Consider the following 57,671-nt stretch of genomic DNA (forward strand, 5'->3'; position numbering starts at 1 on the left):
GACCAGACGATCGAAATCGACGTGCTCGCATTTCCCGAAACGACGGTGATCCTGCTGGCTTCGGTGATCGAACCTCTGCGCGCGGCCAACCGCATTGCCGGGCGCACGCTCTATGGGTGGCGGCTGCTGACCCCGGACGGCAAACCGGTGGAAACCACGGCGGGGATCGGCATGCCTGTCGATGGTGCCTTCCTGCCCGGCAACACGCAGAATCCGCTCTTCGTGGTGTCGAGCTACAACTGGCGACGCAACAATACGACAGCACTCAAGATGGCACTCTCGCGTGCGGCGCGTCACCGCTCGATGGTCGCCGGCGTCGAATCGGGCACCTGGCTGCTGGCCGAGGCGAGCCTGCTCGACAATCACAAGGTCACGGTCCACTGGGAGGACCAGGAAGAATTCTCCGCACGCTATCCGCAGATCGACGTGGTCAAGGAACGCTTCGTCATCGACCGCCGGCGCATGACGTCAGGCGGCACACTGCCGACGCTGGACATGATGCTGGAGATCATCCGGCGCCGACAGGGCTATTCGATGGCGCTCGAAGTCTCACGCGCCTTCCTCTACGAGCGCGGCGGCGGGGGCGGCGAGATACGGCCGGCGCCGAGCAGTGTCGGCGTGCTCGACAAGCGGCTATTCCAGGCGGTTCGGCTGATGGAGGAGACGGTCGATCAGCCGCTCTCCATGCAGCAGCTTGCGGGCCGAACCAAGATCAGCGCGCGGCATCTGCAGACGCTGTTCCACAAGAGTTTTGGGGTTTCGCCACATGTGCATTACACCGCGCTCCGGCTGAATGCGGCGCGGCGCAAGGTGATCGAGACCGATGCGTCGCTCGCCGATATCGCGGCGGGTTCTGGTTTCAACTCGGCTTCCGCGTTTTCGCGCGCCTATCGTGCTCAGTTCCAGGAAAGTCCTTCTGAAACACGAGCAAGATGACCGTTGCCGGCGCTCATTCGCGGCCCGCCAGGATCGGGCAGATCATGCCGCAACCGGGTATGCCGGCAAGCAGATAGCGCAGGCTGCAGACGAGCCTTTGGGAGAAACATACGCCCGTCCGGCGCCGGCGCCCGTCTCATCCAGCCGGCGAGCGGATTGCGGCAACGATCCGGCAGAAATCCAGGGATGGGATTGGGTAGCTGTTGCCGCGTCGTAGCGAGAGGTCGCCTTGGGATAGTACAGCTGTTTGAGGATCAGGCGGCCTCGAAAATTCTGCGCCGGCGTTGGTGGCAGGCTGACCCTGGGACGCAACCGGAGATGCCCGATTGCCTCATTCCGACAGGCCGGCCGAGGCCGCGCGCAGGGTGGCGAGAAAGTCGGCCTGCAGGCGCGTCGGCAGCCAATGCCGGCGAAAGGTCAGGCCGACCGAACGGGGCGCGGGCGGCAGCGGGCAGTCCATCAGCGCGAGGAAGCCCGCTTCCAGGTCATAGCGGATCTGATGGGTCGAGAGCAGCGCCAGATGATCCGACTTGAGCAGCACGCCGCGGATGACATTCAGTGAGCCAGTCTCGACGCTTTGCCTTGCCGGCTGGTCTGGCGGAAACGTCGCTGCGATCGTGTCGAAGATCTCACGCGACGGCGTGCCCTGTCGGGCGATGACCCAGGAAAAGGAAGAGAGATCATCCGTGCCAACACTTGCTCGCCCGGTCAGCGGGTGGCCAGCGCGGCCGACGACCTTGAGCTCGTAGTCGAAGAGACGCTCCTGCTCCAGCGTCCGCGACTCGAAGTGCTGCCTGAGCGCGCCGACGAGAAGGTCGATCCGGCCGCGCTCCAGTTCGGAAATCAGCGCGTCATAGCTGCCTTCGAGGATTTCGAACTGCGCGAGCGGATAGCGCGCGGCGAGCTCGGCGACGGCGTCCGGCACGAGAAACGTGCGGGTGAGGGGCAGGGTCCCGATGCTGACCCGGCCCTCGAACCGGTTCAAGCGCTCCATCAGGTCAGCGCGGGCGCTTTCAAATTCGCCGATCGCGAGGTTGAAGGTGCGGGCGGCGTTCTGGCCGGTCGTGGTGAGGCGGATGGTCCGGCCGGTGCCCTCGAACAGGGCGACACCCATAATGGTCTCGGCCTCGCGCGCGGCGCGCTGCACGGCGGGTTCCGATTGGCCCAGCCCACGGGCCGCCGCGCTGAAGCTGCCATGGGCAAGGAACGCGGCGACCGCACGGAGATGCGGCCAGGCGAGCAGGGTATCGAGCTTGCTTGCGAGGCGCGGTGCCGCCGGCGCTTGCCTGACGAATTCGGAAATGCGCCGGAAGCGGACCAGCGCTGCCTCGCCCTCGGGCGTCGGCGTCATGTCGGCGCGAGTGATGAGCGAGGCGCCGAGCGTCGATTCAAGTGCGTGGATGGCTTGCGAGGCGGCAGGCTGTGTAATGCGCAATGCATCCGCTGCCGCCGTCAACGATCCCTTGTCGGCAAAGGCCACGAAGAGCCTGATATGTCGCAGATTGGGTAGCGCTGACGGTTTGGGCATGAAGCTCGCGGTGCTTGAGGGTGATGCCTCAAGCTACCTTAGCGAGCTTCCGGATGGAACCATGCTTGTTCATCCACTCGGCCGACGGATTGATTCCGCCGAGCGGGAAGACGTGAATCTGGTCAATCAGACTGTTCGGGTTCTTCGCCTTGTAATCGGCGAGACCGGCGACGACCTCGGTCGGCTCATAGGGAATCAGAAGCTTGGAGAGGTCCATCGCGCGCTTCTGCAGCACCTTGAGCGAGGGGCCGACGCCGCAGGCGATGGCGAACTTGATCAGCGTCTGCAGCTTGGTCGGGCCGGCAACGCCGACATGGATGGGGATGGTGACGCCCATCGCCTGGATGCGCTCGGCCCATGCTGTCACTGACGTGGCGTCGAAGGCAAATTGCGTCGCAAGCGCGATCTCGGCGTCCGTACGGCTCGCAAAATCCTGCTTCCACATCAGGGCCTGGTCGACGACCTTGGACGAGCCGTCGCGGTCGATGTCCTTGTTGCCTTCCGGGTGGCCGGCAAGGTGGAGGCGCGTAAAGCCCATCTTGTCGAAGAGGCCGGTCTCGATCATGTCCATCGAACTGGTGAACTCGCCGGCCGGCGTCGCGACACCGCCGCCAAGCAGAAGTGCCTGCTTCACGCCGGCTTCGCCCTGATACCGCTTGAGCCAGTCTTCGAGCTCCGCCCTGCCGGCAATGCCGCGCGCGGGAAGATGCGGCATCACTGGGAAGCCTTCGTCGTGAAGACGCTTGGCCGTCGCGACCATGTCCTCGATCGGTGTGCCCTCGATATGGGCGATGTAGACCCGCGTGCCGCTTGGGAGGATGGCGCGGAAATCTTCGATCTTGGCGGCGGTGCGCGGCATCACTTCGATCGACCAGCCTTCGATCATCTCGGAGATCATGGGATCCGGTGTTTCAGCCTTCGGTTTATTGCCAAAATTCAGCAGGGACACCACACACCTCCGTTAGCGAGCTCTGAAATATGTATACATCATGAAGGAGATTTCTGATGAATGCTCGCCAAATTGCGACCAATTTCATATGTAAGCGCAGATTTGCGACATGGCAAGCGTACATTCTCTTGTCGCTTTTGTTGTCCAATAGAAGCGCCGTGGCACCGGCGTGGCGCGTGCCTGGTGGGCTTCTGTAATCTGAGCTTATGGGAGATCAACAGAACCGAATTGCCGCGCGCGGCCCTTCTGCCATAGGCTCACCGCATGGCGTTGTCCGGAATACGGCATGGAGGAGAAAGCGATGGCGGAAAAAGGCTTGGGACAAGTCTGGGAGATCCGTCACCATGGCTGAACCCTGTTTCGACGTTGCCCATCTCGGCCATGTCGAACTCTATTCCGACAAATTCGAAGAGAGCCTGGATTTCTTCACCCGGGTCTATGGCTTGACGGCCAGCAAGGTCGAGGATGGTGTAGCCTATCTGCGCGCCTTCGACGATTACGAGTTTCATACGCTCAAGCTGACACGTCACCACACCACGGGTGTTGGCCATGTCGCATATCGCACGTCTTCGCCCGAGGCCCTGGAGCGTCGAGTGAAAGTGATCGAGGCCATGGGCTGCGGCATCGGCTGGGTGGATGGCGACGAGGGCCATGGCCGGGCCTATCGCTTCACCGATCCGGACAATCACATTTTCGAGCTCTATTACGACACGCGGGTCTACGAGGCGCCGGCTGAGGAGAGACCGAAGCTCAAGAATATCGCCCAGCGCTATCATGGCCGCGGCGCGTGCCCGCGCCGCATCGATCACCTCAACCTGCTCGCGCTCGATGTCAGCAAGATCAGGGACTTCATGATCCGAGCGCTCGGCAGCCGGGTGACCGAGCAGATTCAGCTCGACAATGGCCGCCTCGGCGGCTGCTGGTTCACGGTCAACAACAAGAGCTACGACATTGCCTATACCGAGGATCATTCCGGCACTCAGGGCCGCTTCCATCACGTGACCTATGCCGTCGATCAGCGCGAGGATATCCTGCGCGCGGCCGACATTTTCCTCGAAAATGGCGTCCATATCGAGACCGGGCCGCACAAGCATGCGATCCAGGGTACGTTCTTCCTCTATGTCTGGGAGCCGGCGGGCAACCGGGTGGAACTGGCCAATTCCGGCGCACGGCTGATACTGCGGCCCGACTGGCCGACGGTGACCTGGACCGAGACCGAACGAAAGAAGGGGCAGGCCTGGGGTCTCAAGACGATCGAGACCTTCCACACCCATGGAACGCCCCCCGCTGCGAAGAAGGATTGAATCCATGGCGAAAACGGCTCTCGTCATCAGCGCGCATTCGGCCGACTTCGTCTGGCGCTGCGCCGGTGCGATCGCGCTTCATGCCGAGAAGGGCTACGAAGTCACCGTCGTCTGCCTGTCGTATGGCGAGCGCGGCGAAAGCGCCAAGCTGTGGAAGCTGCCCGACATGACGCTGGAGAAGGTCAAGAGCTCGCGCCGGGCAGAGGCGGAGAAGGCGGCAGCCGCACTCGGCGTGCACGACATCCAGTTCTTCGACCTCGGCGACTATCCGCTCGAAGTCGACCGCGACGCGAAATACCGACTGGTCGATGTGATCCGCAAGGTTCAGCCGGAATTCATGCTGAGCCATTCGAAATGGGATCCTTACAACACCGACCATATGTATGCGACGCAGGTGGCGCTTGAAGCGCGCATGATCGCCCAGGCCTGGGGGCATAATCCTGGTGAAAAGATTCTTGGCGCGCCGCAGCTCTATCTTTTCGAACCGCACCAGACCGAGCAGATGGAATGGAAACCGGACGTTTTCCTCGACATTTCCGCGGTCTGGGAGAAGAAATGGGCGGCGATCCAGGCGATGGAGGGGCAGGAACACCTCTGGCACTACTATGCCAACGTCGCGGAGAACCGCGGCAATCATTTCATGCGCAACTCCGGAGGCCAGTCGGGCGGGCGCAAGTCCACGCATGCCGAGGGCTTCCAGTCAGTTTTCCCCAGAACCGTGGATGAACTCTGATGGGCGTAGTCGTCCAGAACATCGCCCGGGCAGACCGAGATGTCATCGACCGTCTCGCCGCCTGCGGCGTGGCCACTGTTCACGAAGCACAGGGACGGAAGGGCCTGCTCGCGAGCTATATGCGGCCGATCTATCCTGGTGCGCGGATCGCGGCGAGCGCCGTCACGATCTCGGCGCCGCCGGGTGACAACTGGATGGTGCATGTGGCGATCGAGCAGCTGGAGGACGGCGACATCCTGTTGCTCGCGCCGACCAGTCCTTGCGAGGACGGCTATTTCGGCGATTTGCTAGCGACCTCCGCGATGGCAAGAGGCTGCCGCGGGTTGATCATAGATGCCGGCGTGCGGGACGTCGCCGATCTCACGGCGATGAAGTTCCCCGTTTGGTCGAAGGCGATCTTCGCACAGGGCACCGTCAAGGAGACACTTGGCTCGGTCAACATCCCCGTTGTCTGTGCTGGCGCTCTCGTCAATCCAGGCGATGTAATTGTAGCCGATGACGACGGTGTCTGCGTGATCAGGCGCGAGGAGGCAGAAGACGTTGCCATCCAGGCCGAAGCGCGTGTCGCCGCCGAGGAGGCGAAACGCAAGCGGCTGGCGGCCGGCGAACTCGGCCTCGATATCTACGACATGCGCAGGCGTCTCGCCGAGAAAGGGCTGAAATATGTCTGACGGCGGGCTCGTCGGTCCGGAGGATGGCGTGCGCTGCATGTGGATGCGCGGCGGCACCTCCAAGGGCGGCTTTTTCCTCGCCGAAGAGCTACCGGTGGATCGCGACGCCTTTCTCCTGCGGGTGATGGGCTCGCCCGATTCGCGCCAGATCGATGGCATGGGCGGTGCCAACCCGCTGACGTCCAAGGTGGCGGTGGTGAAGCGCTCGTCACGGCCGGATGCCGATGTCGACTATCTTTTCCTTCAGGTCTTCGTGGACAAACCCATCGTCACCGACGCGCAGAACTGCGGCAATATCCTCGCCGGGGTCGGCCCCTTCGCCATCGAACGCGGCCTCGTCCCGGCCGAAGCCGGCGAGACCGAAGTGCGGATTTTCATGGAGAATACCGAGCAGTTGGCGACCGCGCGCGTTTCGACACCGGGCGGCAATGTGACCTATTTGGGCGATGCGCGGATCGATGGCGTTCCGGGCACCGCGGCGCCGGTGCCGATCACCTTTGCCGACACGGCAGGTTCGAGCTGCGGCGCGCTGCTGCCGACGGGCAACGCTGTCGATATCATCGACGGCGTCGAATGCACCCTTATCGATAACGGCATGCCATGCGTGGTGATGCGTGCGATCGATCTCGGCATTGCCGGCGCCGAGATGCCGGAGGCTCTCGAAGCCAATGACGATCTGCGGGTAAAGCTCGAAGCGATCCGGCTGAAGGCCGGACCGTTGATGAATCTCGGCGACGTCGCGGCCAAATCCATCCCGAAGATGACGATGGTGTCAAAGCCCATGTCCGATGGTGCGATCTCCACCCGTACCTTCATTCCGCACAAATGCCATGATGCGATCGGGGTGCTGGGCGCCGTCAGCGTCGCTACCGCCTGCCTGCTGGCGGCTGGTCCGGCAGCAGATATTGCCGTGATTCCTGATGGCGATGAAAAGCTGATCTCGGTCGAGCATCCAACCGGCGAGATGAGTGTCATCGCGACGATGCGCGACGGGCAGGTGACCAATGCCGCCGTCCTCCGGACCGCGCGCAAACTCTTCGATGGCCGGGTCTTCGGGTGAGGTGCGGGATGAGGATCGGCTTCCTCGGCTATGGCGAAGCAGGGAGGGCCTTTCATGAAAGCCTGGCACGGGATGGCTTGACCTTCGTCGCCTATGACATCAAGCTTTCCGACAATGCCAGCGGCATGCGCCAAGCCATGCTTGAGCGCGGTGCCAATCCTTGCTCTTCCATAGCTGGGCTGGCGGATGCGGATTGGGTCTTCAGCGCCGTGACCGCCGACCAGAGCCTGCGCGCCATCGAACCGCTTCTGCCGCATCTCCGACAGGGGCAGGTGGTTATCGACATCAACTCGGTCTCCCCGGACCGCAAGCGTGAGACATCGGCTCGTATCGAAGAGGCTGGCGCGCTCTATCTCGACATGGCGGTCATGGCGCCGGTGCATCCGCGCAAGCATCGGACGCCGATCCTGCTGGCTGGACCGGATGCCGAACGATTGCTGCCTGACCTTCTCGAACTCGGATTTTCCGGCTCGGTTGCCGGCGACCGGCCGGGTGCGGCGACGGCAGTCAAGATGGTGCGCTCCCTCTTCGTGAAAGGACTGGAGGCGATCACCGTCGAGACGCTCCTGGCTGCTGAGGCCTCGGGCTGCTTTGACGAGATCCTTGCGTCGATCTCCGGCTCGTTCCCCGGCCTCGATTGGCCGCGCTTTGCCGAATACCAGTTTGATCGAACGACGACCCATGGCCGAAGGCGGGCGGCGGAGATGCGGGAGAGCGCCGCTACCCTTGAGGCACTCGGCCTGTACGGTCCGCTTGCGCATGCCATCGCCGATGTTCAGGAGATCATGGGCGCGAGCGGCCACGCGACGGGCGAAGGTCTCCGTGCCATTGTGGGCGCGGCGCTGGCCAAACGCCTCGGTTGATCCCGAAATGTATACATGGCAATCAACTTCCGGGAAGGACTCGCTTTGTCGCGAGCACTTCCTTGTTGCCTGATAGCGGCATATAATCGTTTTAAAGCGCCGTCGAATGCGAGTCTCGTCGGTGCCGGGCCGGGCAATTGGCCACGAAGGGGGATGGCATGAAGCAGACCGAAGCCGCGACGCACGGCCGCCGGGCAGTGATCGAGCTCCGAGAGAAGATCCTGAGCGGGGAGTTGCAGGGCGGGCTGAGGCTCTTCGAAGTGCCCATCGCCGAACTCCTCGATATCTCCCGCACGCCGGTTCGAGAGGCCTTGTCCAGGCTCACGGAAGAGGGGCTACTCGATCGCCTGCCGAGCGGGGGATTCGTTGTTCGCCGGTTTGGCTTTGCCGATGTCATCGATGCCATCGAGCTGCGCGGCGTGATGGAGGGTATGGCAGCACGGCTGGCGGCCGAGCGTGGCGCGTCGCCGGAGGCTCTTGAAAAGATTAGAAAAACCGTTTCGCAGCTGGATCTCTGTTTTGGCGAACGGCTCGATGATGTCGACTTCGACACCTATTCCGAACTCAATGAAAATTTCCATCACCAGCTCGCGGCGCTCTGCGGCAGCGACATGATCCGGCGGGAGGTGGAGCGCGCCGGTTCGCTCCCTTTCGCTTCCCCCTCGGCCTTCCTGCCTGACAAGGCCGACATTGCCACTTTCCGCCGCTCCCTGCGCGGCGCGCAGGAGCAGCACCGGGCAATGGTGGCGGCGATCGCTGCCCGGGAAGGCACGCGGGCGGAAGCCATCGCCCGTGAGCATGCCCGGACGGCGCGGCGCAATCTTGAATACATGATGAGCGAAGACCCGGATCTGATCACCAAGGTGCGCAGCCTGGCGTTGATCCGCAGCTGATTCCCCAAAAAAGTCCAGAATTCGGCGGGATGGCGACGCGCTATCCCGCCTTTCTTTTGCCTGCAGCAGGCCGGCGAGTCGGGACTTTGCTCTTGCATTTCCTCAAAAGATGGTGCCATATGTATACATTGAATGAGGAGCCAGGGAGGAATACACAATGGCAAATTCCAGTTTGACCGAGGTTTTGAAGCAGTATCCCAATCCTGTGGAGATGCTGCGCAATTCCAAAATCGGCATGTATGTATACCCGGTCGTCGCCGGTGAGTTCACCAATTGGCGGTCCGAACAGGCCGCCTGGCGCGATTCCGCCGTGCTTTTTGACCAGTCACATCACATGGATGAACTGATCGTCGAAGGGCCGGATGCGGAGAAGTTCCTGGCCTATCACGGGATCAATTCGTTCTCGAATTTCGACCTGAACCGCGCCAAGCATTTCGTGCCGGTGACGCCCAACGGTCATGTCATCGGCGACCACATCATCTTCCGCGAGCGTCAGGACAAGTTCATCCTCGTCGGCCGTGCGCCGACATCGAGCTGGCTGCAGTTCTGCGCTGCTTATGGCAAGTGGAATGTACGCATCAAGCACGACCCGCGGTCGCCGTCACGGCCGGAAGGCGAGCGGGTGATCCGCACGCATTACCGCTATCAGATCCAGGGCCCGGATGCGCCGAAGATCTTCGAGAAGATGAATGGCGGCCCAATCCCCGAGATCAAGTTCTTCCATGTTGACTGGATCAATGTCGGTTCCAAGAAGGTGCAGGCGCTACGTCACGGCATGTCCGGCGCGCCGGGCCTGGAAATCTGGGGTCCATACGAGGACAAGAGCTACATCCTGTCCTGCATTCTCGAGGCGGCGAAGGACGCCGGTGTCAATCTCGTCCGTTGCGGCAGCCGAGCCTATTCGACCAACACGCTGGAATCCGGCTGGATCCCGTCGCCGCTGCCCGGCATCTATAGTGGCGACGGCATGCTTGCGGCCTATCGCGACTGGCTGGGCGCCGACAGCTATGAGGCGATCGGTGCGATCGGCGGATCTTACGTGTCCGACAATATCGAGGACTATTACGTCAATCCGTTCGAGCTCGGCTACGACTTCTATATCGGCTGGAAGAAGGACGATTTCGTCGGCAAGGCAGCGCTCGAAAAGATGAAGGGGCAGACGCACCGCAAGAAGGTGACGTTTGAGTGGAATGCCGAAGATGTCGTCGACGTCATCGCCTCGGCCTTCCGCCCGGGCGAGGATCACTACAAGTGGATCGACTTCCCGCAGCCCAACTATGCCTCGACCAGCGCCGACATGATCCTCAAGGGCGGTAAGCAAGTCGGCATGTCGATGTTCAATGGCTATTCCTACAACGAGCGCTGCTTGCTCTCGCTGGGAATCGTCAATCACGACATCCAGGTCGGCGACGTTCTCACGCTGGTCTGGGGTGAACCGAACGGCGGCTCCGGCAAAACCTCGACCGAGCGTCACAAGCAGAAGGAAATCCGGGTCCGGGTGTCGCCAACGCCCTATGCAGCGGAAGCCCGTGCAAACTACGCCGACAGCTGGCGGACCAAGAAAGCGTCTTGAGGTCGCCCCGGAACGACTGAGCGGCAATGGGACGGCGCCCTAGGGGGCGCCGTTCTTCTTTGTCCGCGCAAATGCATCGACGACGGTCAGAAGCTGTTCCGGTTATTACTCCTGGGATCGTCGGTCACGCGATGCAGTGTATAGATGTCCGAGCGTGCCAGCCGTCGCCATGGGCGCGCCGGATGGTCGGGGTCATTCGCGGTGACCGTCGCCGCGGCTATGGAGGGAGTGCCGTCATCGGCGCATTGAGCGGCCCAACGCCCATCGGGCGCGGCTATGCCGGAGGGTGCAACAGTACTTTGCGGAGCATGGGCGGAGAAGCTTACCCAGTATGAATTGCTTGCGGCGTGCCCCACGGCCTCGGCAAAGAAGGTGAGTGCATTCGGCTGCAGTTCTCCGGTGGTCGAAAACAGCACGCAATCGACGTCGAGCGCCTCATACTCAATGAATATCTCCGGATAGTGTGTCTCCATGCCGAGCGCGCAGCCGAAGCGGAGTCCATCCACAACGAACGTGACGGGTCCCGTGCCGGGGGCGTACATGAACGAGATCTTGGTATGCGACAACATCCGCTCGTCATAGCGCGTTGCCAGCTCGCCTTTGTCGGAGATGACGTAAAGGCTGTTGTGAGGCCGATGTGGTGGGTTCAGCCGATGCTGGCAGCCGATAACAACCCACAGCCCGAGTTGACGAGCGAGCCGGCTAACGCTTATCAGCTCGTCGTGGAGAACCTGCCAGTCAGCCCGCGTCCAATCAGAGGGCCCGATCTCCCGGGGGCCGCTGGCAGACATTATTCGTTTGCCAGGTGAGCAAATGGCTCCTTCGGGAAAATGGATAAGCCGCGCCCCTGTCTTTTCGGCCTGGCGCATCAGGCCTCGCACTTCGGCACTGGCGGCACGCAACTGGTCGGCGTCGCTTGGGTCGTCCCGCAGGGATACTTGCGCGACGGCCAGCTTCACCGAAGGGGCAGTGACTGGGGGTTCATCGGAAAGCGTCTGGCGAATGTAGCGGAGGGCCGTTGTGTAGGATTCGCCGGTTTTCGCGGCACGGGCGCGCACGCGGCGTTTGAGATTTCGATTTTGCGTCATGGTCGAGGCCTTTCACGTCCCGGACGCAAGTTCCCCAGCAACGGCGCCCGGCACGATAGGACCAAGCCAATGATCCGAGACCGAGGTCCCTTTGCCTCCGTCGAAGGTCACGCTGGGGGTGAGCCGGGAAGGTTGGGCGTGGATCACGCCAGGCTCAAAATGCGACCCAGGCCGTGATTCGTCAATGTGGTCATCCAGACGCGCCTTCATACGCTCAGATGCTTCACCAGCGTTTCCGGCGAGGCCAACAGATCCTCCGACGGGGCCCTGTAAACGATGCCGCCGCGCTCCAGAACGACGACCTCGTCGGTTAGTGGCAGAACCTTGCGGGCCTTCTGTTCGACAATGATGGCCGACATGCCTTCATCGGTGACGATCTTTCGGATTGCGGCGAGGAGTTCATCGACGATGATCGGCGCCAGGCCTTCGAGGGGCTCGTCGAGCAGCAGGAGTCTTGGGTTCAGCATCAATGCCCGACCGACGGCGAGCATCTGCTGTTCGCCGCCGGAAAGCTGGTTGCCAAGGTTGCTCTTGCGCTCGCGAAGCCGCGGAAACATGCCGTAGACACGTTCGACGCCCCAGGGGCCGGGTCGGGCGATGGCGGTGAGGTTCTCCTCGACCGTCAGTGAGCGGAAGATATTGCGCTCCTGCGGCACCCAGCCGATGCCGAGCGCCGCCCGGAATTCGGCGCGGTGACGGCTGATGTCCTGGCCGCCAAAATGGATATAGCCGGCATGGCGCGTGGTGACGCCGATGATGGAATTGAGCAGCGTCGTCTTGCCGGCGCCGTTGCGTCCGAGCAGCGCCAGGGACTTGCCCTCGTCGAGCGCGAGATCGACTTGTGCCAGAACCCGGGCCCCGCCATAGCCGGCGACAAGTTTTTCAAGTCGGAGGAGTTCGGCCATCAGGCATCCTCCCCGAGATAGATCGCCTTCACATTGGGATCCTTGGAGATTTCAGCCACGGTGCCCTCGGCGAAAAGGGCGCCCTGGGCCAGCACCGAAATGCGGTCGGCGAAGGAGAAGACAAGGTCCATATCGTGCTCGATCAACACGACCGTCACGTCGGATGGCAGGTCACGGACGATGGCGAGCACTTCGTGGCGTTCTTCCTCGGGCACACCGGCCGCCGGCTCATCGAGCAGCAGGACCCTCGGACGGGTGGCGATGGCGAGCGCGATCTCCAGCAAACGCTGTTTGCCATAGGGCAGCAGCGTCGTTGGGAGACCCATGACATCGGCAAGACCGAAGCGTTCGAGCAGACCCGCAGCTTCCGCAGCGAGATCCTTCTGCGAGGCGAGGGCGGCGAAAAAGCGATTGCCGCGACCTTGGCGTTCCGAGATTGCCAGCATCACGGATTCGAGCGGTGTGAAATCGTCGAAGAGCTGGTTGATCTGAAACGTGCGCGAGAGACCTCGGCCGACGCGCGCGTGGGCGGAAATCCCGGTGATCTCCTCGCCGTTGAGGAAGACCTGTCCAGAGGTCGGCAACAGCACGCCCGTGAGAAGGTTGATGATCGTGGTCTTGCCGGCTCCGTTCGGCCCGATCAAGGCATGGCGGGCGCCGGGGGCAACCTTGAGCGACACATCGTTGGTGGCGACGAAGCCGCCGAAATTGCGCTTCAGATTGCGGGTCTCGAGCGCGAAGGTCATGTGTCACCTCCCGCCTGCTTTGCCGGGCGAAGCTTTCTCATAAGGGCGGGCAGCGCGGTTTGCCAACGGGTGATGCGGTCGCGGCCGACCAGGACGATGATGATCAGGATCAGCCCGATCCAAAACATCCAGTATTGCGGGGTGATCAGCGACAGGTAGTCGCGCAGGACGGTGAAGATGACTGCGCCGACGAGGCCACCATAGAGATAGCCAGCGCCACCGATTACGAGGACAAGCAATACGTCAGCGGAGCGGTGGAAAGCCAGGACATCGGGCGACACGAAGCTGTTGATCTGGGCGAGCAATGCGCCGGCAATGCCGGCATAGACGGCCGAGATCGTGTAGATCGCGACGATGCGGCGGTTGGGCGAGACGCCCAGCATTTCGGCGCGGCGCGAGTTGCGCTTGATCGCCTTCAGCGACAGACCGAAGGGCGAGTGCACGATGCGGCGCGCGACATAGGTGAGCACGATCAGCACGACCAGCGTGTAGATATAGGCGGTTTGGCCCCAGAGATCGAATTCGAACAGGCCGAGGATCGGTGTGATCGTCACGCCGTTCAGGCCGTCGGCGCCGCCGGTCAGCCAAGCGGCTTGATTGGCAGCCTCCGCCAGCAGCATGGCGACGCCGAAGGTGGTCATCAGGCGGGTGAGGTCGGAGCCGCGCAACACCAGGAAGCTGGTTACGAAGCCAAAGATCCCGGCTGCCAATCCCGCAGCGATGAGCCCGAGTACCGGCTCGGTCGAGACATGGATCGAGAACAGGCCAGCTGCATAGGCGCCCACGCCAAAGAAGGCTGTATGGCCAAGCGAGACGATGCCGGCATAGCCCAGGATCAGGTCGAGCGAGATCGCAAAGAGCGCAAGGATGGCGATCTCGGTCAGGATCAGCGATTTGCCGGGGAGTATGAAGATGGCTGCCAGGGCGACAAGCCAGATCGCGATTTCCCATATCCGCCAGCCGCTTGCGCGGGAAAGCTGAATCTCTGCGCGAAGCGTTGCGTTGTCTGTATTCTCCTTCATCGGCCGCCCTCACGCGAGAACAGGCCGTGTGGGCGGAAGACGAGGACCAGCACCATCAAACCGTAGATAATGAATGCCCCGACCGCGGGTAGGTAATATTTGCCGGCGACATCGGCGATACCCAGCAGCAAGGCCGCGATGAACGGACCGGTGATGGAGGAGGTGCCGCCGACAGTGACGACGATCATGAAATAGATCAGGAATTTGAGCGGGAAGTTCGGATCGAGCCCCATGAGGTCGCCGCCAAGCGCACCCCCTAATCCGGCAAGGCCGGAACCGAGCGCGAAAGTCAGTGCGAAGATCAGCGATGTGTTGATGCCGAGGCCGCGCGCCACCCGGCCATCATCCACCGCGGCGCGGAGCTGACTGCCGAAGCGTGTGCGGGTGAGGGCGAGTTGCAGTCCGACGGCGAGAAGCGCGCAGATGACGATAATGAAGAGCCGGTAGCGGCCGATGCCAATGCCTAGGAAATAGAATCGCCCCTGCAACTCCGGCGGCAGATTGAACATCTGCTGCTGGCCGCCCATGAAGTAGTCGACCGCGGAAATCGCCATGAAAACGAGGCCGATCGAAAACAGGACCTGGTCGAGATGCGAGGCGGAGTAGAGCCGGCGATAGAGCAGGCGCTCGAGGATGACTCCGATTATGGCCGTGACGAGGAAAGCCGCAGGCAGGCACCAGTAGAAGGAGATGCCGTAGCGGTTCATCATGACGACGGTCACATAGCCGCCCGCCATGGCAAAGGCGCCATGGGCGAGGTTCACGAAGTTCATCAGTCCAAGGGTGATGGAGAGGCCGCAGGCCAGGATGAATAGCAGCATGCCATAGGCAATGCCGTCAAAGAGGATTGTCAGCATGTTTCACTGGTCCAGAGCCTGGCGGGCGGCGGGGTGCCGCCGCCCGAGGCAGTCACGTCACTTCGCGAAAGGATCCTTGATCTTCTCGTATTTGGCAAATTCGACATTGTACATCTCGCCGTCGACTTCCTTGACCTCGCGGATGTAGATGTCCTGGATCGGGTCGCGGGTGGCGGCGTCGATCGACATCGGCCCGCGGGGGCTGACCCAGGACTGGCCCTTCATCGCCTCGATCAGCTTGGTGCCATCGGTGTCGCCGCCGGTCTTTTCGAGTGCGAGGTAGGCAAGCTGCATGGCGTCGTAGCCGCCCACGGACATGAAGTTCGGCCGCATGTTGTTGTTGGTCTTGCGCACTTCGGCCACATAGGCCTTGTTCTCAGGGCTGTCATGATTGGCCGAATAGAAATGGCCTGTAATGACGCCCAAGGCTGCCGGGCCCATGCCCTGCAGGAGGTCGTCGTCGGTGACGTCGCCGGTCGCGATCAGCTTGATTCCGGCATCCTTCAGGCCGCGTTCGGCGAACTGCTTCATGAAGATTGCGCCCTGGCCCGAGGGAACAAAGACGAACAGCGCATCCGGCTTGGCATCGAGCACGCGCTGCAGGAACGGGGCGAAATCAGGGTTCTGCAGCGGCACGCGGATCGACTCGACGATCTCGCCGCCCTTTTCCTTGTAGGCGTCAACGAAACCCTTCTCGATATCAATGCCGGGGCCGTAATCGGTCACCAGCGTTACCGTCTTCTTGATTCCGCTTTCCATCGCCCAGACGGCCACAGGCACAGCCGACTGCGGGCCAGCCATGCTGGTGCGGGCATAGTATTCAGATTTGGTGGTGATGATCGAGGTCGTGGCCGAGGTGATGATTGCCGGGATCTTCGCCTGGCTGAGCAGCGGCGCGACAGAAAGCGCCAGCGGCGTGAGGCCGAAGCCCATCAGCAGGCTGACGCCGTCGCCGGTGATCAGTTCCTGGGCGATGCGGCGGGTCTGGTCGGCCACACCGCCATCGTCGCGAAGCACGACCTCGACCGTCTTGCCGCCCGCCGTGTTGCCCTTGAGCGCCATGAACGCGTTGATGCCGGCCTGAACCTGGCGACCCGTCGAGGCGAAGGGCCCCGTCATCGGCAGGATCAGGCCCACCTTTGCGGTTTCCGCGGCGAATGCCGGGGTCTTGACGAAAGCGGCCGCCATGGTGCCGGCGATGAAAAGTCTTCTGGTAATCATTCAAGTTCCTCCCAAAGAACCAAATTAGGCCGTCGTCACTGGGCTCCCCAAAGCACTTGCTCTATCGACCAGTCCGTTTCCTCCGCGGTCGGATGGCGCGAGCGCCCTTGTTGCCGGGTATCGTGCCCACCATCAGTCAGCGACGAATGCCATGATCCGATGATGGTCTGAAGCGTATGGCACCTCACGGGGACCGACAATGACGTTCTGCTTTCGGCGTATAAGCCCAGGTTACAGCTCACTCGTTTTTCGCCGTCCTGATCACGCCGAAGGATTTGGAAACATCGAGCGAAGGAGCTTTTTATGTATGCAGAACTCCCTTCAATCCTCCGCGGTGACGCTGGAAGTCCTCTGATCTACCGTCTTGGCATCGACGAGCGTATACACGGCGCTGACGCGCTGCAAGCAGGAGAGCGATTAATTCAGCGTAGCTGCCGATGGCCGGATACCTCTGCGCCCGCATCAGGCGGCAAGGCCAGGAAGCGTAGCGAGGACAGGATGCCGATGAGGCCGAGGATGATGAAAGCCCAGCGGAAGTCGACAAGCGGCGTGCCTTCGTCCCCCCGTATCAGGCCTGAAAGGTTCAGGATGGCGGCGGCGACCGCGACGCCCAGTAGCATCGAGACCTGCTGCAGCATGCTTGACAGGGTCGAGGCCGAACTGCGCTGTGCGGGCGTGATATCGGCAAAGCCGATCGTGTTGAGCGCCGTAAATTCCATCGAGCGCGATAGACCCGCCAGGAAGAGCAATGGGAGACCGATCGCCTCCGGGGTGGTGGGGGTGAGGAAACCGCAGGCGACGATCGACCCACTGGCAATCAAGCCGTTGGCGACCAGGACTTGGCGGAAGCCGAAGGCCTTGAGGGTCCGTGTCGTAACTGTCTTCATAGCGAGGTTGCCGGCGAAATAGACCAGCAGGTAGCTGCCTGCGCGGATCGCGTCATAGCCGAAGCCGACCTGCAAAAAGAGCGGGATGAGGAAGGGCGTGGCATTGATCGACGTCCGCAGCGCGGTGCCGGCAGAGAGTGTCGAAAGTGCGAAGGTCTGGACGCGGAAAGCCGAGAGATCGAGCAGGGGATTGGCGACCCGGCGGAAATGCCAGGTGGCGGCGACCCCGAGAACGATACCGACCGCGAGCAGAACCGCCACGAGCGGCAGCGCCGCCGTGCCCTGGGTAAAGGCTTCGAGCCCGGCCAGCAGCATGGTGAGGCCTAGCGCGGAGAGTAGGAAGCCGGGAATGTCGAGCTGGCCAGCATTCTCTTCCCGCAGATCGGGCACAAAGCGCCAGACCAGGACGAGGCCGATGAGACCGATCGGGACGTTGATATGGAAATTCCAGTGCCACGAAAAATAGGTGGTGATGAGGCTGCCGATTACCGGACCGATCACCGGGGCGATCAAGGCTGGCCAGGTGATTAGCGCGACGGCATTGACCAGCTCGGATTTCGGCGCGTTCTTGAGCACGATCACTCGGCCCACCGGTGTCATCAGCGCGGCGCCGAAGCCTTGTATCGCTCGTGCCACGATGAACTGCTCGAGATTTGCAGACAGGCCGCAGAAAAGTGATGCCACCGTAAAGGTCGCGATCGAGATCATGAAGATGTTGCGCGCGCCATATCGGTCGCCGAGCCATCCCGACAGTGGAATGAATGCGGCCATGGTGAGCAGATAGATCGTGAGCCCGATGCTCATCGAGACGGGCGCGACGCCAAACTCCTGGCCCATCTGGGGCAGCGAAGTGACGACGATCGTTCCATCGAGCAACTGCATGAAGAACGACACCGCCACGACCAGCGCGACAAGCCTGGCGCGGCCCGCATCGAGCGGGGGCTCTGAATCACTTGCGGAATTTGTCATGTGCCAAGGCTAGACCGGAAACGGCTCTGGATGGAATAGGCGGATGGGTCGCGCGACACTCTGACCTGCCGGTTCAGATGCCACCCTCCTTGACCGATTCCATGGCGACCGCGGTCGAGGTGCTCGCGACATGCGGCAGGCTGGAGATTTTCTCGCCGAGCACCTGCCGGTAACGCCTGATGTCGGTTGTCCGCACCTTGAGGAGATAATCGATGCGGCCGGCGATCATGTGGCATTCTTCGACCTCGCGGATCTTGCGGACCGCCACATTGAACTCGCGCAGCGCTTCCTCCTTGGTGTCCGAGAGCTTGACCTCCGCGAAGGCAATGTGGTCGCGGCCGAGCTTGCGGTGGCTGATGCGGGCATGGAAACCCTCGATGTAGCCTTCGTCGACCAGGCGCTTGAGCCGCACCTGGCACGGCGTCTTGGAGAGGCCGACGACGGTTGAGAGGTCGGTGATGCTCATCCGGCCATCCATCGCGAGAGCATCCAGGATGCGATGGTCGAATTGGTCTATTTCACTGCCTTGCGTGTTCATGACGGGTGGATTCTCCATAATGCGCCAAATAATCAGGAGAAACATATCATGCTTGGAGAAAATCCAGCCAGAAAGAATTCTGACTCAGTGATAGGTTCCCGCCAATTCTGAAATTTGGTTCGTCAGGTCCGGCCGGGGCGGCAGTTGGAGCGCAAATCTGCTAGGCTCCTCTCGCGCCGGCTGGCAATATGGCGAGCCGTCAATGGGAGAGCTTGGCGATGAATATCCAGCCCGTCGATCGCAAACAGGACCTTTTCGCTGACTTCGCGCCGCCGATCCGGCCGCAGTCGCCGCTGCGGCAGGCGATCACGGCGGCTTATCGACGCGACGAGACGGAAACAGTTCTGCCGCTGATCGATGCGGCGACGTCCTCTCCACGGCTCAAGGAGGCTGCGGCGCGCACGGCCCGCAAGCTGATCAGTGCACTTCGTGCCAAGCATAAGGGCTCCGGGGTCGAGGGCCTGGTCCACGAATATTCGCTGTCCAGCCAGGAAGGCGTGGCGCTGATGTGCCTGGCAGAGGCGCTTCTCCGGATTCCCGACGACGACACGCGCGATGCGCTGATCCGCGACAAGATCTCGGAGGGCGACTGGCGCTCGCATCTCGGCGGTTCGAAGTCGCTGTTCGTCAATGCCGCGACCTGGGGCCTTGTCGTGACCGGCAAGCTCACGTCCACCGTCAACGACCGCAGCCTCTCGGCGGCGCTGACGCGCCTCATCGCCCGCGCCGGCGAGCCGGTGATCCGCCGCGGCGTCGACATGGCGATGCGGATGATGGGCGAGCAATTCGTGACCGGCGAGACGATCGAGGAGGCGCTCAAGCGTTCCCGGACGCTCGAAGCCAAGGGCTTCCGCTATTCCTACGACATGCTGGGTGAGGCGGCCACGACCGGTGCCGATGCTGCGCGCTACTATCGCGACTACGAGAACGCCATCCACGCCATCGGCAAGGCGTCCGATGGACGTGGCATCTATGAGGGCCCAGGCATTTCGATCAAGCTCTCGGCGCTGCATCCCCGCTATTCCCGTTCGCAGGCGAGCCGCGTGATGAGTGAACTGGTGCCCAAGGTGAAGGCGCTGGCCCTCATCGCCAAGGGCTATGACATCGGCCTCAACATCGACGCCGAGGAGGCCGATCGTCTCGAACTGTCGCTCGATATCCTGGAAGAGCTCTGCCTCGACCGCGAATTGTCCGGCTGGAACGGCATGGGCTTTGTGGTTCAGGCCTACGGCAAGCGCTGCCCGTTCGTCATCGACTACGTCATCGACCTCGCGAAGCGCGCGAACCGCCGCATCATGGTCCGGCTCGTCAAGGGCGCTTATTGGGATGCCGAGATCAAGCGGGCACAGGTCGAGGGCCTGGAAAGCTTCCCGGTCTTCACCCGCAAGATCTACACCGACATTTCCTACATCGCCTGCGCGAAGAAGCTGCTCGCGGCGACCGATTATGTCTTCCCGCAATTTGCCACCCATAATGCGCAGTCACTGGCGGCGATCTATCATCTCGCTGGCGGCGATTTCCAGGTCGGCAAATACGAGTTCCAATGCCTGCATGGAATGGGCGAGCCGCTCTATGACGAGGTCGTCGGCAAAGAAAATCTCGATCGGCCGTGCCGTATCTATGCGCCGGTCGGCACGCACGAGACGCTGCTCGCCTATCTCGTTCGCCGTCTGCTGGAGAATGGTGCGAACTCATCCTTCGTCAACCGTATCGCCGATCCGAATGTCTCGATAGACGAGTTGACCACGGATCCCGTCGATGTGGCCTGCGCGCTGCCAACGCCGGGCGCAGGCCATGACAAGATCGCTCTGCCGGCAGCAATCTTCGGTGCACGCAAGAACTCGCATGGGCTCGATCTATCGAACGAGGCGGGTCTCGCTCAGCTTGCCGACGCGCTGAAGGCATCCACCGAGATCCGCTGGGAGGCTCGTCCGCTGCTGGCTGGGACGACGCTGCCCGGCGAGGCGCTGCCGGTGCGCAATCCCGGCGATCGCCGCGATGTCGTCGGCATGGTCGAGGAAGCCTCCGATGATGCGTCGCGGACGGCCGTGGCGCTCGCTGCAAACCGCGCCGCCGAGTGGACCTCCATATCACCTGCCGATCGTGCCGCCTGCCTCGAACGTGCCGCCGATGCGATGGAAGGCAAGATCGAGACGCTGCTCGGCCTGATCATGCGGGAAGCCGGCAAGTCGGCGCCCAACGCCATTGCCGAGGTGCGCGAAGCCGTGGACTTCCTGCGCTATTATGCCGAGCAGGCGAAGAGGACGCTCGGCCCGGGCCACAAGCCGCTCGGTCCGGTCGTCTGCATCAGCCCGTGGAACTTCCCGCTGGCGATCTTCACCGGACAGGTCGCGGCCGCGCTGGTGGCGGGCAATCCGGTGCTGGCGAAGCCCGCCGAAGAGACGCCGCTGATTGCAGCCGAAGCTGTTCGATTGCTGCACGCGGCCGGTGTGCCGCAGGCAGCGCTGCAGTTCCTGCCGGGTGACGGCCGCGTCGGCGCCGCGCTGGTTGGCGCTCCAGAGACCGCGGGCGTCATGTTCACGGGCTCGACGGAAGTGGCGCGCCTGATCCAGGCGCAGTTGGCAGACAGGCTTTCACCCTCGGGGAAGCCGATCCCGCTGATCGCCGAGACTGGCGGCCAGAATGCGATGATCGTGGATTCCTCGGCTTTGGCTGAACAGGTCGTTGCTGATGTCATCGCTTCGGCTTTCGATAGCGCCGGACAGCGTTGTTCAGCACTCCGCGTGCTGTGCCTGCAGGAAGATGTCGCGGAGCGGACGCTCACCATGCTCAAGGGCGCGCTGCAGGAACTCGCGATCGGCCGCACGGACAGCCTCTCGGTCGATGTCGGCCCCGTCATCACGGAAGAGGCCAAGGGTGTCATCGAAAAGCACATCGAGGCGATGCGGACCCTTGGCCGACCGGTGGAGCAGGTCGTTCTGCGTGGCGATACCAACGAAGGCACTTTCGTGCCGCCGACCATCATCGAGCTCGACAAGCTTTCCGACCTCAAGCGCGAGGTCTTCGGCCCGGTCCTCCACGTCATCACCTACAAGCGCGAGGAGATCGACCGGCTGATCGACGATATCAATGCGACCGGTTACGGCCTGACCTTCGGGCTGCATACGCGCCTTGACGAGACGATCGCCCATGTCACCAACCGCATCAAGGCCGGCAATATCTATGTGAACCGCAATGTCATCGGTGCGGTCGTCGGCGTACAGCCGTTCGGCGGACGCGGCCTCTCGGGCACTGGCCCAAAGGCAGGCGGCCCGCTCTATCTCGGCCGTCTCGTCCAGACGCCGCCGGTGCCGCCGCATTATAGCTCCGTCCATCTCGATCCGGCGCTGCTCGATTTCGCGCTCTGGCTCGACGGCAAGGGCGAGAGGGATGCGGCGGAAGATGCGCGAGACCTCGGTAGTTCCTCGGCGCTTGGTCTCCAGTCCGAGCTTCCGGGGCCGGTCGGCGAACGGAACATCTATGCGCTGCATGCCCGCGGCCATGTGCTGCTCGCGCCGCAGACACAGGCCGGGCTTTACCGCCAATTGGCGATCTCGCTTGCGACCGGCAATCGTGTGTCTGTCGACGCCGAGAGCGGCCTGCAGGAGGTGCTGTCCGGGATGCCCTCGTCGGTGACCGCGCGGATTGCCTGGATCGATGACTGGGCGATGGCAAGTCCTTTTGCCGGCGCATTGGTCGAAGGCGACGCAGAGCGAGTCCGGTCGGTCAACAAGAAGATCGCGCGCCTGCCGGGGCCGCTGGTGCTGGTCCAGTCCGCGTCGACGGACGACATTGCCAAGGGCAATGCTTATGCGCTGAACTGGCTGCTCGAGGAGGTCTCGACCTCAATCAACACAGCAGCGGCGGGCGGCAATGCGAGCCTCATGAGCATCGGCTGATCCTGCCAGGAACTGTCAGCACCATCGCGCAATTTCGGGTGGCGGGGGAGGTTGCTTCTCCGCTAACCTTTGAGTCTCGCCAGAGACTTGGCGTGATGAATGGAGACGGCAGGTGAAGAAGGTACATTCGGTTCCCGCGGCGAAGGCGCGGGCCATCTGGATGCGGGCGCAGCGGCTGGATGAGGCCGAGCCGTTCGGCGGCGGACCGGAGGCGACGAAGGCGGCGGTCGAACATCTTGGCTATGTGCAGATCGATACGATCAACGTCATCGAGCGCAGCCACCACCATATCCTGTTCACGCGCATCCCGACTTATCGCCGCGAGGATCTTACTGCTGCGCAGACCAACGACAAATCCGTGTTCGAGTATTGGACGCATGCGCTGTCCTATGTGCCGGTGCGCGACTACCGCTTCTTCATCCCGGCGATGAAGCTTCACAAGACCAAGCCGGACAGCTGGTTTGGCTCGGTCACCCCGAAAGACTACCGCGCGCTACTTCGCCGCATACGCAACGAAGGCGCTCTCTCGATCCGCGACATCGACGACGACGTGCTGGTGGAAAAGGATCATCCCTGGGCGAGCAAGAAACCGTCCAAGCGGGCAATGCAGCTCGGTTTCTACACCGGCGACCTCGTCGTCAGCCGCCGCGACGGTATGCTGAAGACCTATGAGCTTACCGAGAGGCACTTCGGCTGGGATCGGCCCAAGCCCGCCTCCGACACGCAATATGCACAATATCTGCTCGATCGGGCGCTGCTTGCTCAGGGCATCGTGAGCCTCGATTCCATCTGCTACGGTGGGCTGAAGTGGAAGGCCAAGGTGCAGTCCTTGATCAATGGCGCAGTCCGCCGCAAGGAATTGCTGCCGGTCGAGATTGAGGGTGCTGAGGGCATGAAGCACTGGGTCGCGCCCGAAGCACTCGAACAGGCGCCAACTGGCGGCGCTGAGGGCCGCGTCCATATCCTCTCGCCCTTTGATCCGCTCGTCATCCAGCGGCCACGCTTCAAGATGCTGTTCGGCCACGACCATCGCTTCGAGGCCTATGTGCCGGCGCCGAAGCGCGTGCTTGGCTATTTCGCGCTGCCGGTGACTGTTGGCGATGAAGTGGTCGCGGCGCTCGACCTCAAGACGGATCGCAAGGACGGCAAAGTGCTGATCCAGAAATGGACCTGGCTCAATGGCGGCGAGCGGGAAGGGCACAAGGGCCTGATTGAAGCCGAGCTTGGTCGCTTCGAGCGGTTCCAACTCGCTTCCGCACCGGAGGCGTGATTGCCTCCGGCAGTCGTCGCGATCAGCCGCGATCGATCTTGTCAATAAAGGTCCTGAGTTCGTCGGGTGCAATGCGGACGATGTGCTTCTCTTCCGGGTAAGCGCCGCTTTCGACATCGGCAACATATTCCCTGAAGGCGGCGATGCGCTCGTTCTGCAGCCGGTCATATTCGGCGGCGAAGTTGCGGTAGACCTTGGAGTGGCGGGGCATGTGACCGCGATTGGTGCCCAAGATGTCTTCCGCAAAGAGGTACTGCGCGTCACAGCCTGTGCCGGCGCCCATCGACAACATGACAAGGCTGGTGCGCTTGGAAATGGCTTCGGCGACTTCGACGGGTACGACTTCGATCTCGGCGCCGAAGGCACCTGCCTTTTCGAGTTCCTTGACCGCGTCCCAGATCTGGAGCGCCGAGTCCGCGGTCTTGCCGACGGCCTTCCAGCCACCGGTCCAGGTCTTGCGCGAGGGGATGAGGCCGACATGACCGATGACGGGGATTGCCTCGTCCGCCATGCGCTTGATTGTGGCATAGCTCGCAGAGCAATAGACGGCATCCGCGCCACCCTTGTACATCTTGAACGCCCAGCGGACGAAATCGTCGCCGGTGCCGATCTCGAAGAAATTCTCGCCCGGCATGGTGAAGAGGGTGGGGGCGACTTCGCGGTAGCGCGGGTCGATGCAGAGGTCGGGCGGGACAGAGACGATGTCGATGCCGGCCTTCTCAGCGGCTTCCGCTTCTTCTAGCGTCAGGACGCGCAGCATGGTCAGCTGGCGCTTGCCTTTCATGGCGCGGAGATCCGCGACGGTGGGGCGGTTCTTTCTCATTTCTGTTCCTCCCGGAGTTTGTTTATGCGGCAAGTAGCGCCTTCAGCTTTGTATCTGCGGATGCAAGCTGGGCAGGATCCGGATGCGCGCGCTTTGCGATCAGCATCTCGGCGAGGCGGATGTCGCGGGCCACTGCATTGCCGGTGCCGATGCCGCTTGCGGCGACAAGGCGGCCGTCAGCGGCGAGGTTGAAGAGGATGAAGGCGCCATCGCCGAGGTCGCGACGGACGGTAGTCGTGCCTTCATCCGAGAGGCCGGCGACCTGCAGGCCAAGCGCATATTGGTCGGACCAGAACCACGGCACGGCATCGATGACTGCTTCGCTGCCGGCGAGGTTTACGGCCGCGACGCGGGCATGGTCATGCGTGCTGCGCCAGGACTCGAGGCGGATTCGCCGCCCGCCGAAGAGTTCGGTCGGAAACGAGGCGCAGTCTCCCACGGCGAAGATGGCGGGATCGGACGTCCGGAGGTGCCTGTCCACCGAGATGCCGTTCTCGATCGTCAGGCCCGCGGCCTCGGCGAGGGCTGTGTTCGGGAGAGCACCGATGCCGATGACAACGAGGTCGGCCCGCAGTTCGCTGCCGTTGGAGAGTTCGATCCGTGCCTGCTCGCCAGTATCGGTGATCGCGCGCAGTCCCGTACCGGTTAGCACGCGGGCGCCGTGGGCCTCATGCTCACGCTGGATGACTTCTGCAATCTCGGCCGGGACGCCGCGCATCAGAAGCCGTGGCTGGGCTTCGACGATTGTGACATCACAGCCACGCTTGCGTGCCGAGGCGGCGATCTCGAGGCCGATAAATCCCCCACCAATGATGACGATGTGGCCGCCGCGCTCCAGGCGCTGGCGAATATCGAGGGAGTCATCAAAGGTGCGGAGATAGATGCAATGCCTGATGTTCTCGGCCATCGGCAGGCGGCGCGGGCTGGCGCCGGTGGCGATGACGAGTTTGTCGTAGGAGAGCTCACTGCCGCTGTCGAGCTGTACTGTTTTGGTGTCTCGGTCAATCGAGGTGGCCCGAACGGATTCCAGGAAATCGATACTCAAAGTCTCCAGAATGTCGGGCGCAATGATCGTCCGCGGTCCTGGGACATCGGCTTCCGTCAGCGCTTCCTTGGAAAGCGGCGGACGCTCGTAGGGCAGGTGCGCCTCATCGCCAATCAGCGTGATGTGGCCGTCGAAGCCATTCTCTCGCAGCAGCAATGCAGTACGGCCGCCGGCTTCGCCTGCGCCGATGATCACAATGCCGCTGTGGCTCATAGCTTCCCCCCAGAAAAAGAACGTCACGCGAGCCCGATGAAGACGTCGCCGCCTTCGACTTTGACCGGATAGGTGGCAAGGTCGATGCACACCGGTGCACCCTTGGCCGCACCGGTCCTATAGTTGAACCGACCGTTGTGCTTTGGACATTCGATGATGTCGTCCATAACGAGGCCATCGGCGAGATGTACCTTTTCATGCGTGCAAAGCCCATCGGTCGCGAAGTATTCGTCATCAGGCGAACGATAGATCGCGAACGTCCTGCCGGCGTGGTCGAAGCGGATCACATCCTCCTCGTCGACGTCATCCGCCGCGCAGGCGCGTACCCATTCAGTCATGTCAGTCTCCGGTAGAAGTTGCGGGCCATCTGGCCCGCGAAAATGGCAGGATTATTCCGCGGCCGCGCCAACCGGCATGTCGTGGAATTCCATCCGGTACGGCCGGGCCGTCGGTGGCAGTTCGCGCTTGAGGTAGAAATCCTCGTAGCGCAGCTGGCGCTTCACGATCGGCCACACTTCCTTGTAGGCGTGCCAGATCGACGGGTTCGGTGTCGGCAGATCGTGCTTGATCAATTCATGCAGCTTCGGCAGGGCGTGATACGGCACCATGGGGAACATGTGATGTTCGACATGGTAGTTCATGTTCCAGTAGATGAACCGGCTGATCGGGTTCATGTAGACCGTGCGGCTGTTGAGGCGATGATCGACCACATTGTCGGCAAGCCCGATATGCTGCAGCAGACCGGTCATGACCATGTGCCAGCAGCCGTAGAGACGCGGCAGACCGACGAGCATCAGCGGCAGGAACGACCACATGTAAAGCGAGAGCGCGACAGTGGCGATGTAGATGGCCATATGCCAGCGGGCGACGGTGATGGCTTTGCCGCGTTCCATCTCGGGAATATAGGTCTTTTCCTCTTCGCTGAGATTGCCCAAGGCGTTGCGCGACAGCGTCAGGATCGAAAGATAGGCGTCGAGAATGCCGGTAAAGGCGAGGGCAGCGCGGAGGAGGTCCGGGGGCCGCATCACGGCGATTTCGGCATCGCGGCCGACAATGATCGTGTCGGTGTGGTGGCGGGCATGACTCCAGCGCCAGCTGACCGAGTTGCGCATGACCTGGAAGCTGGCGATCTCGTAGATCACGTCATTCATCCAGCGCGTCTTGAAGGCTGTGCCATGGCCGCATTCGTGCCAGCGCGAGTCGCAGGCAGAACCGTAGACAACGCCATAGACGATAACAAAGGGGACGCACCACCAGGTGCCCCAGAAATAGATAAGGCCGGCAGCGGAGAGGATGTGGGCGGCGATCCAGATGATGGTGTCGCGGATGGCGGGGCCATCGGAACGCTGCATCAGTTCCTTCATCACCTTGCGCGGGATCTCGGTGTGATACCATTCGGCCGATGCGAGGCCGATCTCCACCGCGCGGCGCGAGCTTTCGCCGGTGAGACTATAGTCCCGCTTCGGCTTCACTGTACCTGCCGAATCCGTCACTGCCATCGAGACCTCCCATTCCGTCTACCGGCCGGGTGCCCCTGGCTCGGCGCGGGCAGGAAAGCCCGCTATGTTAGCGCTGATCAACGTTGATGTATATTGACGCCTCAAAATGACGAAGTCAACATCATCTGCCATCATCTCGTCGTTCAAAGCGGCGATTTATGTGGGTATCCTATCGCAAATGGCGCGAACGGCCGCCACTGGAATGCAAGAAGTACCCTGCTCATCCCTTGGTTTCCGGGATGTCGGAGCAATTCGCATCATTTTACATCAATATCTGTTCAGTGCTCCGGGATGTTTTCCCGGAAGATCACCTGGAGGCGCGGCGGATGCTCTTCGAAGGGTCTGTTGCGGATAGCGCTGGCCAGCAATCCGATGGCCTCACGTGCCTCGACTCGTGGATTCTGGTCGATGACTGCATCCATTGTGCCCGACAGCAGCAGCGGCTTGGAGTTTTCGGTCAATTCATGGCCGATGAAGATGATCGATTTGCCGCGCCCACGGTCATTGAGGGCCTTGCCGATGCCGGAACTGCCGCCGCCGATATTGTAGATGCCGGCGAGATCCGGATGGCGGTCAAGCAATGCCAGAGTTTCCTCATAGGCGCGCTGACGGTCGTCGCGAATCTCGCGCATCTGCACGATCTCGAGGTGCCGGAATTCCTCGGAGATGATGTGGCGAAAGCCCATCTCGCGTTCCTCATGGCCGCGATAGGAGAGGGAGCCTGCGAAAAGTGCGATCTTGCCTGGTGTTGGGGGCAGCAGCCGGCCGAGCAGATAGCCGCCGAGGCGGCCCGCTGCGCGGTTGTCGATGCCAACATAGCCGGTTCGTGCGACATGCAGGATGTCGGAGGCGAGCGTGACGACCTTGACGCCGGCCTCGGCAAGTGCCCGCAATTCCTCACGCACCGCCGGATGGTCGAGCGCGATCAACCCGATGCCCTGGGTCACGGAGCGAAGCGCCGCGAGCTTCTGCGCGAGCGAGAGCGGATTGAAGCCTTCGACGGAATGGATCTGATAGTCGATGCCGTCTTGGGCCGCGCACTGGCGCTCCAATTGCGCCTTTAGGCCGGCGATGAAGGTGTTGGTACCTTCGGGCAGGACGAAATCAAGCCTTATGCGCTCGACCGCGGGTTCGGTCTGGCCGAAATAGCCCAGCCGCGTCGCGGTCTCCATGACGATGGTGCGTGTACGGCTCGATACGCCGGCACGATTGTTCAATACCCGGTCGACCGTGGCAGTCGATACGCCCGAGTCCCTGGCGATATCGGTCAGCGTTGAGCGCACGGCGATTCCCTCGTCAGTCGATGATTGAAACTGATGTATTCGAAGGGCGTGGACTTGCAATCCCAAAAACGCATGCAGCGCAACATAGCGTCGTAATCCTCCCGCATTGCATCAAAAAGCATCAGCTCTTCGTCAGATTCAAGCGTTGATTTGCTTGTGCTTTTCGCGATTGATCGCGTCCGATGTGGATTTTGATGTACGTTGATCATTTATGATGTTGACAGTAATCACTCAACAAATCAATATACATCAAGCGACGAGAGGAGCACTGGTCGCAAGGGAGGAAATTCATGGCTACCAATTTGACGATTTCTCGTCGCAAGTTTCTGGCGACGTCCACGCGGGTTGCCGGCCTGACGGCCGCCATCGGCATCGCACCCCAGTTCATCCGTCCGGGCCGCGCCTTCGCGGCGGACAAGCTTGCCGATGGCATGATCGGCGGTCCGACGGGCTTTGATGGTTCCGAGCGCTACCAGTACGGCGCCGATACACCCGAGGGCCGCGCGGTCGAAGCCGCAAAGGCGATCAAGGCTGCGGGTAAGGGTGACAAGATCGTTCTCGGTCTCTCTGACGGCTCGATCGGTCAGTTGACCCAGCCATTCCCCAAGGGCGCGCCGTCGATCAAGGATCTTTGGGAAAAGGAAACCGGCGTCACGCTCGAAATCGTCGGCGTGCCGAACGGCCAGGAATTCACCAAGACCATGCAGGACATCTCGACCAAGGCCGGCGCCTTCGATATCTATGCCGTCGAATGGAACCGCTTGGGCGACCTCGCCGAAACCGGCGGCATCGCCAATCTCGACGAGTATGTCGCCGCCCACAAACCGGAATGGGATGCCCCCGAAACGGGCTACGTGAATGGCGCCCAGGGTGTTTCGCTGCTCAACCAATATAGCGGCTCGACTTATGGTGTGTCGCTCGATGGCGACTTCCAGACCTGGAACTACCGTACCGACCTCTTCAACGACGAAGCCGAAAAGAAGGCCTTCGCCGACAAGCATGGCTACGAACTCGCCCCGCCGAAGACCTGGAAGGAACATGGCGAAATCGCAGCCTTTTTCCATCGTCCGGACAAGGGCCTGTTTGGCTCGACCGACCTGCGCAATCAGGGCTGGGGCTACACCAACTGGTACCAGCGCTTCGTTTCGATGGGCAATCCGAACCAGTATCTCTTCGACGATTCCGGCAAGGCGCTCATCAATTCCGAAGCCGGCTGGGCCGCGACCAAGGAATATGTCGACTCGCTCGCGCACCATTCGCCGGATGCGATCTCCTGGGGCTGGCCGGAGCAGTATGGCAATTTCGCCGGTGCCGGCGCTGCCATGACCTGTGCTTTCTCCAACTTGCCGAAATTCCTCGACAATGCCGGCAATACGGGTTCGAAGGTCACGGGCAAGATCGGCTCGATGCTGCCGCCGGGCCATGAAGTGGATGGCAAGCTCATCCGCCGGACCGTGCTCTGGCTCAACCTGTCGGCCTCGGTCTCGACGCAGAGCAAGAACCCAGAACTGGCCTATCTGCTGCTGCAGTGGCTCGGTTCGGCCCGCATCTATTCGTGGATGACGGCCAACCCGGGCGGTTATTTCGACCCATTCCGCCTGTCGGACTTCGCCGATCCGCTCGTCCGCGAGACCTACCACGCCTATCACATGGACGTGGTCCGCGAGAGCGTCGCCCGCGCCGTGCCGACGATCAACTATCCCGGCGCGACCGCCTTCCACAACGCGCTCGACGAAAACCTGGTCGCTGCACTGACCAAGTCCAAGACGCCCGAGGAGGCGATGGCGGACACCGAGAAGCAGTGGCAACGCATCGCTCGCCGCACAGGCGAGGAAAAATTGATCGCTGCGATCAAGGCCAACAAGGTGGCCTGGCCAACCATTACGGACTAAGCCTCCCAAGGCTGCCGAAGCGGAAGGCGGCTTGCCGCCTTCCGCAGAGAAAGTTTTTCAATGCAGACGAGACGATGAACCGGTCACCCCTCTTTGAAGCTTTTCGTTACGTGGCGGTGATCCTTGCCGTCGCGGTAACGCTCGTGCCGATCCTCTGGATGGCCTCCATGGCCTTCAAGCCGATTGTCGAGTGGACCGCGGTTGGAGCCGACCTGACTTGGTGGCCGAAAAATCCGACTCTGGATAATTTCCGCTTCGTCTTCGGCGAGTCCAATTCGGACCTTATCGTCGCGCTCGATAAGTCCGCGACAAAGCCGATCCTGTCTTCGCTTCTTTCTGCCGTCTTCGGCACTCTCATTGCGATGAGCGCCGGCACGGCTGCGGCCTATGGCCTGTCGCGCTTCGGCTCGGGCCAGAACCTGCCGCTCGCGCTTATCCAGCTTCGACTTTTCCCGCCGATGGCCGTCATGATCCCGGTCATGATCATGTGGTCGTTTCTCGGCATGATCGACACCTGGTGGGGCCTTGCGCTGATCTATGGCATCGTGACGCTGCCCTTTGCCTTCTGGCTGATGAAGACATTCTTCGACGACATGCCGCGCGAGATCGAGGATGCGGCGCGCGTCGAAGGCTGTTCCCGCTTCCGCGTGTTCACGCAGATCACGCTGCCGATGATGCGGGCGCCACTCGCGAGTTCCGCACTCTTCGTCTTCATCCTCAACTGGTCGGACTATCTGATCGGCCTACTGCTCACCACGCGCGACTGGGTGACCATCCCCGTCTACATGGCCTCGCTCTCGTCCTCGATGACCGGCCAGCTCTATGGTGCCAAGGCAGCACTTGGCCTGATCGCCGCGGTCCCGCCCGTCATCATGGGTATCGCCATCCAGAAGCATCTGGTGCGCGGCCTCACCTTCGGAGCGCTCAAGCAATGAGCGCCGTGGCTGTCAATCCGGTCGCGCCTCCCGCGGTCGCGCCGACCTCAGATCAGGAAAGCAGGAGACTTGGGTTCCGCCTGACGCTGCCGGCGCAGGTCCTGGTCCTGTTCATATCGGTCTTCCCGCTGCTGATGCAGCTCTACATTTCCGTCACCGACTGGTCGCCGCTCGACGGTATTCCGTGGTGGAGCGCCTGGCAGCTGTGGAACAATTTCGCCAATTATACCGATCTCGCGGTCGATAGTCGCTTCTGGTCGGCGCTAGGCCGGACGGCCGTGATCATGCTGATCTGCGTGCCGGCGGAGTTCTTGCTCGGCTTTGCGCTGGCGCTGCTGTTCATGGACGACTTCCGGGGAAAACGCTTCTTCTACTCGATCCTGCTGATGCCGATGATGGTGGTGCCCGCGGTCGCCGGCTACATGTTCTTCATGCTGTTCCAGTCCGGCGGCCCGGTGAACGACATTATTTCGTCGCTCACGGGGACGACCTTCTCGCTTGCCTGGCTATCGAGCCCCGAATGGGCGCTGGTCGCCGTCATGATCGCTGACATCTGGCAGTGGACGCCGCTGATGTTCCTGATCCTGCTCGCGGGGCTCGCCGGCGTGCCGGAGGATCAGCTCCGTGCCGCGACCCTGCTCGGGGCCTCCTGGCCGCAGCGCTTCCGCACTATCATCCTGCCGAAGATGAAGACAATCATCATCATTGCGCTGGCAATCCGCGTCATCGAGAATTTCAAGATCTTCGACACGCTGTTCATCATGACCGGAGGCGGCCCCGGCGTCGCGACCGAGACGATCTCCGTCTACATCTACAAGGTCACGCAGAACGACCTGATCTGGGGCTATGTCGCGGCCATCGCGCTCGCCATCCTGATCTTCCTCTCCATCGTCGCCAATTTCGCGATTGCGCGCATGAACAAGGCGCGCGCCGCATGACTGCCATTCATCTCGAAAATCTCACCAAGAGTTTCGGTGCCTTCCAGGCGCTCAAGACCATGGACCTCAAGATTGATGACGGCGAGTTCGTGGCGCTGCTCGGTCCCTCGGGCTGCGGCAAGTCGACGACGATGAACATGATTGCAGGCATGGAGGATCCGACCTCGGGCCGGATCAAGTTCGACGACCGCGACATGTCGGGCGTGTCGATGGGCAAGCGGGGGGTCGGCTTCGTCTTCCAGAACTATGCGATCTTCACGCATATGTCGGTCTATGAAAACCTTGCCTACGGCCTGCGTGTTCGAAAGCTGCCGGAGCCCGAGATCGACCGCCGGGTGAAGGCGATTGCCGACTTCCTGCAACTGAGCCCGCTGCTTAAGCAGCCCTCGGCCAAGCTGTCGGTCAATATCCTCCAACGCTTGGCGATCGGCCGTTCGGCCATCGTCGAGCCGGCGATCTTCCTACTCGACGAGCCGCTCTCGAATGTCGACGCCGCCTTCCGCGCGGTGATGCGCACCGAGCTCAAGCATCTGCAGCGGCAGTTCAAGCAGACCATGGTCTATGTGACGCATGACCAGCTCGAAGCGATGACCATGGCTGACCGCATCGCCGTCATGGACCACGGCGTACTGCAGCAGACCGGGTCGCCGGTCGAGGTCTACAACAATCCGTCGAATACGTTCGTTGCTGGCTTCCTCGGGTCACCCGGCATGAACCTCGTCAAGGGCAAGCTTGCCGAGGTCGGCGGCTCGCTTGCGGTCGATCTCGGCGAATTCGGCCGTTCTGGGCTGCTGAGCGAAGGTCTCGCTCATGCCGCGCGAGCGCGGAAGGCGAATGACGTCTATTATGGCTTCCGTCCGGAACAGGCCGCGATGACGGCTGCGCCGGATGGATTGCCGGTCTTTTTCGTCGAACGGATCGGCGCGCGGACCATCGTCCATGCCGGCCGCAACAAGGCGTCCGTCAAGATCGTGCTCGACAACGACAATGGACTCGAGGCCGGCATGACCGCGCGACTTGACGTCAACAAGGATGCGGTGCGGCTTTTCGATGCCGTCACCGGCCAGGCGATCAGGGAGGCTTGATCCATGGCATCGATCACGTTCCGCAATGTGACCAAGCGCTTCGGCGATACGGTTGCCGTCGACAATGTCTCCTTCGACGTCAAGGACAACGAGTTTTTCTGTCTCTTCGGGCCGCCCCTGTCGGGCAAGTCGACGATCCTCAAGCTGATCCTCGGGCTGGAAAGCCCCGATAGCGGCGAGATCCTGATCGGCGGCCGGCCGGTCAATGGGCTGTCGCCGGCCGAGCGTAATGTCGCGATGGTGTTCCAGAACCTGGCACTGTTCCCGCATATGACGGCGGAGCAGAATGTCCGCTTCCCGCTGGTCGAGCGCAAGATCGCCGAGGACAAGATCAAGGCGCGTGTCGCCTCGGTGTCGGAGAAGCTGCATATCGGCCATCTCCTGCACAAATTGCCGGCGCACCTGTCGGGCGGCGAGCGGCAGCGCGTGGCGATTGCACGCGCACTGGTCCGCGATCCCGCGGCCTATCTGATGGATGACCCGATTTCGGCACTTGATGCGCGGTTGCGTGAAGAGACCCGCGTCGAGCTCAAGCGTATCCAGCGCGAGCTGGGCCATACGCTCATCTATGTCACGCATGACCAGGAAGAGGCGATGTCGATCGCCGACCGCATGGCGATCTTCGAAAATGGTGCGATCCGACAGATCGGCAAGCCATCGGAAATCTACGACCATCCGGCGAGCCAGTATGTCGCACGGCTGCTCGGCGCGCCGGCGATCAACCTGCTTGGCATCGAGCGTGGTAATGCCATCTCGGCTGCCGCTGGCGCAATCCAGCTTGCGGGCAATGCGGTGCCCGATGGCGCTGCCGGCATCGGCATCCGCCCGGAGGACCTCAGGGCCGAGCCCTGGACCGAAGGTCGGGCAGGAGTCCCCGCGCGCGTCTACGAGGTTGAGCCACTAGGTGGCTACACGGTGGTGACCATATCCGCCGGCGACGAGAAGCTGCGTGTGCTAATGCGCGGCCAGCCGCAGGTCACCGTCGATTCAAGTGTCGCGCTGAGCTGCGACCCGAAGAAGATGCATTTTTTCAGGCCCGATGGGCAGGCGCTGTCGCTCGCCTGATCGGGAGCATAAGGGAGGAAAGACATGGCGGATGCCAAGGGTTTCAAGCCGGATGTCGATATCCGGGTGAAGGACTATCGGATCGGCGCAATCGGCGCCGGCATGATCATGGCTGAATGCCATCTTGCCGCTTACAAGGAAGCCGGCTTCAACGTGGTCGCCATCGCCTCGCGCACCAGGGCCAATGCAGCCAAGGTCGCCGAGCGCTGGGGCATCCCCAAGGTTCATGACACGCCGGAAGCGCTGATCAAGGACAAGAACGTCGACATCGTTGATCTCGCCTTTCCGCCGGACCAGCAGCCAGCGCTGATCCGCGCGGCGCTTGGGGAGACGCATATCAAGGCGATCCTGGCGCAGAAGCCGCTGGCGCTCTCGCTCGACGAAGCCAGGACGCTGCGCGACGAAGCCAAGGCCGCCGGCAAAATCCTCTCGGTCAACCAGAACATGCGCTACGACCAGTCGATGCAGGTGCTGAAGCAGATCCTCGACAGGCACGAGCTCGGCGATATCGTCATGGCGACCATCGACATGCGCGCCATCCCGCACTGGCAGACATTCCTCGAGGAGTTCGACCGCCTGACACTCGCCAACATGAGTGTGCATCACCTCGACGTGCTGCGCTTCCTGTTCGGCGATCCGGAAGAGATCTACTGCGCCACCCGCACCGACCCGCGCACTTCGTTCAAGCACAAGGACGGCATCACGGTCTCGACCATCAAGTTTCCCGGCAATGTGTTGGCGGTCTCGATGGAGGACGTTTGGGCCGGTCCGCGCGAGGAAGGCTTCGACAGTGAATTCTACATCAAGTGGCGCGTCGAGGGCACCGACGGCGTGGCGCATGGGACGATCGGCTGGCCGAACGGCGCGGCCTCGACACTGACTTACGCTTCCAAGAAGACCACCGGCGGCAAGTGGGTCACCCCGACCTGGGACACGATGTGGTTCCCGCACGCCTTCATCGGCGTGATGGAGCAGCTGCAATATGCGGTGAAGAGCGGCACCGAGCCCAAGCTCAATGTCGCCGACAACGTCAAGACCATGGCGCTGGTCGAGGCCGGCTATCGTTCGATGGACGAAGGCCGCGCCATCAAGCTCAGCGAAATCGCAATCTAACTCTAGAACCGATACCGAAAGGGAGGACTACCACCATGATGCAGACCGGTATTTTCACCGCCTACTTTCCCTATACGCTCGAAGAGACGGCAAAGAAGATCCGCTCGCTGGATTTCAACACTGTCCAGCTCGACATGCACTTCAAGGATATCGACCTGAGTGCCGGCCAGATCACCAAGGACAAGTGCGCCACGATCCGCAACACGTTCCGTGACCACAACCTGCCGATCTGCTGCATTTCGGGCTACACCAACATCATCCATCCGGACAAGGAAGAGCGTGCCCGCCGCGTCGGCTATCTCAAGGAAATTATCCGGCACGCCCAGTATCTCGGCACGCCTTACGTGATCTCCGAAACCGGTACCTACAACACCGAGTCCGACTGGGTGCATCACCCAAAGAACAAGACCGAGGAAGGTTTCGAAGAGTGCCGCAAGGTCGTCGCAGATCTCTCGCAATACGCCTATGACCACGGCGCGGTTTTCCTGCTCGAAACCTATGTCAACAACGTTGTCGGCTCGGTCGAGGAGACGGTCAAGATGTTCGCGCAGGTCGATCACCCCGGCCTCGGCCTGCTGATGGACCCGACCAACTATTTCGAGTCCCACAATATCGACGACATGGACAAGATCCTCAACCAGGTCTTCGACACGCTGCAGGACAAGATCAAGATCGGCCATGCCAAGGACGTCAAGCGTTCCGGCGACGACAAGGCCGAGAAGCATGCCAATATCGGTGACGAGGACGCGCTGGAAAGCCACACCTTCCGCGGCGTCGGCGAAATCGAATTGCCGGCACCGGGTCTCGGCTCGTTGAACTACGACCTCTACCTCAAGCTCCTGGCGCGCAAGCACCCGAACATCCCCGTCATTATCGAACATCTCGAAGAGGCGGATGTTCCGCGCGCCAAGAAGTTCCTCGACGGCAAGATGCGCGCCAACGGCCTTTGAGTTAAGACGGGGATGGCGGGCAAGCGACCGCCATCCCGATGCATTCTGATACAGGAATACCGATATGGTCGAGATTTACGGTGGGCAGAGATCGCGGCGCGATCTTTCGGCTCATGCCGGCTCGTTGACGCAATTTGCCGGCGTGCGCCTGGTGACGCTGGCCGACGGCGTCGAGCGGGGGGTGCGGATGCTGGAGTTCCGCAGCGGCACCGGGCTTCGCTTCACCGTGATGGTCGACCGCTGCCTCGATATCGGCGACTGCGACTATCGCGGCATGTCCATCGGTTGGCATTCGCCTGCCGGGTTCAAGGATCCGGGTCTGCATCATGCAGAAGGTGAGGGCGGGCTCGGCTGGCTTCGCAGCGCGTCGGGCCTGCTCGTCACCTGCGGCCTCGACCAGATGCTGTTCATGAACGAGGAGCCTGGCGACCATTATGTCTACGGCCCCCGCAAGACGGTGAGCCATCCACTGCATGGCCGCATCGGCATGACACCGGCGCGGCTGACAGGCTATGGCGAGAGCTGGTCGGGCGACGAGATGACACTCTGGTGCGAGGGCGTCGTGACGCAGGGCGCGGTGTTCGGTGAACATCTCGAGTTGACGCGTCGGATCGAGATCAAGGCCGGCACCAACGAGATCCGCATTTCCGACAGCGTCGTCAATCGCGGCTTCTACCGCACGCCGCATATGTATCTCTACCACGTCAATGTCGGCCATCCCGTGCTGGCCGAAGGCTCGCGCTACGTCGCGCCGATCTCGGATGTCGTCTGGGCCGGTCATGCCGGGGACAATTACCGCAAGCAGAATGTCGGCTATCGCACCATGCCGGCGCCGCAGATGGGCTTTCACGAGCAGGTCTGGCAGCATGAGATGGCGGCGGACGCAAATGGCGAAGTGCCGGTTCTGCTGGTCAATGACGCGCTGGAGATCGCCTTCGAGGTGGTCAACCGCAAGGACCAGTTCCCCTGCAATTATCAATGGCAGAATTTCCATTCCGGCCAGTATGTCATCGGCATGGAGCCATCGACGCATCATGTGCAGGGCAGGGAATTTGCCAGAGAGCGCGGCGAGATGATCTGGCTCGAGCATGGTGATGAGCGGCGCTATGATGTGACCTTCAAGGTATTTTCGGGGAAAGACGAGATCGCGCGGGAAGTATCGCGGATCGAGGGGATCGCTAAGCAGCCGGCGGAGGATTATCCGGCTGTGTCGGGGAGGCATGTGCCGCTTGGGGGAAGGTAAATTACCCCTCACCAACTTCGGCCAAGGGTTCACTGTCGTTCACCCGGCCTTCGTATCCTCTCCCACAAAGGGAGAGGTAAATCCGCAGCAACGCCTTGCCCCGGGTGAGGGTTGAGTTTGGGGCACAATACCTCTCCCCTTGTGGGAGAGGATAGCAAGTCCAAACGAGACGAAGTCGAGTTCTTGGACGCGCTTGGTGAGGGGTAATCCACAGTGCGGAGAAGCCATTGGCGGAGATAGCCCCTAATGCCCCAAAGCAGCCGCCATCAGTTCCCGCGTATAATCCTCCCGCGGATGATCGAAGATCGCCTCGGTGTCACCTTCCTCCACCACCCGCCCGCTTTTCATCACGATCACATAATCCGATAGCGCCCGGACCACGGCAAGGTCATGGCTGATGAAGAGGTAGGACAGGCCATGCCTCGCCTGCAGGTCTCGGAGAAGCTCGACGATCTGCTTCTGCACAGAGCGGTCGAGCGCCGAGGTCGGCTCGTCCAGAACGATCACCTTGGGCTTGAGGATGATGGCGCGAGCGATAGCGAGGCGCTGGCGCTGGCCCCCGGAGAATTCGTGCGGATAGCGGTTGCGCGTTGCCGGATCGAGGCCGACTTCACGGAGCGCGTCCACAGCCAGCCGGTCGCGGTCCCTTGCCGTAAGGGTGGGCTCATGAACGAGCAGGCCTTCTGTGACGATCTGCCCGGCCGTCATCCGCGGCGAGAGCGAGCCGTAGGGGTCCTGGAAGACGAGTTGCAGTTCGCGCCGCAGTGGCCGCATCTCGCGCCGGTCGGAACGGGAGATGTCCTTGCCGCGGAAGAATATCCGGCCGTCCCCCTCCACCAGCCTGAGGATCGAGCGACCGAGGGTCGACTTGCCCGAGCCGGATTCACCAACAATGCCGATCGTCTGGCCCTCGCGCAGGGTGAGCGACACCTTGTCGACGGCCTTGAGTTCGACCGGCGGGCCCGCGAGAAATCCGCCGCCGAGTTCAAAGCTCACCGACATGTGCTGTGCCTCGATCAGCCGCCGCGCACCCGCGTCGACAGGCGGCTTGCTGCCGGTGGGCTCCGCGGCGAGCAGCATCTTGGTGTATTCGTGCTTGGGCGCGTCGAAGATTTCAGTGACGCTGCCCTGCTCGACCAGTTCGCCGCGCCGCATCACCGCGACGCGGTCGGCGAAACGGCGGACGATGCCGAGGTCGTGGCTAATGAAGACGATCGAGAGACCGATGCGGTTCTTGAGTTCCAGCAGAAGATTGAGAATCTGAGCCTGGATGGTGACGTCGAGCGCCGTCGTCGGCTCGTCGGCGATCAGCAGTTCCGGATCGTTGGCGAGCGCCATGGCGATCATCACGCGCTGGCGCTGGCCGCCCGACATTTCATGCGGATAAGAGCGCAACCGCCGCTCGGGATCGGGGATGTGGACAAGCTTGAGCAGCTCGAGTGCGCGCTTCTTCGCCTCCGCCTTCGAGACCTTGCGATGAAAGCGGATCGGTTCGGCGATCTGGTCGCCGATCGTGTAGAGCGGGTCGAGCGAGGTCATCGGCTCCTGGAAGATCATGGTGATCTTGCCGCCGCGGATCTCGTTGAGCTTCTTCAAAGGCAATCCGACGAGTTCCTGGCCGCGATAACGCGCAGAACCCGTCACCCGGCCGTTGGCCGCGAGCAGGCCCATGATCGCCATCATGGTCTGGCTCTTGCCCGAGCCGGATTCGCCGACGATCGCCAGCGTTTCGCCCTTCTCGACCTTGAGGCTGACATTCTTCACCGCATGGACTTCGCCGTCGTCGGCCGCGAAGCGGACGTCAAGGTTGCTGATATCGAGGATGGTTTCGCTCATATCAGCGGTCCTTGGGGTCAAAGGCGTCGCGCAAGCCGTCGCCGAAGAAGTTCAGCGCAGACAGGGTGACGACGAAGAACAGGGCAGGGTAGAGCAGCAGCCAGAGGCTCGCCTCGATGGCGCCCGCACCCTCGGCGATCAGCAGCCCCCAGCTTGTCAACGGTTCCTGTACGCCGAGGCCGAGGAAGGAGAGGAAACTTTCGAGCAGGATGACCTGCGGCACCAACAGTGTCACGAAAACGACGACCGGGCCGATCACGTTAGGGATGATGTGACGGCGGATAATCTGGCCGTTGCTCAGGCCCATTGCGACGGCGGCGCCGACGAATTCGCGGCGTTTGATCGCGAGCGTCTGGCCGCGGACGATGCGCGCCATGTCGAGCCAGTTGATCGCGCCGATGGCGACGAAGATCAGTACGAAATGGCGGCCGAAGAACACGACCAGCATGATGACGAAGAAGATGAAGGGCAGGGAGTAGAGGATCTCCACCAGCCGCATCATCACATTGTCGACACGGCCGCCGAGATAGCCGGAGACCGCGCCATAGATCACGCCGATGACGAGCGAGACGATGGTGGCGAGCACGCCGACCATCAGCGAGACCTGGCCGCCGACCATGATGCGGGCCAGCATGTCGCGCCCGTTGCGGTCCGTCCCCAGGAGGAAATGCTGGCCGTTGACCTGGCCGGTCACCGTGGCCGTCTTGCCTTCGTTGGCGGTTCCCGTGATTGCCGCGCCGTCGAATTCGTCCGGCCGGTCGAGATAGCGGACCACGCGGGGATCGATTTCCTTTTCGGAACTGATGATGGCCGTGTAGGTCGAACCCTCGACGTCGAAGGAGTCGAGATTCGCGCGCGCTCGTTCAACCGCGTTCTTCATCACGGGCTCGAGCGTTTCCTCATGCGGATAGGGCGAAAGCGAGGGGCCGACGGCCACGTAGCTCGGATAGACGGCCGAGTAGCTGTGCGGGTTCACATAGGGGCCGAGGAAGCAGAAGGCGGTTATCGCGATCAGAACGAAAGCGCTGACGACAGCAGCCTTGTTCCGCCTCAAGCGCTTGAACGCAATGGCGCCGGGGCTGCGGCCTTGCACGACGTCTTCGGTCGGTAGGATGACGGCGGTTTCAGTCATGGCGCACCCTCGGATCGATGAAGGCGTAGATGACGTCGACCAGCAGGTTGAGCACGACGATGAAGACCGAGATCAGCACGACGGTGCCCATCACCAGCGTGTAGTCGCGATTCAAGGCGCCAAGCACGAAGTAGCGACCGACGCCAGGCAGTGAAAAGATCGTCTCGACAATGATCGAGCCGGTCAGCACGGAGGCTGCGGTCGGCCCCAGATAGGAGATGACAGGCATCAGCGCGCCGCGCAGGGCGTGCGTGCCGACGACGCTTGTGAACGGCAGGCCATAGGCACGGGCGGTGCGGACATGGTCGGCGCGTAGAGCTTCGATCATGGAGCCTCGCGTGAGGCGGGCAAAGACGGCCAGCTGCGGCAGGGCGAGTACGATGACCGGCAGGATGAGGTTGCGGAAGCCGCCATCGCCCCACGTGCCGGTTGGTACAAGTTTCAAACCGAGCGCGAAGATCAGCGACAAGATCGGGCCGAGCACGAAATTGGGCACCGTATTACCGATCGCGGCGACGCCCATGAGCAGGTAGTCGGCCCAGCTATTCTGCCTCAGCGCCGCGTAGACGCCCATCGCGACGCCGCCGAAGACGGCAATTGCGAGTGCCCAGAGGCCGAGAATGATCGAATAGGGCAGTGCCTGCAGGATCAGTTCAGCGACGGTGTAGTCCTTGTAGATGTAGCTCGGGCCGAAATCGCCCTGCAGTACATTGCCCACATAGTAGAGGTACTGCAGATAGATCGGCTGGTCGAGATGATAGACCGCCTTCATGTTTGCCAGCACCGCCGGATCAAGCGGCCGTTCCAGATTGAACGGGCCGCCGGGCGCGATGCGGATCATGAAGAAGGACAAGGTCAGAACAATAAAGATCGTCGGCAGCGAAGACAGCAGCCGGACGAGGATGAAACGCAGCATGAAGCGCCTCCTCTCTTTTCGAGTAACCAAAAGCCCCCCGCGCCGGTTCCACCGCGGGGAGCAGAAGGCGCGTCCGGCAAATTGCCGGGCGCACCCGCTGGGTCACTCAATCGAGAGGTACTTGGTCAGGTGCTCATTCACAAGGTTCTGGTTGAAGCCCTTGACCTTCTTGTTGATGAGCCAGAGGCTGGCATAGTTCATCATCGGGGCAATCGGGTATTCGGCGAGCATGAGGGTCTCGGCCTCATTCATGATCTTCATGCGCTTGGCCGGATCGGCTTCCGCGTAAGAGGCCTTCATAAGTGCGTCGAACTTTTCGTTTTTCCAATGGCCGTAGTTGAAGGCGGTATTGGTCGAGACCATCAGGTTGAGGAAGTTTTCCGGATCGGCATAGTCGGCCGACCAGCCGGCGCGGGCGACGTCAAACGAGCCGCCTTCCTGCAGATAGGCGTAATGCGCCTTCACATCGAGATTCTGCGTCGTCACGTTGATGTTGGAGCCGAGGGCCTTCCACATGTCGGCCACTGCGATCGCGACCTTCTTGTGGTTCTCATTGGTGTTGTATCGGATGTCGATAGTGAGCGGCTTGCCGCCATCGCCATAGCCGGCTTCCTTGAGCAGCGCCTTGGCGGCGTCTTCGCGGTCGAGCTGGTCCATGTCGGCGATATCGACCTTGGGCAGGGTGTAGCCTTCCATGCCGTCAGGGACGAGGGTGAAGGACGGCAGCTGCGCGCCGCCATAGATCTTGCCAGCCAGGAATTCGCGGTCGAGCGCCATCGACAGCGCCTTGCGGACTCGAACGTCGTTGAACGGTTCCTTGCGGCCGTCGAAGACATAATAGTAGGTCGAGCTGGCCGGGGCCGCGAAGACCTGGTCTGCTCCATATTTCTTGGTCAGGTGCTCGCGCTGGTCTGCCTGGAAGTTATAGGCCACATCGAGTTCGCCCGCTTCGAACATTCGCTCTGTCGCGGCCTGGTCTTCGGACGGGTTGTAGATGACCTTGTCGATCTTGACGTTGGCGGCATCCCAGTAGTTCGGATTCTTGACCGCCGTGATGTGGTCGTTGGCGACATATTCGGTGAGCATATAGGCGCCGTTGCTCACGAAATTGCCGGGCTTGGTGAATTCCTTGCCATGCTTGTCGATGCTGGCCTTGTTGACCGGGATCGCGGTGTAATGAGCGAGCAGCTGCAGGAAGTAGGGCGTCGCGCGCTCCAGTGTGATTTCCAGCGTCTTGTCGTCGACGGCCTTGAGGCCGAGGCCTGTCGCGTCACCCTTCTTCGTGTTGAAAGCTTCGCCGCCCTTGATCGGGTAGAGAATGTTGGCATAGCCGGCGGCGGTCGCCGGGTCGAGCACGCGGGTCATGGAATAAACGAAGTCGCCGGCGACGACGGGCGAGCCGTCCGACCATTTGGCGTTGTCGCGGATCTTGAACGTGTAGACCTTGCCGTCGTCGGAGAGCGTGTGGCTCTCGGCCGTGCCGTGGACGACCTTGCCGTCGCGGTCATAGACCATCAGGCCTTCCGAGAGGTCGCGCTGGATGAAGCCTTCGATGTCGATGGAGATCTGCGCCTGGTCGAGCGTCTGGGGCTCGCCGCCATTGCCTCGTCGGATCACGGTCTCTGCCAGGACCGGAAAGGCGAGGGTGGCGAGCAAGGCGCCGGCGAGCGTCGTCCGAGCCACTGATGTGAAGAAGGGTCTCATGTTCATTGGGTATCTCCGTTCTTGGTTTTATTCCCAGTTCCCCGCTGGTGCGCACGTGAGACTATTTAGCGCTTGTCGAAATGCAACTCAAATTATTCGTCCGTATAGGGCGTTCATTGGCATGCGAATGTCGGAAAGTCGACATAACGTTTACGTGCACGTCGTTTGTAGGTGGTCGAATTCATGATGATCAAGCTTACGATTGACACATTGGATGAAACGCGCATATTCTTTCGTACACAAATGAAAAAAGGAGCGGAAATACGCTCCGAGGGGAAATGACAAGTGTTACCAGGCGTGGTCCGGGTTAGACTCCGGTCGCGCTTTTGGCAGGGCTTGCTTGCGTTCGGCATAGCGCCGAACTAGGTTTCAAACGGCAAAACTGGGAGCGCAAAATGACGGATTCCATCTTCTTGGCAGGTTCTAGAATCACACGCCGTTCGGTGCTGAAAAGCGCTGTGACGGCTGCAACGCTGCTTGCCACGCCCGCCGTGCTGCGCGCGCAGGGCGGCAAGATCAAGCTCGGCGCTCCGTTCCATCGCACCGGCATCGGCGCCTCCTACGGCCGCTGGTACGAGCGCACCGCGGTTGCCGCGCTCAAGCTGATCAACGAGGGCGGCGGCATCAACGGCATGGAAGTCGAGATGATCGTCGAAGATGACGGCACCGATCCCAAGCGCGGCACGGAAGTGGTCGAGAAGTTCGCAACTGAGCACAAGGTCGATGCGATCTTCGGTCATCTCTTCAGCCACGTCGTGGCCGCGGCCGGTCCGCGTGCCGGCGAACTCAAGGTGCCCTATCTTGTCTGTTCAGAGGGCCATCAGCTCGCGGGCGGCGGCCTTAATCGCTACACCTTCCAGCCCGGTATCACCGATGTGAAGAGCCAGGTCGCCTCGATGGCGCCGTGGATCTCGAAGAATCTCGGCAAGAAGGTCGCGATGATCTTCCCTGACTATGCATTCGGCCACAATCACCGCGACTTCTTCTCCGAAGCGATCAAGACGCAGGGCGGCGAAGTCTCGGCCCTGATCCCGATCCCACCGACAGAGAGTTCGTTTACCCGTTATTTCCCGCAGATCCCTGCTGACACAGAGGTGCTTTACCACGTCATGGTCGGGCCGGCGGTTCTGACTTTCGTCAAGGAGCTCGGCGATCATTTCGGTTCCACGCGGCCGCAGATTTTCGGCTTCATCGATTCGCTCGAAGCGGTCGATCTCGCCACGCCACAGCTCGAATATCTCGACGGCACTTATTTCTGGGAGGCCAATCCGCGCTATGCGCAGGCCGATCAGACGGCGTTCGACAAGCTCTTCCGCGAGAAGGTCGGCGTCGATGCCAATGGTGCCAGCACCGACGACCCCAAGGATATCTCCACCTATTCGCACATGTTCTCCGTCTGGGAGACTTTGTTTGTGATCAAGAAGGCAATGGAGACGGCGAACTACAAGGGGCCGGACCAGAAGAAGGACTTCATCGCCGCACTCGAGGCGATGGACAAGTTCGAGGCGAGCAACGAGCACCCGCAGGGCGACAAGACCTTCAACGGCAAGACCCATCAGGTTTTCGGCAAGCAGTTCATTTCCAAGGTCGAGGGCGCCAAGCTCAATGTCGTGCATACGACGTCGATCGAGGATGGCATGTATCCGGACGAAACCGACTACACCAAGCAGGAACTCTGACATTCCTCAGATTTGAATCTGGAACTCGCCGGGCATCTGCCCGGCGGGATCTCCTCTTTCGTCCCGCGATCGAAGGTTCCGCCGCATGGCTTTCGGCCCCTATCTCTTCCTCGCCATACTGGAAGGCCTAGTCCAGGCCTCGGTTCTGACAATCACGGCCGTCGGACTTTCTCTGGTCTTCGGCGTGATGCGGGTGGTCAATGTCGCCCATGGCGAATTCTTCATGCTCGGCGCTGTCTTTGCGTGGTTCGTGACAAGCTTTGTCACGGGCCATCCGGCGCTCGGCTTTCTGGCGGCGCTTGTGATCAGTCCGCTGATCGTCGGCGCTATCGCCTATGCCTCGGAACGGCTTATCCTGAAGCGGTTGAACTACGATCCTGAAGCAACCATCGTTGCGACGATCGGGCTGCTCTACATCTTCCAGCAATCGGCGCTGATCTTTTTCGGCCCCAATGCACAGGCTGTCGAGCCACCATTTTACTGGCGCATCCGTTTCCCATGGTTCGGCTATGACGGCTACAAACTCTTCATCATCGCCGCCGCGATCGTGCTCATGCTCGGCGTCTGGTTCGTGATGAAGAAAACCAGGATCGGCATCGTCATGCGCGCCACCCAGCTCGACCGCGAGACGGCGCGCGCTTTCGGCATCAATGTCGATCGGGTCTCGGCCATGGTCTTTACGCTCGGAGCGATGCTGGCTGCCATGGCCGCGGTGCTTGTCGTACCGATCCAGCAGGCCCATTACCTGATGGGCGCGGACCCGTTGCTCCTCTCCTTCATCGTCGTCATCATCGGCGGGCTCGGCAGCGTTCAGGGCACCGTCATCGCCGCGATCATCATTGGTCTCTCCGACGGAATTCTCTCGGTCTTCTTCTCGCCGACGCTCGCCAAGATGGTGTCGACACTGCTCGTTGCCATGGTGCTGATCGCCCGCCCGAATGGCCTTTTCGGAAAGGCCGAGCGATGACGCGTACCGACATCCGCCGCAACCTGATCCTCATCGTCGCCGTGATGGTCGGACTCTTCCTGCTCCAGTTCGTTATGCCGCAATATTATGTGCTGACACTCACCCGCATGATGGTACTTGCCGTCTTTGCCGTCGGCTACAACATGTTGCTCGGCTATGTCGGCTTGCTCAGCCTCGGCCACGCGATGTTCTTCGCCGCCGGCCTCTATGGTGCGGGGCTCGCGAGCTATCATCTCGGCATTGCGGTGCCGTTCGCGTTCCTCATCGGCATCATCGCGGCCTTATTACTGGCCTTTGTGATCGGTTGGGTAGCGCTGCCGACACCGCGCGTGTCCTTCATGATAGTGACGTTGATGTTCTCGCAGGTCGGCTTTCTGACGACGCTCTATTTCGCGACCTATACCGGCGGGCAGGATGGTCTTTCACTGCCGCAGGCCGCGCGGCATTTTGAGCTCTTCGGTACCGATTTCAGCCTCGCCAACGATGTCGTGCGCTTCAACATCGCCTTCCTGCTGCTGGTCGCGGCTTTGGCCATCTCCTTTGCCCTGTTGGTCAGCCGCCGCGGCCGCATTTTCACCGCGATCCGGGAAAACGAGGGCCGCACCGAAATGCTCGGCTTCAACACATTCGCGGCCAAGCTCGAGGCCTTCCTCTATTCCGGCGGCATAGCGGGCGCGGCCGGAGCGGCCTACGGCCTGCTCTTCGGCTATATGGGCTCGACTTTCGCCTCGATACAATACTCGATCGAGGTGCTGCTTTTCACGCTGCTTGGCGGCGCCGGAACGTTGCTCGGGCCGCTGATCGGTGTCGTGCTGATGATGACGCTGATCGACCAGCTGAGCGAGATCACCACGGCCTATCTGCTGGTCATCGGCGTTGTGCTGATCGCGCTCGTGCTCTGGTTCCCCAAGGGCGTTCTCGGTTCGATCCGGGAGAGGTGGCTGCCATGGCTGATGTGACTCCCATCCTCTCCACGTCAGGCCTCAAGCGCCATTTCGGCGGCCTCAAGGCCGTTGACGGCATAGACTTCATGCTGAATGCCGGCGAGATCCGCGCCATTATCGGTCCCAACGGAGCCGGCAAGACCACATTCGTCAGCCTGCTCTCCGGTCGAACTTCGGTGACCGAGGGCCGGATCGCTTTCCGGGGCCAGGACATCACCCACATTCCGGCCTTCAAGCGTGTTCGGCTCGGCATCGCCTACACGTTCCAGATCACTAACATCTATCCTAAGCTCTCTGTCATCGAGAACGTCCGGATCGCCGCACTCGGTCGCGCCCAACGCGGCGAAAAGCTCTCATCGGAAACGGAAGCGAAAGCGATGCTGGCGGCCGTTGGCCTCGCCGATAGGGCCACGCATCGAGCCGGCGAGATGGCCTATGGGCACCAGCGGCTTCTCGAGGTCGCCATGGGCCTCGCGCTCAAGCCGTCGGTGCTGATCCTCGATGAGCCGACGCAGGGGCTGTCTGATATCGAGATCGATGGCTTCTGCGCACTGGTCAAGGAGATTTCCAAAACCGCGACCGTGCTGTTGATCGAACACAATATGGATGTCGTCATGCGGCTTGCCAATCGCATCACGGTACTCAATCGCGGCCTGAAGCTCGCCGAGGGCACGCCGGCCGAAATTCGTGACAATGCTGAGGTGCAGGCCGCCTATCTCGGAACGGGGGTGTGATGCTTCAGATCGAGAACCTCAACAGCTTCTACGGCAATGTGCAGGTGCTGCGCGATTTTTCGATTTCGGTCGCCTCGGGCGAAATTCTCTGCCTGCTGGGCCGCAATGGTGCCGGCAAGACGACCGCGCTCAAATCCATCCTCGGGCTTTTGCCGCCGAAGCGCGGCCGCCGCATGCTCGACGGCAAGGATATCAGCGATCTACCGGCCGAGGACATCCCGCGCCAGGGGATCGGATATGTGCCGCAAGGCCGGCGACTTTTCACGGAGCTCACCGTGCGCGAGAACCTCGAAGTGGGGCTGATGACGCGCGGCTCGGGCAGGGCGGCGCTCGATCGTGCGGTCTCCTATTTTCCCAAACTCACCGAACGCTTCGACCAGCAGGCGGGCACGCTTTCGGGCGGCGAGCAGAGCATGGTGGCGATCGCCCGTGCGCTCTGCGTCGAGCCGCGTGTCATCATGCTGGACGAGCCGACCGAAGGCCTGATGCCATCGATGATCCAGGCGATCCGCGATGTTGTGACCAAGCTGCGTTCTGATGGCGTGGCGGTGCTCCTGGTCGAACAGCGCATCGATGCCGTGCTGCCGGTCGCCGACCGCATCGCCTTCATGGATCAGGGCAGGGTGCAGGCCGAGGCCACGGTTGCCGAGGTCAAGGCGGATCCGTCGCTGGTGCAGAAGTATCTCGGAGTCGGGCATGGGTAGCGGAGATCGGCGGGCAATGGCCTAGGTGCCACGGAGTTTTGCATCCGAAAGCAATGGCTTCGGATCGCTCTCTGCTGATTTGACGGTGGCCCGAATGATGCACGCAACCGACTTGGACTTCTCGTCCTTGGTCTGATCGACCGCTTTGGCGAGCAACGCCATGTCCTGCTCGGAGGCATTCGCCAGAACCGGTTGAAGTTCCTTGATCACGAGCGCCAAATGCTCGTCCTTCTTCCTCTTGTCCCCAGCGACGGAAATGCTGAGGACGATCACGCGCGACAGGAGCGTACGCGTTTTCTTGTTCTGGATCCTGGCTAGACCTGGCATGCAATCGAATGTCGCCTGCTCGATCCGGCGGGTCGTCGTTTTGCGATCTTTGCGGAGGAGTTCGGCCATCTTCTGAACCGAACTGGTTCTGTCGCGTCCGAGGTAGGATTTCACCCCGCCGATGGCGACAGAGCCGACCACGCTGGCGATGACTACGGTAGTGATGAGGCGCATCTCAACTCTCCTGGTTGAGGCTTGCCTACATCTTATGGTTTAAGTCACCTCTAAACAGTCGCGAAAATGTCTAATGATCCTACGGTTCAAATCCGCGGCGTCGACAACAACCAAAGGCCGAAGCCGGTATAGAACACCATGAGCGCTGCGAGTGGGATCTGGCTGATCACAGCCTTGCGCGGGGTCTCGAACAGCTTGAGTGCGATGAGATGCGCCATGATGACTCCGGTCACGTGGCCGAGGGCAATGACCACAGTTTCGCTGTTGAAGATCAGAGTGACGCCGGAGAGCGTGTTGAGGAAGGAGGTGGTTGTGTGCCATTCGACAGTGCCGAACAGGTTCCAGCCGAAGCCGAACGGGTCGCTGATGGCGATGAGCGCATTCTGACCGTCGACCAGCACATTCGTGAGATAATGCGCGGCCTGAAAGGCAAGTGCGATCGGGACGATAGAATAGATCAGCCGACCCGCGGCCTCTCGCCATGCGGCACCCCCGCCGGCCATGGCGGCACCCAGCGCTACGCAGAGCAGGAAGGCGCCTGAAAGCGCTGCGAATGTGCCGACAAGGCCCAGCGTACCCGACCAGACCACGGCGCTGCGGCCGGGAAATTCCAGCGGATTGACGCCGATGGCGCCGAGCCACAGGAAGGTGCGTGACAGCCCGTCGAAGGAGACTGTCGAGAGCATCAGCAACAGGAACAGCACGCCGGAGAGCGGCAGCGCCGCATGCGTGACCAGTTGGCGCCCGGGCCAGACGAGGCTGAGCCTCGTGTGGCTGAGGCCGGCGTCCTCGCGTGCGAAAGGGGACAGGCGGCCGATCAGACCGAAGAAGATCGAGAAGGGTTCCGCGCGGGACATCCAGTCTTTCTCGCCAAAGGTCATCGCGCCGAGCAGGTTGAAGAGGAAATAGAGGCCGATCGCTTTTGCCAGTCGCTCTGGATCGCTGGGAGCAAGATCGACGAGTTCGAACCAGGCGAAAGCTGCGAATTGCAGGATTGCGATCGCATAGCCGATGCTTGCAGGCAGGGTGGCGAGCGGATCGCGCCTGTGATGGCCGAGTAGTGTGAGAATGCCGGTCCATGGATTGAGATGCGGCCAGAGCGGGCCGGTCACCGCCTGGAGCACGGTGAAGCAGACCCACCAGATCGTCCAGAACATGGTCGGCAGTGGGTTGGCGATTGGATCGCGACTGCCGAGGAATCCGGCAGTGACTAGGGTTGCGAGGAACAGGAGCCCAAGCAGCGATGTAGAGGCCGGCGGGATGTCGCGGATCGTCATTAGGTGGAGACGCATGGCGGCGGCGCGATCGACGAGACGGGCTGGCAGGACGGCGAGGAGCAGGAAGGATGCCGAGACGGCGAGGGCCGCGCCGGCGAGGTAGTAGCCGGTGGGAAGGAGGAGCACTATGCCGCCTTCGGTGCCGTGGGCGAGGGCAGTGGTGGGGGCGAGGGTGGCAAATGGAGCGGCAATCATCGCCAGCCGGAACTTACCCCCCTCTGTCCTGACGGACATCTCCCCCTCAAGGGGGGAGATCCGACGGGGCGACCGCCTGTCTCCCTGAATCGTTGCGTGCTCAGAGAGATGTAGTGGCTTGTGGCGATGGGAGCCCATCTTGCGCATCTCCCCTTTTGAGGGGGAGATGTCCGGCAAGACAGAGGGGGGTATACGCCAGGCGTCGTCCAATGAGATGTCACGACGTAAGTCTTCGCCCACCGTCCTCAATGGCCAACACCCCGAATGCGCGCCGAGGCTTGTTTCAAATCCCCCCACGGCGCCTTGTCCGGCGCAAACCGCGCCCGCAGATAGGTCGCAAGATCGGTAAGCTGTCGATCCGAAAAGCTCTGCCGGAAGGCGGGCATGGACATCACCTCCATTTGCTCCGCTGTCGCATGTCGGGCAAGTGCTGCAGGCGCATCGGCGCCATTGAGGATTGTCTGCAGCAGGTTGTCGGGTCTGTCGCTGTGGAGGTTGGAGTTCAGCGCGAGGCTCGCTAGCGGCGTGCCGTCGGCGTGGCACGTAGTACAGGCGCCCTCAAAAATACGGGCGCCGGAGGGCTCTGCCAAAGCTGATGCGGTCTCGGCGGCGCGCGCGGCGTCGACGGCCGCGGCGCGGTTGGTCGCGGCCGTATCGGCCTTCACACCGTTGGAGAGATAGATCGCCATCGCCCTGATGTCTTCGTCCGGCAACGGCTGAAGGGATTTGACCACCTCGGACATCGGACCGTTTGCGGCGCCATGGTCATGCGAATAGCCCTGCCGCAAATAGTCGAAGAGCGCGTCTTCGGTCCAGCCGACCGGTGATTTGCCAGCAGTGCGGATCGCCGGCGCCTCCCATCCATCGGCAAATCCGCCGGCAAGATGGGCCGCGCCTTCGAGTTCAGCGCCCACCATGTTCCGTTCCGTGTGGCAGGCGGAACAGTGGCCAAGCGTCTCGACGAGATAGGCACCGCGGTTCCAGGCGCTGCTCTTCGTGGCGTCCGTAACGCTCGTCGGCTTGAGATAAAGCGCATTCCATCCGGCCATCAGGCCGCGGAAATTGAAAGGGAACTTCAGTTCGCTGTCGGGCACCGTGTTCGCCGCCGCCGGTTCGGCCATCAGATAGGCATAGAGCGCCTGGATATCCGCTTCATCCGCCTTGGCGAAGGATGTGTAGGGGTGGACGGGGTAGAGGTGACTGCCGTCGCGATGGACGCCCTGGCGCATGGCGCGCTCGAAGGCCGGATAGGACCATGCCCCAATACCGGTCTCTGCATCGGCCGAGATATTGGCCGCATAGATCGTCCCGAACGGCGTCTCGAAGGCGCGGCCGCCGGCGAAAGGTGTGCCGCCAATGTCTTTCCCGATACCGACATGGCAGACATTACAAGCACCGGCCGCGGCGGCCTGCCGGCCGCGCTCGATCGTGGATTGGCTGAAGGTTGTCGGGTCGGGTCGTGCGATCTCTGGGATCACAGGCTTGATCGGTGCGAGGAGCGCGATGCCGCCCGCCGCCAATCCCATCAGACCCGCCGCACTCAATCCAAGTCCGAGGATCGGCCGCCGCACCTTTGTCGCAGGCGGAGCGAGCCGTTTGTCAGGAGTCTTGCCCAGCGCCGCCAATACCTTGTCTGGCGTGAGAGGTAGCTCCCGGAAGCGGATACCAGTCGCGTCATAGACGGCGTTGACGATCGCTGCGGCACTCGGCACCGAGGCGCTTTCGCCCGCGCCGCGCGGCTCCTCGTTCTGCCGCGGCAGCATCAACACGTCGATATCGGGCAGTTCAGGGAAGGTCAGGATCGGATAGCCGCCCCATTCGACGCTCTCGACCTCGGTCGCAGAGAAATCCACCCTTTCCTTCAGAACGCGACTGATCGACTGGATGACATTGCCGTGGATTTGGTGGCGCACGCCCTCGGGGTTCACCATCATGCCGGTGTCCTGGCCGACGGTGATGCGGGTCACGGCGATGACGCCGGTCTTCCTGTTAACCGCAACATCGGCGACCCAGGCCGACCATGCCGCCGGCACACCGGGGAAGCGTCCGTGGACATAGAGCGCGTAAGCGAAGCCGCGGCCATAGAGCAGGTCGCCTTCGCCGCCCTCGCTGCCCCACTGGGTGCGCGGCTTCCATTTGGCCTTCTCGGCGACGGCTCGCACGAGATCGATGGCCCTGTTATCGGTGAGATAGCGCAAACGGTATTCGATCGGGTCGACTTGCGCTGCTGCCGCAAGCTCGTCGATGAAGCTTTCATGCGCGAAGGAGTTCGGCATGGCCGAGACGCCGCGGAACCAGGACGCGCGGGCGATCGGCGGCATGTCGTGCACCTGGATGCGCATATTGCCGATCGCATAGGGCGGGATCGCCGTGCGGTCGCCCATCTCCATCGTCTCGTTGCCGCTGATCTTCCCGGTCAGGACCAGAGCCAGTGTCGGCGCGAGGTTGGAGGGGTAGCGCGTCTCGAAGTCATAGGCCGCGGGACCGCCTTCGAGATCGATACCGCCCCTGACATCGATGATCTGGCCGGCGCCCTTGGGCTCCCAGCCGTGCTCTTGCTCGCGGGTCAGTTGCACACGCACCGGCCGCCCAACGGCGCGGGAGAGGAGTGCCGCGTCGGCGGTCACGTCATCGGCGCAGTTGCGGCCATAGCAGCCGGCGGCCTCCAGCCGTTCAACGACGATTTCCTCCTCCGGCATCTCCATCAGCTGAGCGAGGTCGCGGCGCATCCAGTGGGGATTTTGCGTGCCGGACCAGACGATGAGCCTGCCGTCCTGCCAGTCGGCGACGGCGCAGGAGGGACCGATCGAGCCATGCATCTGATAGGGCCAGACATAGGTGCGCTGCATAATGCCCTGCGCGCCAGCCAGTGCCGTCTCGACGTCCCCGCTTTCCTTGAGCAGCCGCGTTTTCTGCTTGGGGTGACCGCGCAGCGCCTCCTCGAGGCGGTTGAGATCGGGGCGGGTCGGCTGCTCGCGCCAGGTCACCTTGAGCCGCTTCATCGCCTCGATGGCATTTTCTTCGCGCGCGGCGACAACGCCGACGAAATCACCCTCAGTGACCACGGCGACAATGCCCGGGATATCTGCCACCGAACTCTCGTCGACCGCGACGAGGCTCCGGCCGACCATTTCGCCATGGTCGAAGCCGGCATGCGGCGGACGGATGACGCGGCCATGCAGCATGCCGGGCACCCTGATATCGTGGACATAGGTCCATTCACCGAGTGCTTTGCTGGCAATATCGTTTCGGCGCTGCGAGTGGCCGACGATGCGGTACTCTTCAGGCGACTTCACGCGAACGCCGGGATTGATCTCGATGCGCTCATGATGGCCGGAGATGAGGTCGGCGTAGGAAATCGACCGGTTCCCAAGCTGGACGATTCCCTGGTCGACCGAGAGGCTTGCGAGCTCGACGCCGTGCATGGCGGCGGCTTTGGTCAGCAGGTGATGGCGTGCCGTTGCCGCCGCCTGCCGCAGCGGTATCGCCGTTACCTGGATCGTCTCGCTGGCGATCGTCGGTCCCTGGTCGGGCGCCGCCGATGTCGTGCCGAGCACCATCTCCACGCGCTCGACCGGAACATCCAGTTCCTCGGCAACGATCTGCGCCAGCGCGATGCGGACGCCGGTGCCGAGATCGACATGGCCGGAAAAGGCGCGCGTCGTGCCGTCGGCCTGCATGGCCAGGAATATCTCGGGTCGGTTGGAGGTGCCGGGCCGCACCATGAGGAGGATATCCTCGGCATCGAGATAGTGTTCGAGCGGAATTTCCTGCGGACCGCTCATGCGTCTAGCCTCGAAAGCTCGGCGGCGCGGTGGACGGCAGCGAGAATCTCGACATGGGTACCGCAACGACAGAGATGGCGTGCGAGCGCTTCGCGGATCGTCGTCTCGTCGGGTGCCGGGTTGCGGCGGAGGAGGGCGGTGGTGGCGATGATCATGCCGTTGAGGCAATAGCCGCATTGGGCGGCCTGCTTCTCGATGAACGCCTGCTGCACCGGGTGAGGTTTGGCGGACGTCCCGAGGCCTTCGAGTGTCGTGATTTCACGCCCCTCGACGGTAGCCGCCGCAGTGGTACAGGAACGGACCGACCGGCCGTCCACCAGCACGGCGCAGGCGCCGCATTCGCCGAGGCCGCAGCCGAATTTCGGGCCGTTCAGTTCGAGATCATTGCGAAGGATGTAGATCAGCGGCGTTTCGGGCGATGCCTCGACGGTTCGCGTCTTGCCATTGACACTCAATGCAATCGGCCGCGCCTTCACCGGCGGCACCTCGCGTCGGCCAGACCGCGCGCTTGCGAAGATGTCGCTTGCTCGAAGGACAATGCGTTCCCCTGGGTTTCAATTCTGCTTACCCGATTGGTCGGTATCTTACCCAACAATCATTGGCATGCAAATGAATAGTGCAGGGCCGGTTTGGCGTATGGAGAAACCAGGCGCGGGGTCCAATCAGGCGGTAGTCAACAGATCTTGGTGAGCAGCTCGATCAGCATCATCCGCTCGCCCGAGGTCAGCGGAGCCAGGGTTTCCTCGGTCACCGCGCGGGCGGTGCCGACATTGCGGGAGAGCGCCGATTCGCCTTCGGTGGTGAGCGAGAGGACCAGGCGGCGGCCATCCTTGGGGTCTGGCTCCGACCGGATGAAGTCGCGTGCGACGAGCCGGTCGACCACGCCCTTGATCGTAGCGACATCCATCGCCGTCTCGCGGCCGAGCTGATTCTGCGAGGTCGGCTGGATTTCCTTGAGCTTGGAAAGTGCCGCCCATTGCGTCGTCGTCAACCGGTCGCCCATGCGCCCTGCGAAGATCGCGACGTGGCGCTGGTTGGCCTGACGCAGGAAGAAGCCGATCTGCTGATCCACCCGATATTCGGTTACGCCCTCGGGCTGGGTGTCATCTGCTTCCATCGTCATTCGCACAGTCCTCGGGGCATTGTATCCACGCCGGGATTTGGTTTAACTGGTCGGACTCATTTGTCAACGAAGCATCTTCGACGAGGAGGATCGCTTGACAGACGGGAAAGGTGGGCGGATACTCGTTCGTATACAAACGAACTTGAATTTCGTTCCAGCAGGGAGCGTGCCATGGTGAAGCAAGCCGTCGAAGTCGCCGAAAATGGTAAGATCCGTTGCGATGCCTGTCCCGTCATGTGTTACATCGCCGACGGACGCTCGGGCGCTTGCGACCGCTATGCCAATGAGGGCGGCGAACTGATCCGCGTCGATCCGCTGACGATCATCGAGGGCACGGTGTCCTCGGGCGGCAAGGTCATTCCCTTCATGCCCGACCATCCCGAGGACGAGTGGAACGGCGATCTCGTCAATGCCCGCAAGCCGTTCATCACTGCTGTGGGCGCGGGCACGACCTATCCGGACTACAAACCCGCACCTTTCATCGTCTCGCAGAAGCAGAACGGCGTCGACATGGTGACTGTCGTCACCGAGGGCATCTTCAGTTACTGCGGCGCCAAGGTGAAGATTGACACCGATCGCTATCTCGGTCCCGAGGCTTCGCCGGTGCGGGTCGATGGCGAGCAAATCGGCCATGTCATGACGGCCGAATATGGCTCGCAGATGCTGTCGCTCGGCGGCGTGCATCACCTGACCGGCGGGTCGAAGAAGGAGGGCCGCGTCACCTGCGACGCGCTGCTCAAACTCTGTAATCGCGAAGCCGTCGAGCTGACCATCGACGGCGGGGCGACCATGGTCGTGGCAGCGGGCAAGGCGCCCGTTATTAACGGCGTCGAGGAACACCGCATGCGCGTCGGTTGCGGTTCTGCGACGATCGGCATGTTTGCCAAGCAGTGGAAGGAACTGGTCGACGAAGTCGTCGTCGTCGACGACCATATCACCGGCGTGCTCTCCGAGCATCAGGCCGGAAAGCTGCTGTACGTTCCGCCGACCGGCATCAAGATCAAAGGCCGGCGTTCGACGCCAGGCCGCTACTTCCAGGTCGCGGAGCCCGGCATCGGCTGGGGCGGCACGAATATCGACGATCCCCTGACGATCCTCGGCGATTTCGATCCCAAGGTAGCCTATCCCGGCCTGCGCATGCTGATGGTTTCGACAACGGGCGAGCAGAGCGGTTATTACGTTCTCGACGAGAACCTCCGGCCGATCCTGCAGACCAACCTGCCGGCGCCGATCCAGGAATCCGTCGAGATCATCGCCGAGAATTGCGAGCCGGCGCTGGCCACCGTGATGTTCATGGGCGGCGCGGGCGGCAGCCTCAGGGCAGGCGTCACCACCAATCCGGTACGATTGACCCGCTCGGTCAAGGAAGCGCTCACCCACGTTTCCTGCGGCGGCGCGCCGGCCTATGTTTGGCCGGGCGGCGGCATCACTGTCATGGCCGACGTGACTGAGATGCCCTCGAATTCCTTCGGCTATGTTCCGACGCCGGCGCTGGTCGCGCCCATTGAGTTCACGATGCGACTCGCCGATTACGAGGCACTGGGCGGCCACATGGAGGCGATCGTGCCGATCGAGCAGGCGATTGAGCTTGCGGAACGCAAGATCGCTCCTGTAGGCCAAGGCGCCTGGCCGACGGCCGAAAAGAATTTCAAATGGGGCGCGTGAATTGCTGATTGGAATGACATTGGTGGGAAGCGGAGACCATTCGGGCTCCGGTCGGGGGCGTCCATGATCGGCCCCATCGCTTCCTATCTCGATGGCGACGTGAGCGGACGGTTGCATCTGCAGCATGGGCCGATCGACCTGGTGATCGGCGTCGACGGCGCGATTTCGCTCGAGCATGAAGCCTACTATCGCCACCACGCCTATGCATTGGCCAACCGCCGCTTCAAAACGGTCCTCGATGAACTGGTCGCCGAATTGCCGTTGTTGAAGCGTGCCGCGGCACCGGACTGTCCGGAGCCGAAGGGCAGCACGGCACGTCGCATGATGGCGGCCGTACGGCCCTATTCTGCGGACCATTTTGTCACGCCGATGGCGGCTGTCGCAGGCGCAGTCGCCGATGAGGTTTTGGCAGCGATGCTGGCCGGCTTCACATCCGACAATCGCCCACGCCGCATCTATGTCAACAATGGTGGCGACATCGCCATCCATCTCGATCCCGGGGCCGACTATCGC

General features: G+C 62.0%; 49 protein-coding genes (2 of these 49 only partly in view). 25 read left to right on the forward strand and 24 right to left on the reverse strand.

What is annotated here, in order from left to right:
• Positions 1-936, forward strand: the 3' portion of a protein-coding gene (locus AC2YI2_RS08275; protein ID WP_487385984.1) for a GlxA family transcriptional regulator. It extends 15 nt beyond the left edge of the window; the window shows 936 of its 951 coding nt (coding positions 16-951); the start codon falls outside the window, past its left edge; the stop codon is at positions 934-936.
• 331 nt (positions 937-1,267) lie between these two features.
• On the opposite strand, the gene AC2YI2_RS08280 is transcribed toward AC2YI2_RS08275, so the two are convergent.
• Together AC2YI2_RS08280 and AC2YI2_RS08285 are read right to left on the reverse strand one after the other, a co-directional pair.
• The gene (locus AC2YI2_RS08280) at positions 1,268-2,464 is read right to left on the reverse strand and encodes a LysR family transcriptional regulator (RefSeq protein WP_487385985.1); all 1,197 of its coding nucleotides are present in this window, start codon (positions 2,462-2,464) and stop codon (positions 1,268-1,270) included.
• Positions 2,465-2,492: 28 nt separating this feature from the next.
• The gene (locus AC2YI2_RS08285) at positions 2,493-3,413 is read right to left on the reverse strand and encodes a methylenetetrahydrofolate reductase (RefSeq protein WP_487385986.1); all 921 of its coding nucleotides are present in this window, start codon (positions 3,411-3,413) and stop codon (positions 2,493-2,495) included.
• A gap of 344 nt (positions 3,414-3,757) precedes the next feature.
• Here AC2YI2_RS08285 and AC2YI2_RS08290 point away from each other — a divergent pair, with 344 nt between their 5' ends.
• The 7 genes from AC2YI2_RS08290 (at position 3,758) to ligM (ending at position 10,510) form a co-directional block, all read left to right on the forward strand.
• Positions 3,758-4,717, forward strand: a complete 960-nt coding sequence (locus AC2YI2_RS08290; RefSeq protein ID WP_487385987.1) for a VOC family protein — start codon at positions 3,758-3,760, stop codon at positions 4,715-4,717.
• A gap of 4 nt (positions 4,718-4,721) precedes the next feature.
• The gene (locus AC2YI2_RS08295) at positions 4,722-5,450 is read left to right on the forward strand and encodes a PIG-L deacetylase family protein (RefSeq protein WP_487385988.1); all 729 of its coding nucleotides are present in this window, start codon (positions 4,722-4,724) and stop codon (positions 5,448-5,450) included.
• Positions 5,450-6,121: a 4-carboxy-4-hydroxy-2-oxoadipate aldolase/oxaloacetate decarboxylase gene (locus AC2YI2_RS08300; RefSeq protein ID WP_487385989.1), complete on the forward strand. Its 672-nt coding sequence runs from the start codon at positions 5,450-5,452 to the stop codon at positions 6,119-6,121. The genes AC2YI2_RS08295 and AC2YI2_RS08300 overlap by 1 nt, the downstream gene beginning before the upstream one ends.
• Positions 6,114-7,181, forward strand: coding sequence for a 4-oxalomesaconate tautomerase (locus AC2YI2_RS08305; protein ID WP_487385990.1), 1,068 nt, complete (start codon positions 6,114-6,116; stop codon positions 7,179-7,181). Before AC2YI2_RS08300 ends, AC2YI2_RS08305 begins: the two co-directional genes overlap by 8 nt.
• Before the next feature lie 8 nt (positions 7,182-7,189).
• Positions 7,190-8,044 (forward strand): DUF1932 domain-containing protein, encoded by an 855-nt coding sequence (locus AC2YI2_RS08310; RefSeq protein WP_487385991.1) that lies wholly within the window; start codon positions 7,190-7,192, stop codon positions 8,042-8,044.
• A gap of 158 nt (positions 8,045-8,202) precedes the next feature.
• Positions 8,203-8,937, forward strand: coding sequence for a GntR family transcriptional regulator (locus tag AC2YI2_RS08315; protein ID WP_487385992.1), 735 nt, complete (start codon positions 8,203-8,205; stop codon positions 8,935-8,937).
• Positions 8,938-9,094: 157 nt separating this feature from the next.
• Entirely contained in the window at positions 9,095-10,510 is a 1,416-nt protein-coding gene (gene ligM, locus AC2YI2_RS08320; protein ID WP_487385993.1) for a vanillate/3-O-methylgallate O-demethylase, read from the forward strand.
• A gap of 86 nt (positions 10,511-10,596) precedes the next feature.
• On the opposite strand, the gene AC2YI2_RS08325 is transcribed toward ligM, so the two are convergent.
• The 8 genes from AC2YI2_RS08325 to AC2YI2_RS08360 all read right to left on the reverse strand — a co-directional run bounded on the left by AC2YI2_RS08325 (position 10,597) and on the right by AC2YI2_RS08360 (position 18,743).
• The gene (locus AC2YI2_RS08325; RefSeq protein ID WP_487385994.1) at positions 10,597-11,598 is read right to left on the reverse strand and encodes a carbon-nitrogen hydrolase family protein; all 1,002 of its coding nucleotides are present in this window, start codon (positions 11,596-11,598) and stop codon (positions 10,597-10,599) included.
• A gap of 206 nt (positions 11,599-11,804) precedes the next feature.
• Entirely contained in the window at positions 11,805-12,503 is a 699-nt protein-coding gene (locus tag AC2YI2_RS08330) for an ABC transporter ATP-binding protein (RefSeq protein ID WP_487385995.1), read from the reverse strand.
• On the reverse strand, positions 12,503-13,249 hold the full coding sequence (locus tag AC2YI2_RS08335) for an ABC transporter ATP-binding protein (RefSeq protein ID WP_487385996.1): 747 nt from the start codon (positions 13,247-13,249) through the stop codon (positions 12,503-12,505). The genes AC2YI2_RS08330 and AC2YI2_RS08335 overlap by 1 nt, the downstream gene beginning before the upstream one ends.
• Entirely contained in the window at positions 13,246-14,271 is a 1,026-nt protein-coding gene (locus AC2YI2_RS08340; RefSeq protein ID WP_487385997.1) for a branched-chain amino acid ABC transporter permease, read from the reverse strand. The genes AC2YI2_RS08335 and AC2YI2_RS08340 overlap by 4 nt, the downstream gene beginning before the upstream one ends.
• The gene (locus AC2YI2_RS08345; RefSeq protein ID WP_487385998.1) at positions 14,268-15,128 is read right to left on the reverse strand and encodes a branched-chain amino acid ABC transporter permease; all 861 of its coding nucleotides are present in this window, start codon (positions 15,126-15,128) and stop codon (positions 14,268-14,270) included. Before AC2YI2_RS08345 ends, AC2YI2_RS08340 begins: the two co-directional genes overlap by 4 nt.
• 57 nt (positions 15,129-15,185) lie before the next feature.
• Positions 15,186-16,349: an ABC transporter substrate-binding protein gene (locus AC2YI2_RS08350; protein WP_487385999.1), complete on the reverse strand. Its 1,164-nt coding sequence runs from the start codon at positions 16,347-16,349 to the stop codon at positions 15,186-15,188.
• Positions 16,350-16,771: 422 nt separating this feature from the next.
• Positions 16,772-18,205 carry an MFS transporter gene (locus AC2YI2_RS08355; protein ID WP_487386000.1) on the reverse strand — a complete coding sequence of 478 codons (1,434 nt, stop codon included), beginning with the start codon at positions 18,203-18,205 and terminating at the stop codon, positions 16,772-16,774.
• Positions 18,206-18,278: 73 nt separating this feature from the next.
• The gene (locus tag AC2YI2_RS08360) at positions 18,279-18,743 is read right to left on the reverse strand and encodes an Lrp/AsnC family transcriptional regulator (RefSeq protein WP_487386001.1); all 465 of its coding nucleotides are present in this window, start codon (positions 18,741-18,743) and stop codon (positions 18,279-18,281) included.
• A gap of 218 nt (positions 18,744-18,961) precedes the next feature.
• Here AC2YI2_RS08360 and putA point away from each other — a divergent pair, with 218 nt between their 5' ends.
• Both putA and AC2YI2_RS08370 read left to right on the forward strand, forming a co-directional pair.
• Positions 18,962-22,642: a trifunctional transcriptional regulator/proline dehydrogenase/L-glutamate gamma-semialdehyde dehydrogenase gene (gene putA / locus AC2YI2_RS08365; protein WP_487386002.1), complete on the forward strand. Its 3,681-nt coding sequence runs from the start codon at positions 18,962-18,964 to the stop codon at positions 22,640-22,642.
• Positions 22,643-22,802: 160 nt separating this feature from the next.
• Positions 22,803-23,912 (forward strand): winged helix-turn-helix domain-containing protein, encoded by a 1,110-nt coding sequence (locus tag AC2YI2_RS08370; RefSeq protein WP_487386350.1) that lies wholly within the window; start codon positions 22,803-22,805, stop codon positions 23,910-23,912.
• A 22-nt stretch (positions 23,913-23,934) separates the two neighbouring features.
• Here the strand turns inward: AC2YI2_RS08370 and AC2YI2_RS08375 are convergent, their stop codons facing one another.
• The 5 genes from AC2YI2_RS08375 to AC2YI2_RS08395 form a co-directional block, all read right to left on the reverse strand.
• On the reverse strand, positions 23,935-24,735 hold the full coding sequence (locus AC2YI2_RS08375) for a 3-methyl-2-oxobutanoate hydroxymethyltransferase (protein ID WP_487386003.1): 801 nt from the start codon (positions 24,733-24,735) through the stop codon (positions 23,935-23,937).
• A gap of 22 nt (positions 24,736-24,757) precedes the next feature.
• The gene (locus AC2YI2_RS08380) at positions 24,758-25,993 is read right to left on the reverse strand and encodes an NAD(P)/FAD-dependent oxidoreductase (RefSeq protein ID WP_487386004.1); all 1,236 of its coding nucleotides are present in this window, start codon (positions 25,991-25,993) and stop codon (positions 24,758-24,760) included.
• A 23-nt stretch (positions 25,994-26,016) separates the two neighbouring features.
• A complete protein-coding gene (locus AC2YI2_RS08385) occupies positions 26,017-26,331 on the reverse strand; it encodes a MocE family 2Fe-2S type ferredoxin (RefSeq protein WP_487386005.1) in 315 nt (104 codons plus the stop codon).
• Between the two features lie 51 nt (positions 26,332-26,382).
• Positions 26,383-27,492 carry a fatty acid desaturase family protein gene (locus AC2YI2_RS08390; protein ID WP_487386006.1) on the reverse strand — a complete coding sequence of 370 codons (1,110 nt, stop codon included), beginning with the start codon at positions 27,490-27,492 and terminating at the stop codon, positions 26,383-26,385.
• Between the two features lie 278 nt (positions 27,493-27,770).
• A complete protein-coding gene (locus AC2YI2_RS08395; protein ID WP_487386007.1) occupies positions 27,771-28,775 on the reverse strand; it encodes a LacI family DNA-binding transcriptional regulator in 1,005 nt (334 codons plus the stop codon).
• A gap of 290 nt (positions 28,776-29,065) precedes the next feature.
• Between AC2YI2_RS08395 and AC2YI2_RS08400 the strand changes: the two genes are divergently transcribed.
• The 8 genes from AC2YI2_RS08400 to AC2YI2_RS08435 all read left to right on the forward strand — a co-directional run bounded on the left by AC2YI2_RS08400 (position 29,066) and on the right by AC2YI2_RS08435 (position 37,996).
• Entirely contained in the window at positions 29,066-30,667 is a 1,602-nt protein-coding gene (locus AC2YI2_RS08400) for an extracellular solute-binding protein (protein WP_487386008.1), read from the forward strand.
• Between the two features lie 74 nt (positions 30,668-30,741).
• Entirely contained in the window at positions 30,742-31,602 is an 861-nt protein-coding gene (locus AC2YI2_RS08405) for a carbohydrate ABC transporter permease (protein WP_487386009.1), read from the forward strand.
• On the forward strand, positions 31,599-32,540 hold the full coding sequence (locus AC2YI2_RS08410; RefSeq protein ID WP_487386010.1) for a carbohydrate ABC transporter permease: 942 nt from the start codon (positions 31,599-31,601) through the stop codon (positions 32,538-32,540). Before AC2YI2_RS08405 ends, AC2YI2_RS08410 begins: the two co-directional genes overlap by 4 nt.
• Positions 32,537-33,625, forward strand: a complete 1,089-nt coding sequence (locus tag AC2YI2_RS08415; protein WP_487386011.1) for an ABC transporter ATP-binding protein — start codon at positions 32,537-32,539, stop codon at positions 33,623-33,625. The genes AC2YI2_RS08410 and AC2YI2_RS08415 overlap by 4 nt, the downstream gene beginning before the upstream one ends.
• Before the next feature lie 3 nt (positions 33,626-33,628).
• On the forward strand, positions 33,629-34,690 hold the full coding sequence (locus AC2YI2_RS08420) for an ABC transporter ATP-binding protein (RefSeq protein WP_487386012.1): 1,062 nt from the start codon (positions 33,629-33,631) through the stop codon (positions 34,688-34,690).
• Between the two features lie 24 nt (positions 34,691-34,714).
• Positions 34,715-35,803, forward strand: a complete 1,089-nt coding sequence (locus AC2YI2_RS08425) for a Gfo/Idh/MocA family protein (protein ID WP_487386013.1) — start codon at positions 34,715-34,717, stop codon at positions 35,801-35,803.
• A gap of 35 nt (positions 35,804-35,838) precedes the next feature.
• A complete protein-coding gene (locus tag AC2YI2_RS08430) occupies positions 35,839-36,753 on the forward strand; it encodes a sugar phosphate isomerase/epimerase family protein (protein ID WP_487386014.1) in 915 nt (304 codons plus the stop codon).
• A 64-nt stretch (positions 36,754-36,817) separates the two neighbouring features.
• The gene (locus tag AC2YI2_RS08435; RefSeq protein WP_487386015.1) at positions 36,818-37,996 is read left to right on the forward strand and encodes an aldose 1-epimerase family protein; all 1,179 of its coding nucleotides are present in this window, start codon (positions 36,818-36,820) and stop codon (positions 37,994-37,996) included.
• A gap of 243 nt (positions 37,997-38,239) precedes the next feature.
• Here the strand turns inward: AC2YI2_RS08435 and AC2YI2_RS08440 are convergent, their stop codons facing one another.
• The 4 genes from AC2YI2_RS08440 to AC2YI2_RS08455 form a co-directional block, all read right to left on the reverse strand.
• Positions 38,240-39,832, reverse strand: coding sequence for an ABC transporter ATP-binding protein (locus tag AC2YI2_RS08440; RefSeq protein ID WP_487386016.1), 1,593 nt, complete (start codon positions 39,830-39,832; stop codon positions 38,240-38,242).
• 1 nt (position 39,833) lies between these two features.
• Positions 39,834-40,964, reverse strand: coding sequence for an ABC transporter permease (locus AC2YI2_RS08445; RefSeq protein ID WP_487386017.1), 1,131 nt, complete (start codon positions 40,962-40,964; stop codon positions 39,834-39,836).
• Positions 40,957-41,880: an ABC transporter permease gene (locus AC2YI2_RS08450; RefSeq protein WP_487386018.1), complete on the reverse strand. Its 924-nt coding sequence runs from the start codon at positions 41,878-41,880 to the stop codon at positions 40,957-40,959. Before AC2YI2_RS08450 ends, AC2YI2_RS08445 begins: the two co-directional genes overlap by 8 nt.
• Before the next feature lie 102 nt (positions 41,881-41,982).
• On the reverse strand, positions 41,983-43,590 hold the full coding sequence (locus AC2YI2_RS08455) for a peptide ABC transporter substrate-binding protein (protein WP_487386019.1): 1,608 nt from the start codon (positions 43,588-43,590) through the stop codon (positions 41,983-41,985).
• A 389-nt stretch (positions 43,591-43,979) separates the two neighbouring features.
• On the opposite strand from AC2YI2_RS08455, the gene AC2YI2_RS08460 reads away from it, so the two are divergent.
• The 5 genes from AC2YI2_RS08460 to AC2YI2_RS08480 all read left to right on the forward strand — a co-directional run bounded on the left by AC2YI2_RS08460 (position 43,980) and on the right by AC2YI2_RS08480 (position 48,612).
• Positions 43,980-45,263: an ABC transporter substrate-binding protein gene (locus AC2YI2_RS08460; RefSeq protein ID WP_487386020.1), complete on the forward strand. Its 1,284-nt coding sequence runs from the start codon at positions 43,980-43,982 to the stop codon at positions 45,261-45,263.
• Positions 45,264-45,348: 85 nt separating this feature from the next.
• On the forward strand, positions 45,349-46,230 hold the full coding sequence (locus AC2YI2_RS08465) for a branched-chain amino acid ABC transporter permease (RefSeq protein ID WP_487386021.1): 882 nt from the start codon (positions 45,349-45,351) through the stop codon (positions 46,228-46,230).
• Complete coding sequence (locus AC2YI2_RS08470; protein ID WP_487386022.1) at positions 46,227-47,189, forward strand: branched-chain amino acid ABC transporter permease; 963 nt, start codon at positions 46,227-46,229, stop codon at positions 47,187-47,189. Before AC2YI2_RS08465 ends, AC2YI2_RS08470 begins: the two co-directional genes overlap by 4 nt.
• Positions 47,186-47,908: an ABC transporter ATP-binding protein gene (locus AC2YI2_RS08475; RefSeq protein WP_487386351.1), complete on the forward strand. Its 723-nt coding sequence runs from the start codon at positions 47,186-47,188 to the stop codon at positions 47,906-47,908. Before AC2YI2_RS08470 ends, AC2YI2_RS08475 begins: the two co-directional genes overlap by 4 nt.
• Entirely contained in the window at positions 47,908-48,612 is a 705-nt protein-coding gene (locus AC2YI2_RS08480; protein ID WP_487386023.1) for an ABC transporter ATP-binding protein, read from the forward strand. The genes AC2YI2_RS08475 and AC2YI2_RS08480 overlap by 1 nt, the downstream gene beginning before the upstream one ends.
• 21 nt (positions 48,613-48,633) lie before the next feature.
• Here AC2YI2_RS08480 and AC2YI2_RS08485 read toward each other — a convergent pair whose 3' ends face one another.
• From AC2YI2_RS08485 to AC2YI2_RS08505, 5 genes are all read right to left on the reverse strand, one after another.
• The gene (locus AC2YI2_RS08485) at positions 48,634-49,113 is read right to left on the reverse strand and encodes a hypothetical protein (RefSeq protein WP_487386024.1); all 480 of its coding nucleotides are present in this window, start codon (positions 49,111-49,113) and stop codon (positions 48,634-48,636) included.
• A gap of 86 nt (positions 49,114-49,199) precedes the next feature.
• On the reverse strand, positions 49,200-50,624 hold the full coding sequence (locus tag AC2YI2_RS08490) for a hypothetical protein (protein WP_487386025.1): 1,425 nt from the start codon (positions 50,622-50,624) through the stop codon (positions 49,200-49,202).
• A 206-nt stretch (positions 50,625-50,830) separates the two neighbouring features.
• Positions 50,831-54,370: a molybdopterin cofactor-binding domain-containing protein gene (locus AC2YI2_RS08495; protein ID WP_487386026.1), complete on the reverse strand. Its 3,540-nt coding sequence runs from the start codon at positions 54,368-54,370 to the stop codon at positions 50,831-50,833.
• On the reverse strand, positions 54,367-54,846 hold the full coding sequence (locus tag AC2YI2_RS08500; RefSeq protein WP_487386027.1) for a (2Fe-2S)-binding protein: 480 nt from the start codon (positions 54,844-54,846) through the stop codon (positions 54,367-54,369). Before AC2YI2_RS08500 ends, AC2YI2_RS08495 begins: the two co-directional genes overlap by 4 nt.
• A 197-nt stretch (positions 54,847-55,043) precedes the next feature.
• Entirely contained in the window at positions 55,044-55,493 is a 450-nt protein-coding gene (locus AC2YI2_RS08505) for a MarR family winged helix-turn-helix transcriptional regulator (RefSeq protein WP_487386028.1), read from the reverse strand.
• A gap of 171 nt (positions 55,494-55,664) precedes the next feature.
• Here AC2YI2_RS08505 and AC2YI2_RS08510 point away from each other — a divergent pair, with 171 nt between their 5' ends.
• Positions 55,665-57,158, forward strand: a complete 1,494-nt coding sequence (locus tag AC2YI2_RS08510) for a 6-hydroxynicotinate reductase (protein WP_487386029.1) — start codon at positions 55,665-55,667, stop codon at positions 57,156-57,158.
• 63 nt (positions 57,159-57,221) lie between these two features.
• A protein-coding gene (locus AC2YI2_RS08515; RefSeq protein ID WP_487386030.1) for a UPF0280 family protein crosses the window boundary here: on the forward strand, positions 57,222-57,671 show its start. The gene runs 465 nt beyond the window's last position; 450 of the gene's 915 nt are visible here — the first part of the coding sequence; its start codon is at positions 57,222-57,224; the stop codon falls past the right edge of the window.

The organism is Rhizobium sp. SRI_017, from assembly GCF_057586295.1.

Coding starts and splice junctions, on each gene's coding strand:
- AC2YI2_RS08300 (WP_487385989.1), top strand. CDS start 5,450: ATGGGCGTAGTCGTCCAGAACATCGCCCGGGCAGACCGAGATGTCATC.
- AC2YI2_RS08310 (WP_487385991.1), top strand. CDS start 7,190: ATGAGGATCGGCTTCCTCGGCTATGGCGAAGCAGGGAGGGCCTTTCAT.
- AC2YI2_RS08485 (WP_487386024.1), bottom strand. CDS start 49,113: ATGCGCCTCATCACTACCGTAGTCATCGCCAGCGTGGTCGGCTCTGTC.
- AC2YI2_RS08430 (WP_487386014.1), top strand. CDS start 35,839: ATGATGCAGACCGGTATTTTCACCGCCTACTTTCCCTATACGCTCGAA.
- AC2YI2_RS08435 (WP_487386015.1), top strand. CDS start 36,818: ATGGTCGAGATTTACGGTGGGCAGAGATCGCGGCGCGATCTTTCGGCT.
- AC2YI2_RS08495 (WP_487386026.1), bottom strand. CDS start 54,370: ATGAGCGGTCCGCAGGAAATTCCGCTCGAACACTATCTCGATGCCGAG.
- AC2YI2_RS08415 (WP_487386011.1), top strand. CDS start 32,537: ATGACTGCCATTCATCTCGAAAATCTCACCAAGAGTTTCGGTGCCTTC.
- AC2YI2_RS08450 (WP_487386018.1), bottom strand. CDS start 41,880: ATGCTGCGTTTCATCCTCGTCCGGCTGCTGTCTTCGCTGCCGACGATC.
- putA (WP_487386002.1), top strand. CDS start 18,962: ATGAATATCCAGCCCGTCGATCGCAAACAGGACCTTTTCGCTGACTTC.
- AC2YI2_RS08380 (WP_487386004.1), bottom strand. CDS start 25,993: ATGAGCCACAGCGGCATTGTGATCATCGGCGCAGGCGAAGCCGGCGGC.
- AC2YI2_RS08425 (WP_487386013.1), top strand. CDS start 34,715: ATGGCGGATGCCAAGGGTTTCAAGCCGGATGTCGATATCCGGGTGAAG.
- AC2YI2_RS08360 (WP_487386001.1), bottom strand. CDS start 18,743: ATGAACACGCAAGGCAGTGAAATAGACCAATTCGACCATCGCATCCTG.
- AC2YI2_RS08325 (WP_487385994.1), bottom strand. CDS start 11,598: ATGACGCAAAATCGAAATCTCAAACGCCGCGTGCGCGCCCGTGCCGCG.
- AC2YI2_RS08335 (WP_487385996.1), bottom strand. CDS start 13,249: ATGACCTTCGCGCTCGAGACCCGCAATCTGAAGCGCAATTTCGGCGGC.
- AC2YI2_RS08330 (WP_487385995.1), bottom strand. CDS start 12,503: ATGGCCGAACTCCTCCGACTTGAAAAACTTGTCGCCGGCTATGGCGGG.
- AC2YI2_RS08390 (WP_487386006.1), bottom strand. CDS start 27,492: ATGGCAGTGACGGATTCGGCAGGTACAGTGAAGCCGAAGCGGGACTAT.
- AC2YI2_RS08505 (WP_487386028.1), bottom strand. CDS start 55,493: ATGACGATGGAAGCAGATGACACCCAGCCCGAGGGCGTAACCGAATAT.
- AC2YI2_RS08385 (WP_487386005.1), bottom strand. CDS start 26,331: ATGACTGAATGGGTACGCGCCTGCGCGGCGGATGACGTCGACGAGGAG.
- AC2YI2_RS08315 (WP_487385992.1), top strand. CDS start 8,203: ATGAAGCAGACCGAAGCCGCGACGCACGGCCGCCGGGCAGTGATCGAG.
- AC2YI2_RS08470 (WP_487386022.1), top strand. CDS start 46,227: ATGACGCGTACCGACATCCGCCGCAACCTGATCCTCATCGTCGCCGTG.
- AC2YI2_RS08355 (WP_487386000.1), bottom strand. CDS start 18,205: ATGACAAATTCCGCAAGTGATTCAGAGCCCCCGCTCGATGCGGGCCGC.
- AC2YI2_RS08465 (WP_487386021.1), top strand. CDS start 45,349: ATGGCTTTCGGCCCCTATCTCTTCCTCGCCATACTGGAAGGCCTAGTC.
- AC2YI2_RS08370 (WP_487386350.1), top strand. CDS start 22,803: ATGCGGGCGCAGCGGCTGGATGAGGCCGAGCCGTTCGGCGGCGGACCG.
- AC2YI2_RS08420 (WP_487386012.1), top strand. CDS start 33,629: ATGGCATCGATCACGTTCCGCAATGTGACCAAGCGCTTCGGCGATACG.
- ligM (WP_487385993.1), top strand. CDS start 9,095: ATGGCAAATTCCAGTTTGACCGAGGTTTTGAAGCAGTATCCCAATCCT.
- AC2YI2_RS08480 (WP_487386023.1), top strand. CDS start 47,908: ATGCTTCAGATCGAGAACCTCAACAGCTTCTACGGCAATGTGCAGGTG.
- AC2YI2_RS08440 (WP_487386016.1), bottom strand. CDS start 39,832: ATGAGCGAAACCATCCTCGATATCAGCAACCTTGACGTCCGCTTCGCG.
- AC2YI2_RS08305 (WP_487385990.1), top strand. CDS start 6,114: ATGTCTGACGGCGGGCTCGTCGGTCCGGAGGATGGCGTGCGCTGCATG.
- AC2YI2_RS08445 (WP_487386017.1), bottom strand. CDS start 40,964: ATGACTGAAACCGCCGTCATCCTACCGACCGAAGACGTCGTGCAAGGC.
- AC2YI2_RS08290 (WP_487385987.1), top strand. CDS start 3,758: ATGGCTGAACCCTGTTTCGACGTTGCCCATCTCGGCCATGTCGAACTC.
- AC2YI2_RS08345 (WP_487385998.1), bottom strand. CDS start 15,128: ATGCTGACAATCCTCTTTGACGGCATTGCCTATGGCATGCTGCTATTC.
- AC2YI2_RS08490 (WP_487386025.1), bottom strand. CDS start 50,624: ATGTCCGTCAGGACAGAGGGGGGTAAGTTCCGGCTGGCGATGATTGCC.
- AC2YI2_RS08455 (WP_487386019.1), bottom strand. CDS start 43,590: ATGAACATGAGACCCTTCTTCACATCAGTGGCTCGGACGACGCTCGCC.
- AC2YI2_RS08400 (WP_487386008.1), top strand. CDS start 29,066: ATGGCTACCAATTTGACGATTTCTCGTCGCAAGTTTCTGGCGACGTCC.
- AC2YI2_RS08375 (WP_487386003.1), bottom strand. CDS start 24,735: ATGAGAAAGAACCGCCCCACCGTCGCGGATCTCCGCGCCATGAAAGGC.
- AC2YI2_RS08340 (WP_487385997.1), bottom strand. CDS start 14,271: ATGAAGGAGAATACAGACAACGCAACGCTTCGCGCAGAGATTCAGCTT.
- AC2YI2_RS08510 (WP_487386029.1), top strand. CDS start 55,665: ATGGTGAAGCAAGCCGTCGAAGTCGCCGAAAATGGTAAGATCCGTTGC.
- AC2YI2_RS08280 (WP_487385985.1), bottom strand. CDS start 2,464: ATGCCCAAACCGTCAGCGCTACCCAATCTGCGACATATCAGGCTCTTC.
- AC2YI2_RS08410 (WP_487386010.1), top strand. CDS start 31,599: ATGAGCGCCGTGGCTGTCAATCCGGTCGCGCCTCCCGCGGTCGCGCCG.
- AC2YI2_RS08460 (WP_487386020.1), top strand. CDS start 43,980: ATGACGGATTCCATCTTCTTGGCAGGTTCTAGAATCACACGCCGTTCG.
- AC2YI2_RS08405 (WP_487386009.1), top strand. CDS start 30,742: ATGAACCGGTCACCCCTCTTTGAAGCTTTTCGTTACGTGGCGGTGATC.
- AC2YI2_RS08295 (WP_487385988.1), top strand. CDS start 4,722: ATGGCGAAAACGGCTCTCGTCATCAGCGCGCATTCGGCCGACTTCGTC.
- AC2YI2_RS08350 (WP_487385999.1), bottom strand. CDS start 16,349: ATGATTACCAGAAGACTTTTCATCGCCGGCACCATGGCGGCCGCTTTC.